Here is a 45608-nt window from a genome sequence, read left to right as displayed (position 1 = left end):
CGTCGTGCGGACGGCCGAGCCAGCGTAAGCAGCCCGCGGATGCCCGAAGGCGGCGGGCGCGTCAGGAAAGCGTCAAGATGCACCGCTCGGGCTCATCTCCGGCACTCGGTGGCCGAGGGTGCCGGCGCTGTGTGAGGTGCCCGAGAGCTGTTCCGGCCCATGGCGCGACCGTAGCCCGCTGGGCCCCCATCGGATGCTCGATGACCGGCGGTTCCTGAGCCCTCGTGTCAAAGACGTGTGAAGAGAGCGGCACCCGGCGCAAAGAACGCGCCAGGAAGTGCGGGAACCACTCCGGCCGGGGGACACCCTGAGCGGACCTGAATGCGAAGGAGATCACCCGCATGTCCGCTCTGACCACCGAAAACGGGGCCACGCCCGTGGCTGAGGAGCCCCCGGATACCGGTGCGCGCCACAAGCTGACCGCCGTCACCGGGCTTGCCGCGCTGTCGCTCGACGCGATGGCCTCCGTGGCGTACGGCCCCGAGGCCATCGTGCTCGTCCTCGCGGCGGCCGGCGGCTACGGCCTCGGTTTCACGCTCCCGGTCACGCTGGCCATCGCGGGCCTCCTGGCCGTCCTCGTGGCCTCGTACCGGCAGGTCATCGCGGCCTTCCCGGACGGCGGCGGCTCCTACGCGGTCGCCAAGAGGCACCTGGGCCGCCGGACGAGCCTGGTCGCGGCGGGCTCCCTCGTCCTGGACTACGTCCTCAACGTGGCCGTGGCCGTGACGGCGGGCGTCGCCGCCCTCACGTCGGCGTTCCCCGAGCTGTACGGGGACCGCCTGTGGATCTGCCTCGCGGTACTCGTCTTGATCACGGCCGTGAACCTGCGAGGGATCGTCGACTCGGCGCGCGCGTTCATCCTCCCGACCGCCGTCTTCATCGGCGCGATCCTGGTGATGATCGCCGTCGGTCTCTTCCGCGACGGGCCGGTGTCCACGGCCGCGTCCGCAGGCCACGCCTCCGTCCTCGCGGACAACGCCACCGCCGTCGGCGCGCTGCTCCTGCTGAAGGCCTTCGCCTCGGGCTGCTCGGCGCTCACGGGCGTGGAGGCGATAGCGAACGCCGTCCCGTCGTTCCGCGCCCCGGCCGCCCGCCGGGCGATGCGCGCGGAGGTCGCGCTCGGCGCGCTGCTCGGCGCGATGCTGATCGGCCTGTCCGTACTGATCTCACGCTTCGGGCTCCAGCCGGTCGAGGGCGTCACCGTCCTCGCCCAGCTCGCCGACGCCTCCCTCGGCCACAACTGGGCCTTCTACGTCGTTCAGTTCGCCACCATGGTGTTGCTCGCACTGTCCGCGAACACCTCCTTCGGCGGACTGCCCGTCCTGCTGAAGCTCCTGGCCCGCGACAACTACCTGCCGCACGTCTTCGGCCTCAAGGCGGACCGCCAGGTCCACCGCCACGGCGTCGTCTGGCTGGCCGTCGTCTCCGCCGCCCTGCTGGTCTTCTCCGGCGGCGACACCAACACCCTCGTCCCGCTCTTCGCGATCGGCGTCTTCGTCGGCTTCACGATCGCCCAGACCGGCATGGTGCTGCACTGGCGCCGGGAGCGCGGCGCCAAGTGGGCGGCGAAGGCCGTGCTCAACGGTCTCGGAGCCGTCCTCACGGGTGTCTCCGCGGTCGTCGTCACGGCCACCAAGTTCCACGACGGCGCCTGGCTGATCGTGATCGCCCTGCCGGTTCTCGTCCTCGCCTTCGAGGCTGTGCACCGGGCGTACGGGAAGATCGGCGAGCGTCTCGGCGTCGGCCGGATCCCGGAGCCCCCGCACCGCGAGCGCTCCCTCGTCCTGGTGCCGGTCTCGTCCCTGACCCGCCTCACCAGCGAGGCGCTGACCGCCGCCGTCTCCCTCGGCGACGAGGTCCGCGCCCTCACGGTCTGCCACCCGGATCCCGAGGACCAGGCGGCCACCGAGGCCCTGGAACGCGACTGGGCCCTGTGGAACCCCGGCGTCCCCCTCGTACGGCTCCCCTCCGAGCGCCGCTCCCTCGGTCGGCCCATCACCGCGTACGTACGCGACCTGGGGGCCACCGAACCCGGCACCCGGGTCACCGTCCTCATCCCGGAGGCCGAGCCCGAGCACCTCTGGCAGCGCGCGCTGCAGAACCAGCGGGGCGCGGTCGTCGCCCACGCCGTCCGCCGCGACACGGACGCCGTCGTGTGCCGGCTCCGCTTCCGCTGCTGACGTCGGGTCCTGACGCCGGGTCCCGATGCCGGGTCCCGATGCAGGTCGCCGACCGTCAGGAATCCGTAAGAGACCCCTCCGCCCGGTGCCATCCACGCCGCACCGGGCGGAGGCTTGACGTGTCAGAGGTACGGAGGGGGCTGGATTCTGCGAGGTGGATCATGAGGATTCCGCTTCGGGACACGGCCGCCGTCGCCGCCGGAGTCCTGGCACCGTTCGCCGCCGCTCTTGTGCTGATGCCGTTGCGGACGTCCGTCACGCACACCAATCTCGCGCTGCTGCTGGTCGTCGTGGTCGTCGCCGTGTCGGCGTTCGGCAACCGGTTCGCCGGCGCGCTCGCCGCCCTGTCGGCCGCAGCGTGGTTCGACTTCTTCCACACTGAGCCGTACCAGAGCTTCCACATACAGGACCGGGTCGACGTCGAGACGGCCGTCCTCCTGCTGGTCGTCGGCCTGATCGTGTCCCAGCTGGCCGCTCGTGCCCGAACGATGAAGCGGGTGGCGGTCACGGACGCCACGCATCTGGAGAGGCTGCACGGTACGACCCGGCTGGCCCGCTTCAGTACGTCGTCCGACGACGTCGTCCAACGGGTGCGGCAGGAGCTCATCGAGGTGCTTGAGCTGCGGGCGTGCCGTTTCGAGTACGGCACGCTCATCGGGCGTCCGCCGCGCCTCGACCCGGACGGTTCGGTGAAGGTGGCCGGCTGGATCTGGGACCTGGAGCGGCAGGGCTGGCCGGACGGCGAGATCGAACTGCGCGCCATCGTCCACGGGCGGTATCAGGGCCGCTTCCTGCTGACTCCCGAATCCGGCTCCGTACCGCCGCCGTTGGAGGCTCGCCTGGTCGCCGCGGATCTGGCCGCCCAGGCCGCCTCAGCGCTGGACGACGACGGGGTCAGTGCAGGCCCGAGATCGTGAAGACCGAGCGGGCGGTGTCCCGTTCGACGCGGCGCGCGAGCCGGTCGAGGTCCCGCACGCCGTCCCCGAGGGTGCCGTTCGCGAGGGAGGATCGCGCGTCGGCCTCCAGAAGCAGCCAGAGGGACGGGTTGGCGAGAACCACCCGCAGTTCGATCCTGGCCCGGCCACCGTCCACGTCGGTCAGCACGAGACGCCGCTCGATTCCGTCCGACCAGTGGAGGGTGGCGAGCCGGTCCGTGCGGACGACCGTCCGGGTCCACAGGGTCCGGACGGTCAGCCGGCCGGGTGCCGCGACGACCCTGGCGGGCAGCAGGACCACGAAGAGGACGACGGCCAGGGCGATCCACAGCAGCACCGCGGGCAGGTTCAGGCCGCTGTCGCAGGCCTCCACGGTCAGCGCCACGGCCAGCAGCAAGCCGGCGCAGCCGGCGGCGGCCCGGGCCTCGCCCGCCCACTCGCCGTCTTGGACGGTGCGGTCGCAGGGCTCTTGATGCGGGACGAATCGTGGATCCATGGCACGGACGCTAGGTCCGCCGGCGGCCCTGGCCGACCACCGCCGGTCCGTCCTGACGCGGTGCCTACGCGGCCTCGCCGAACTTTGACGCGTGGCTGACGGGTCCGGCCACGTGGTGGACGTACTCGTGGTCCAGCCGGAAGCCGGCCGTCCAGGCGAGGAGGCGGCTGGGGCGGTTGTCGCGGGAGCAGCTCCAGCTGGCGCGGTGGCCGCGTGCCGCGATGTCGGCGGTCAGTCCGGCGACGCAGGCCAGGGCCAGGTGCTGACGGCGTTCGTCGGACGCGGTGGCGCAGGCGACGTCCTCGTAACGGCTGCCGAGGTACCGCGAGCAGGCCACCGCCAGGACCCTGTCCCTGCGCGTCGCGATCCAGCCGAGTCCCGAGGCGGCGAGGGCGGCGGGCCCTTCCCAGCTCTCGTGGATCCAGGCCATGGCCGGGTCGAGCGCTGTGAGCGCCGGGGCTTCCTCGGGGGAGAGCCTGCGCACGGTCACGCCCCGGGGCACGCGGGGTGCGACGGCAGGGGCGCGGTGGACGTAGAGCATCCGCTCCCACGGGACGAGTTGTTCGAAGGCGGCACCGAGCACGGGGACGAAACGGCCTGGAGTCTCGACGTAGTGCCCGGCGAGCGGGGCCAGTTCGTCCGGAGTGACGGCGCTGGGGTCGCCGGCCAGGAGGGCGTGCCCGCCGCAGGTCACGGCCACGACGCGAGGCTCCCTGGCGCGGTCGGTCCACCACTGGCCGTGGCCGGTGGTGAGGACGTGCTCGGCGAGGGCCCTGGTGCCGGGTGCGCCGGAGAGGAACACACGGGCCGGCGCGGGTGGCTGGTGGGACGCGTGGGGGATCACGGGCACCTCCTGGTGCGTAGGAAGCGGAAGCGGGGGCGGCCAGGGGGTGGGCCGCCCCCGGGGGGTTCAGCGGGCGCCGGCCCTGCGGCCGTGGTTCGCCTTCTTCTTGCGGCGGTCCTTCTTCTTGCGGGCGCGCTTGGACATGAGCGGTACGGGTCCTTTCAGGCGCTCTGGCCGACGAGGAGGTCGGCGAGCTTGGTGAGGCGCTTGACGGTGCGCGCCTCGGAGGCGGCCGGCGCGGGGGCGACGCGGTGTTCGCGGTCGTAGTAGGCGCCGTTGACGATCTCGACGGCCGGGTCGCAGAGCCGTACGACGTGGGCCGCGCCCTCGGCCGGCGACACGCCCTCGTGGGCGTAGAGGGGGAGGAGGCTGGTGGTGCAGATGCCGGGGTGGACGGAGACCGCGGTGACGCGCGGGTCTGCGGCGAAGACGGTGAGGGCCAGCTGCGACTGGGCGTAGGCGGCGAGGCGCGAGTAGCGGCGTACCCGGTTCGGGTCGTTCCACTGGATGGATCCGGTGCGGTGCAGGGAGGACGAGACGTTGACGACGCGGCCGCTCGTGCCGCCGGTGAGCGCGGGCTCCAGGAGGTGCGTCAGGAGGTAGTGGGCGAGGAAGTTGACCTGGAACGCGATCTCGTTCCCGTCGGCCGTCACGGTGTGCCGCTCGGGCGCGGCCATGCCCGCGTTGTTGACGAGGACGTCGAGGCGCGGGTGCTCGGCGAGGACCCGGGTCGCGAGGTGCTCGACCTCCTCCAGGCGGGTGAAGTCGGCGCCGACCGCGCAGAGTCGATGGGCGTCGACCCCGGCGAGGCTGACGAGCCGGTCGGTGGCGGCGAGCGCTTCCTCGGCGGTGCGGCCGTGGACGAGCACCGTGGCGCCGCGCTCGGCGAGCAGCCGCGCGGTCTGGTAGCCGATGCCGGAGGTGGCACCGGTCACCAGGACGGTACGGGAGGAAAGGTCGGTTACGGACATGACTGGTCAGTCCCTCGGGGATGAAAGGTGTGTACGGGTACGAAGAAGGGGCGCCGGACAGCGGATGCCACGACGCCCCGGAACTCCGGAGTCTTCGGTCAGCGGTGGGCTGAGGTCTCCGGGCAGCGGGACTCACGACGGGGCGCCCGATGAGGCGGCCGGTCGAGCAGGAGCCACGCGCTGTTCATGCCCACCATCGAACTCGCACGGGAAGTCCCGGGCAAGCAGGGTGGAGGATCCCTGACGCCGCCCTGACGGAACTTCACCCCAGGCCGGGGATACCGGAGATGAGCAGGTCGATCGCCTTGATGCCGAGGAACGGCAGGACGAGCCCGCCGAGGCCGTACACCAGGAGGTTGCGGCGCAGCAGGTCGTGCGCGGAGGCGGGCCGGTAGCGGACGCCGCGCAGCGCCAGGGGGATCAGCGCCACGATGATCAGGGCGTTGAAGATGATGGCCGAGGTGATGGCCGAGGTCGGGCTGTGCAGCCCCATGATGTTCAGCGCTTCGAGGCCCGGATAGGCGCCGGTGAACATCGCGGGGATGATGGCGAAGTACTTCGCGACGTCGTTCGTGATCGAGAAGGTCGTCAACGCGCCTCGGGTGATGAGGAGTTGCTTGCCGATCTCGACGATCTCGATGAGCTTGGTCGGGTTGGAGTCGAGGTCGACCATGTTGCCGGCCTCCTTCGCGGCCGACGTGCCCGTGTTCATCGCGACGCCGACGTCGGCCTGCGCGAGGGCGGGGGCGTCGTTCGTGCCGTCGCCGGTCATCGCGACCAGCTTCCCGCCCTCCTGCTCCTTCTTGATGAGGGCGAGCTTGTCCTCGGGGGTGGCCTCGGCGAGGTAGTCGTCGACGCCGGCCTCCTGCGCGATCGCCCGCGCGGTCAGGGGGTTGTCACCGGTGATCATCACCGTACGGATGCCCATGCGGCGCAGCTCCGCGAACCGTTCCTTGATCCCGTCCTTCACCACGTCCTTGAGGTGGACGATGCCGAGGACGCGGGGCCCGTCCCAGTCGTTGACGGCGACCAGGAGCGGGGTGCCGCCGGCTCCGGAGATCTGGTCGCTCCAGGCGCGCGCCTCGCCCGGCACCCGGCCGCCGTACATCTCGACCCAGGCGATCACCTGCGCCGTCGCGCCCTTGCGGATGTGGCAGGCGGCGCCGTTGTCCCAGCGCAGGTCGATGCCGCTCATCCGGGTCTGGGCGCTGAACTCCACGAACCGGGCGTTGGCCAACTCGCCCCCGGCCGGGGCCCGCAGCCCGTACCGCTCCTTCGCCAGCACCACCACCGACCGGCCCTCGGGCGTCTCGTCGGCGAGCGAGGCGAGCTGCGCGGCGTTCGCGAGCCGTGCCTCCTCGATCCCCGGCAGCGGGACGAAGTCGGCGGCCTCCCGGTTGCCGAGGGTGATGGTCCCGGTCTTGTCGAGGAGGAGCGTGTTGATGTCGCCCGCCGCCTCGACCGCGCGTCCCGACATGGCGAGGACGTTGCGCTGCACGAGCCGGTCCATGCCGGCGATGCCGATAGCCGAGAGCAGCGCGCCGATGGTCGTCGGGATCAGGGTCACGAGGAGGGCGACGAGCACCGTGGTGGAGGGAGCGGCGCCGGCGTAGGTGGCCATGGGCTGGATCGCGACGACCACCAGGACGAACACGACGGTGAGCGCGGCGAGCAGGATGTTCAGCGCGATCTCGTTGGGGGTCTTCTGCCGGGAGGCGCCCTCGACCAGGGCGATCATCCGGTCCATGAAGGAGTGACCCGGGCGGGACGTGACCCGTACGACGATCCTGTCGGACAGCACCGTCGTACCGCCCGTCACTCCCGTCCTGTCGCCTCCCGACTCGCGGATGACCGGCGCGGACTCGCCGGTGACGGCGGACTCGTCGACGGCCGCGACCCCGTCGACGACATCGCCGTCGGCCGGGATCAGCTCGCCCGCCTCGACGAGCACGAAGTCGAAGAGTCCGAGGTCCGTGGCGGCCACGGCCTCCGTCTCGGCCCGGTCGAGGTCCGTGCCGTAGCGCCAGTGTTTCAGCCGCAGCGCCACCGTGTCCGTACGGGCCCTGCGCAGCGACTCGGCCTGCGCCTTGCCGCGGCCCTCCGCCACCGCCTCGGCGAGGTTGGCGAAGATCACCGTCAGCCACAGCCACACGCTGATCACCCAGGTGAACACGGACGGATTGAAGACCGCAGACAGCGTCGTCAGCACCGAACCGACCCCGACGACGAACAGCACCGGATTGCGCACCAGGGCCCGTGGATGCAGCTTGCGCACGGCCTCCGGGAAGCACTTCACGAGCTGGACGGGATCGAGCAGCCCGCCCTGCGCCGAGCGCCGCCGCTTCGGTGCGGGGGCCGGGAAGCGGGGCGGCGGGGGCGGCGTCGGGGGAGCGGTGGGCGCCTGCTGGGGCGCGCGGGAATGCATCGCGGAAGACCTTCTGATGAGCCCGGCCCCGCCCGATCGGCGCCGGCCGGGAGAGCACGGCAGGGCCGTCCTCGTCCGCGCCCCGTGGGCGCACGGAGGACTCCCGGCACGGGTGGCCCCCGGCGCCCACCGGACGGCTGCGGACGGACAGCGACGCTCGTGGTGCGGGGGCACGGCAGCCGGATGGGAGGGGCAGCCGTGCCCCCGCGGTCCGGGGACGATCAGACCACTGACGTCCGCGGCCCGGTGAGCGACCGAGAAGAAAACTAGGCCCACGGCGCGGCGGAGACGACACCGGAACGCCCGAATTGACGCCTCTCTGACGGACGTCGGCGTCGGCCGTCAAGGGCCCGTCAAATCGGACCGCAGGACCGTCAGGGGCACGTCAATGCGGTCGGACGGTGGCCGCAACGGACCACAGAATCCTCGGCACGGGGGATCGGACAACCGTCCGAGGTGTGAGGGTGGGAGGGATGCGTGGCCACCACAACCGGTAGCGCGCAAGGTCCGGACACGACGGCCCGGACCGCCACTCCCACACCCACGGCGGTTGTACGACCGGTGGGCCGTTCCGGTCCGCGACCACGAGGGGGTCGCGGACCGGACGGCCCGTCCGCCGGGACCGCCGCCAGGCCTGTGACCCGACACCTTCACGCCGCCCTGGGCATCGCGCTGCTCGCCGTACTTGCGCTGCTCGCCGTACTCGCGCTGCTCCAGTGGTACCTCGCGCGCCACTTCCACCGCATCCTCAACCCGGCCCTGCTCGCCGCCACCGCCTGCGCGCTCATCGCCGTCGTCCTCGGCTCCCAGGCCGTCACGGCCACCTCCGAGCAACTGCGGGTCGCCCGCCGCGACGCCTTCGACTCGGTCATCGCGCTCTCCCGCACCGGAGCGACCGCCTACGACGCCAACGCCGACGAGAGAGCCGCTACCTCCTCGACCGCGACCACCGCGCCGCCGCCGAGCGGACCGTCGAGGCGTACGCCGCGTACCAGAGGGACGACCGCACCGTCCGCTCCCTCGTCGCCGCCGGCCGGGAACGCGAGGCCGTCGCCTTCGGCATCAGCTGGGAACCGGGCGAGTCCAACGCCCACTTCGGCGCGTGGATGCAAGCCCTCGACGAGGTGACGGCCATCAACAGCCGCGCCTTCGACGCGGCCGCAGGTGACGGCAGGAACGAGCTCACCGGGCGCCTGCCCCGGGCGGTCGCCGGCCTGCTCGTCGCCGCCGTGCTCGCAGCCCTGGGACTGCGCCCGCGCCTTGCCGAGTTCCGCTGACCGAGCGGCTGCGCGCTAGAGATCCGCCAAGACTCCGTCAGCATGCGACGGCACCTCGCAAGGGACCCGTCAAATTGCTCGTACGCGCGCCGCGCACGGGGTTTCCTCGCAGCAGGACACCCGTAGGGACTCATCAGGGAGTGAAGCGCTCATGAGCGTGGAGAACGTGGTCGGACTGATCGTCGCCCTCAGCATCGTCGGTTATCTCGTGGCCGCGCTGATCCGCCCGGAGAAGTTCTGAACCTGCCCGCGCCGTCGGGGCCCGTCGACCCGGAGGTCCGTCCGGGGAGGCTCAAGGTCTTCGTCGGCGCCGCCACCGGGGTCGGCAAGACCTACCGCATGCTGGACGAGGGCCGGCGCAGAGCCGCACGCGGTGCCGACGTCGTCGTCGGCATCGCCGCACGCCAGGGCCGCCCCCACACCGAGGCGATGCTCACCGGCCTGGAGACACTGGAACCCGCCCACGCCGTCCACGACGGCCACGTCCGCCCCGAGCTCGACCTCGACCGGGCCCTGCGACGCGCGCCCGCGCTGATCCTCGTCGACGACCTCGCCCACGCCAACGCACCGGGCCACCGCAACGCCCACCGCTGGCAGGACGTCGAGGAGCTGCTCGCCGCCGGCATCGACGTCGCCACCACGGTCAACGTCCAGCACCTGGAGTCGCTCAGCGACGTCGTCGAGAAGATCACCGGGGTGCCGCAGGACGAGACCGTCCCCGACGCCGTCGTCCGCCGCGCCGACCAGATCGAGCTCGTGGACATGGACCCTCAGGAGCTGCGGCGCCGGATGGCCCACGGCAACATCCACCCGCCCGAGGACGTCGACGCCGCCCTCGCCAGCTACTTCCGTACGGGCAACCTCATCGCGCTGCGCGAACTGGCCCTCCTCTGGGTGGCCGACCGGGTCGACGAGGCCCTGCGGAAGTACCGCTCCGAGCGGGGCATCGGAGGCGTCTGGGAGATACGGGAGCGGATCGTCGTCGCCCTCACCGGGGGGCCCGAGGGCGACACGCTGATCCGGCGCGCGAGCCGGATCGCCGCCCGGACGGCCCAGGGCCGGCTGCTCGCCGTGCACGTCGTGCGCAGCGACGGCCTCGCGGCCGGCACCTCATCCGCGGCCCTCGCCGGGCAGCGGCGGCTCGTCGAGAGCCTCGGCGGCAGCTACCACACGGTCGTCGGGGACGACGTCCCCACGGCCCTGGTGGAGTTCGCCCGCGCCGAGAACGCCACCCAGCTGATCCTGGGCACCAGCCGGCGCGGCCGACTCGAACGCTTCCTGACGGGCCGGGGCATCGGAGAGACGACCGTCGCGCTCTCGGGTGACATCGACGTCCACACGGTCACCCACGAGCGGGCGGGCCATGGACGGCTGCTCCCCTCCCGCCGCCGCACGTTGCCGGTCTCGCGCCGCGTCGCCGGGCCGCTCGCGGGGCTCGTCCTGCCCGTCCTGCTCACCCTGCTCCTCGATCACACACGGGGAGTGTTCAACCTGACCAGCGAGGCGCTCCTCTTCCTCGCCACCGTGGTCGGCGTGGCCTGCCTCGGCGGGGTCGTCTCGGCGCTCGTCGCCGCCGTCACCGCGTCGCTGCTGCTCAACTACTGGTTCATACCGCCCGTAGGCGCGTTCACCTTCGCCGACGCGGACAACATGCTCGCCCTCGCGGTGTTCGTCCTCGTCGCCGCCGTGATGGCCGGAGCCGTCGACCGCTCCTTGCGCCTGTCCAGACGCGCGGCCCGGGCCACCGCCGAGGCCGAGACCCTCTCCTCGCTCGCCGGCTCGGTCGTACGCGGCGACCACACGGTCTCCGCCCTGCTCGCCCGCACCCGGGAGATCTTCGGCGCCGAGTCCGCCGAACTCGTACCGGCCGCGGAGCTCCCCGCGGCCCACGCCGGCGAACCCGCCGTCAGCCAGGTCGCCGTCGGCGACGGCCACTTCCTCGTCCTGCGCGGCCGGACCCTGCCCTCCTCCGACCGCCGCGTCCTGGCCGCGTTCGCCGCCCACGTCACCGCGGCCGCCGAACACGCCAGGCTCGCCGAGGCCGCCGCCGAGGTGGAGCCCGTACGGGCCGCGGACCGGATGCGGACGGCCCTGCTCGCCGCCGTCAGCCACGACCTGCGCACCCCGCTCGCCGCTGGATGGGCCGCCGTCGCCTCCCTGCGCAGCACCGACGTCGAGTTCACCCCGGACGAACGCGACGAGCTGCTCGCCACCGCCGACGAGTCCATGGCCCGACTTGCCCGGCTCATCGACAACCTCCTCGACATGAGCCGCCTCCAGGCGGGCGCCCTGAACCTCTCCCTCCGCCCCACGGCCCTCGAAGAGGTCCTGTCCGCGGCGCTCGACGCGCTGCCCTCCGACGCACCCCGACCCGTCCTGCACGGCTTCGAGCAGGCCCCGCCGGTCTTCGCCGACCCACCCCTGCTCGAACGCGTGATCGCCAACCTGGTGGGCAACGCGAGCCGCTTCGCTCCACCCGGCCACCCCGTCCTGCTCACGGTGAGCGCGCTCGCCGGCCGGGTCGAACTGAGGGTCGTGGACCGCGGCCCCGGACTGCCTCCCGGCGACCGCGAGCGGGTCTTCGAGCCGTTCCAACGCCTGGGCGACACCGACAACACCACGGGCGTCGGCCTCGGCCTGGCCCTCGCCCGCGGCCTCACCGAGGCGATGTCGGGCACGCTGACCCCGGAGGACACCCCGGGCGGCGGTCTGACCATGGTCGTGTCGCTGCCGTGCGCGGACTGAGACGGGGGTCGAACGAAGTCTCTGCGGGGATCTTCACTGAAACGGGCTCCGCCGGGGAACTCGCAGGAGCGGGTTCCTCCGGCGATCTCACAGGAACGAGCCGCTCCGGCGATCCTGACGCGACCTTGACAGTGAACCCCCGTGCGAAGGGGGACGTGGCGGGATCCGTTCGGCAGGGTTGCCGGATGTGACGTCAACGATCCATCTACGCATGCCACTTGGGCAGCGCTCCCAGCACATGGTGATCTGCGGGGACGACGGCCTCGCCCACCGCCTCGCCGTCGAACTCGACGCTGTGTGCGGCGAGGCGGTCACCGTCGTCCTCCCCTCACGGCGTGACCAGCACGGCGCCGACAGCGCCGCCCTGCACCGCGACCCGCGCTCCCCGATCGAACTGATCGTGGCCCCGGAACCCGACGAGCGGACCCTCAGGGCCGCGGGTGTCGAGCGCGCCGCCGCCCTCGCCCTGACCCACGCCGACGACCAGGTGAACATGACGGCGGCGCTCCTGGCCCGCGGTCTCAACCCGTCCATACGCCTGGTCATCCGCATGTACCACCGCGAGCGGGGGCGCCACCTGGAACAGCTCCTGGACAGGGCGGCGGGTGTGCAGGGGGAGTCGGACGCCTCGACGACCGTCCTCTCCGACAGCGACACGGCCGTCCCCGAGCTCGTGGCCGCCGCCGCCGTCGGCGAGGGCCATACGCTCCAGGTCGAGGGGAAGGTGTTCCGCGGCGTCGTACGGGCGGCCGGAACCTCACCGCACACCGCCGACCTCGCCACCCTCGCCATCCTCTCCGGGGCACACGAGGACGACCCGGCGAGCGAGGACAGCGCCGAGACCGCCGGCCTCGGAGGGACCCAGCTGCTGCCCGACACCAGGACCGCGGACCGCCGCCAGTTCACCCACGGCCGCCTCATGCTCGAAGAGGTCACCCACCACCACGCGCCGCGCGCCCCGGACGACCGGAGCGGCGGCGGCGCCTGGCTGCGGGCACGGCTCTCGCACCTCCCGTGGAAGGTGTTCCTCGCACGCGAGGTCCTCGCCGTGTTCGGCGTACTCGCCGCGATCGCCGTCGCCCTCTCCGTGGCCACCTGGCTGGCCGAGGACGGCCCGCTGTGGCGAGCCGTCCACCTCCCGTTGCTGGACATCTTCACCATGGGCGATCCCGCCACCGGCGACGACGAGTCCCCGCACGGCGCGTACTCCAGCTCATCGCCGGTTTCGTCGGGCTCGCCGTCCTGCCGCTGGTGGTCGCCGCGACCATGAACGCCACCGAAGCCTTCCGCGCCGGCTCGGCGAACCAGCCGCCCGCTCCGGAGACGGCCGACCACATCGTCCTCGTCGGCCTGGGGAAGATCGGCACCCGCGTCCTCGCCCGTGGAGCCAGGGAGCCGTAGGGGACGCGTCAAGACCGCCCCGCGGGACGTAAGAGGGCCGTTAACGAGCGCCGATCCGTGGCTGAAAGGAGGTTTTCTCATCTCGTCCGAGAATCCGTTCTTTCCTCTTCCTGCATCCGGGAGCTCACGATGGCCGACGTGGCCTTCGTCGTCACCACGATCGCGGTCTTCGCGCTGGTGGCCTTCATCGCCAAGGGGGTGGCCAAGCTGTGACTGCCGAGAACATCGTCGGTCTGCTCGTGGCCGCCGCCCTGCTGGTCTATCTCGTCCTCGCCCTCGTCAAGCCGGAGAGGTTCTGAGTACGGATATGAGTCCTGTTCTTGCTGGAGTCCTCCAGCTTCTGGCGTTGATCGTCGCTCTGGGCCTGTCGTACCGGCCGCTGGGTGACTACATGGCGAAGGTGTACTCCTCGGAGAAGCACTACAAGCCCGAGAAGTGGATCTACAAGGCGATCGGCGCGAATCCGAGTGTGGAGATGCGCTGGCCCGCCTATCTGCGCGGGGTCCTCGCCTTCTCCGCGGTGAGCGTCCTCTTCCTCTACCTGTTGCAGCGGGTCCAGGGTTCGCTGCCCGGCTCGCTCGGCTTCGTGTCGATCGACCCGGACCAGGCGTTCAACACGGCCGCCTCGTTCGTGGCGAACACGAACTGGCAGTCGTACTACGGCGAGCAGGCCATGGGCCACGTCGTGCAGACCGGTGGTCTGGCGGTGCAGAACTTCGTGTCCGCAGCCGTCGGCATCGCGGTCGCGGTCGCTCTGGTCCGGGGCTTCGCCCGCTCCCGTACCGGTGAGTTGGGCAACTTCTGGGCCGACCTGGTCCGGGGCACGGTCCGCATCCTGCTGCCGATCTCGGTGATCGGCGCGCTCGTCCTGGTGGCGTGCGGCGCGATCCAGAACTTCTCCGGCATCCACGAGGTCGGCCAGTTCACGGGCGGCTCGCAGCAGTGGAACGGCGGGGCGGTGGCCTCGCAGGAGGTCATCAAGGAGCTGGGCACGAACGGCGGCGGCTACTTCAACGCCAACTCGGCCCACCCCTTCGAGAACCCCAACGGCCTGTCCAACCTCTTCGAGATCTACCTGATCCTCGTCATCCCCTTCGCGCTGACCCGCACGTTCGGCCGGATGGTCGGCTCGATCAAGCAGGGGTACGCGATCCTGGGCACGATGGCGGCCATCTGGGTCGGCTTCACCGCGCTGATGATGTGGACCGAGTTCGCCCACCACGGTCCCGCGTTCGACCTGGCGGGTGGGGCGATGGAGGGCAAGGAGACCCGGTTCGGGATCGGCGGCTCGTCGCTCTTCGCCGTGGCGACCACGCTGACGTCGACGGGCGCGGTGAACTCCTTCCACTCCTCGTACACCGGCTTCGGCGGCGGGATCACGATGCTGGGCATGCAGCTCGGCGAGATCGCCCCCGGCGGCGTCGGCTCCGGCCTGTACGGCATGCTGATCATGGCGGTCATCGCGGTGTTCATCGCCGGTCTGATGGTCGGCCGCACCCCGGAGTACCTGGGCAAGAAGATCGGCACCCGCGAGATCAAGTTCGCGGCCTGCTACATCCTGATCACCCCCGCGCTCGTCCTGTGCTTCACGGCGGCCTCGTTCGTCCTGGACACCCCGTCGCACTCCATGACCAACTCCGGCGCGCACGGCTTCTCCGAGATCCTCTACGCCTACACCTCCGGCGCCAACAACAACGGCTCCGCCTTCGCCGGCCTGAACGCCGACACCCAGTGGTTCAACACCACGATCGGCATCGCGATGCTCCTCGGCCGGTTCCTGCCGATGGTGTTCGTCCTCGCCCTGGCCGGCTCGCTCGCCGAGCAGACGCCGGTTCCGGAGACGGCGGGCACGCTGCGGACGGAGAAGCCGCTGTTCACCGGCCTGCTCGTCGGCACGATCATGATCATCACCGGTCTCACCTACTTCCCGGCCCTCGCCCTTGGACCGCTCGCCGAAGGGCTCGCGGCATGACCATCGACGTAAAGAAGCACGAGGACGACATGTCCACCGCGACTGCCACCAAGGCGCCCCACGGCGACCTGTCCGGGGGACACGACGCCCCGGGACGGATCGGGGGAGGTCTCTTCGACCCCAAGCAGTTGATCAAGTCCTTCCCGGACGCGATCCGCAAGCTCGATCCGCGCGTGATGGTCAAGTCGCCCGTCATGTTCGTGGTCCTGGTCGGCTCGGTCGTCACCACCGTCCTCGCGGTCAAGAACCCGGGGGACTGGTTCGGCTGGGCGATCACCGCCTGGCTGTGGCTGACCACGATCTTCGCCAACCTGGCCGAGGCGGTCGCCGAGGGCCGCGGCAAGGCCCAGGCCGACACCCTGCGCAAGGCCAAGACCGACACCGTCGCCCGCCGCCTCACCGGCACGAACGAGGAGCGCGTCCCCGGCACCGAGCTGCGCATCGGTGACCTGGTGGTCTGCGAGGCCGGCGACATCATCCCCGGCGACGGTGACGTCGTCGAGGGCGTCGCGTCCGTGGACGAGTCCGCGATCACCGGTGAGTCCGCTCCCGTGATCCGCGAGTCCGGCGGCGACCGGTGCGCGGTGACGGGCGGTACGAAGGTGCTGTCCGACCGGGTCGTCATCAAGATCACGACGAAGCCCGGCGAGACCTTCATCGACCGGATGATCAACCTGGTCGAGGGCGCGGCCCGGCAGAAGACCCCCAACGAGATCGCCCTCAACATCCTCCTGGCGTCCCTCACCATCGTCTTCCTGCTCGCCGTCGTCACGCTCAAGCCCTTCGCGATCTACGCGGGCGCCGACAAGCAGACCTCGATGATCGTCCTGACCGCGCTCCTGGTCTGCCTGATCCCGACGACGATCGGAGCGCTGCTCTCCGCGATCGGCATCGCGGGCATGGACCGTCTCGTCCAGCGCAACGTCCTCGCCATGTCGGGCCGCGCCGTCGAGGCCGCCGGCGACGTCTCCACCCTGCTCCTCGACAAGACCGGCACCATCACGCTCGGCAACCGCCAGGCCTCCGAGTTCGTCCCGGTCAAGGGCACCACCGAGGCCGAACTCGCCGACGCCGCCCAGTTGTCCTCGCTCGCCGACGAGACCCCCGAGGGGCGCTCGATCGTGGTCCTCGCGAAGGAGAAGTACGGCCTGCGTGAGCGCCACCAGGGCGAGCTTTCCGGCGCCGAGTGGATCGAGTTCACCGCCCAGACCCGCATGTCCGGTGTCGACGTCGACGGCAAGCAGACCCGCAAGGGCGCGACCGGCTCGGTCGTCGCCTGGGTCCGCGAGCAGGGCGGCACGGTCGCCGACGACGCCGAGGGCCTGACCGACCGGATCTCGCAGGCCGGCGGCACGCCCCTGCTGGTCGCGGTCAAGGACGAGAAGGGCGCCCGTGTCCTGGGCGTCATCCACCTCAAGGACGTCGTCAAGGAGGGGATGCGGGAGCGGTTCGACGAGCTGCGCCGCATGGGCATCAAGACCATCATGATCACGGGTGACAACCCGCTGACCGCGAAGGCGATCGCCGAGGAGGCGGGTGTCGACGACTTCCTCGCCGAGGCCACCCCCGAGGACAAGATGGCCCTCATCAAGCGCGAGCAGGCCGGCGGGAAGCTGGTCGCGATGACCGGTGACGGCACCAACGACGCCCCCGCCCTCGCCCAGGCCGACGTCGGCGTCGCGATGAACACGGGCACGTCGGCCGCGAAGGAGGCCGGCAACATGGTCGACCTCGACTCCAACCCGACCAAGCTCATCGAGATCGTCGAGATCGGCAAGCAACTCCTCATCACCCGAGGCGCGTTGACGACCTTCTCGATCGCCAACGACGTCGCGAAGTACTTCGCGATCATCCCCGCGATGTTCGCCGTGGCCTACCCGAGCCTGGACAAGCTCAACATCATGGGCCTGGCCTCGCCCGAGTCCGCGATCCTCTCGGCCGTCATCTTCAACGCGCTGATCATCATCGCCCTGGTGCCGCTCGCCCTCAAGGGCGTCCGCTACCGGCCCTCCAGCGCCGACTCGATGCTCCGGCGCAACCTCGGGATCTACGGACTCGGCGGCCTGATCGCCCCGTTCATCGGCATCAAGCTCATCGACCTGCTCCTCTCCCTCATCCCCGGAATCGGCTGATCCACGATGAACAACTCAGCAGCGAACACCGGCCGCGTGCTCTGGGCGGGCCTGCGCGCCCTGCTCGTCCTCACCGTGATCACCGGCGTCCTCTACCCGCTCGCCGTCACCGGCGTCGCCCAGCTGGTCTTCCCGGGCAAGGCGAACGGCTCCGAGATCAAGAGCGAGGGGAAGGTCGTCGGCTCCGAACTCATCGGCCAGACCTACAACCTCCCCCTGAAGGACGGCGAGGAGACGGCGAGCCCGGACCTGAAGTGGTTCCAGCCCCGCCCCTCCAACGGCCTGGGCTCCAACAGCGTCAACACCCAGTACTCGATCATCCTCTCCGGCGCGACCAACCGCTCCGGTGACAACGCGGACCTGATCACCTGGGTCAAGGACGCCAAGGCCGCCGTGATCAAGGACAACTCGGTGGAGGGCCACACGGTCAAGCCGTCGGACGTCCCCGCCGACGCCGTCACCTCCTCCGGCTCCGGCCTCGACCCGCACATCTCCCCGGAGTACGCGAAGCTCCAGGTCCACCGGGTCGCGGAGAAGAACCACCTCACCGTCGAGCAGGTCGACAAGCTCGTCGCCGACCACACCGACGACCGCATCCTCGGCTTCATCGGCGAACCCCGCGTCAACGTCCTCGAACTCAACATCGCGCTCAAGGAATTGACCAAGGGCTGATGGCCTTGTCGAAGCGGCACGGGAGCCGGCGGATCCGGGAACGCCCCGGGTCCGCCGGCTCCCGCAGCACGACGGACGACATGAGCCACACGAACCAACGGACTACACGAACCAAGCGGACTGCACGCACAACGGACTGCACGCACAACGGACTGCACGCACAACGGACTGCACGCACAAGAGGAAGGCAGCACGCCGATGACGCGGGTGCTGGTGGTCGAGGACGACGCACAGCTCGCACGAGCGCTGGTGATCAACCTGCAAGCGCGGCGATACGTGGTGGACGCGGCGCCGGACGGTGACACGGCGCTCTCCCTCGCCGCCGCCGAACCGCCGGACGTGTTGATCGTCGACCTGGGGCTGCCCGACATGGACGGAGTGGACGTCATCCAGGCGTTGCGGCGCTGGAGCCGTGCCTCCGTACTCGTCCTCTCGGCCCGCAGCGGCTCCGAGGACAAGATCCGTGCCCTCGATGCCGGGGCCGACGACTACATGACGAAACCGTTCAGCATGGACGAGCTCCTGGCCAGGCTGCGGGCCGCCACCCGTCGTGCGGGCGAGACGCCGACGCTCGAACCGGTCGCGGGGGGCCACATCAGCACCGACGACTTCACCGTCGACTTGGTGGCCAAGAAGGTGCGGCGCGCGGAACGCGACGTACGACTCACCCCGACCGAATGGCATCTGCTGGAAATACTGATCTGCAACCCCGGGCGGCTGATCAGCCAGCGCAGGCTGCTCCAAGAGGTATGGGGCCCGAGCTACAGCACCAAGACGAACTATCTACGGGTCTACATGGCCCAGCTGCGACGCAAACTTGAAGCGGACCCGTCGCACCCCCGCTATCTGATCACCGAACCCGGTATGGGTTACCGGTTCGAGCCGTAGAGGCGTAGAGCCGTAGAGCCGTAGGAGAAACGCAGAACATGGGACGCGGAAAGCTGCGTATCTACCTGGGTGCCGCGCCGGGCGTCGGCAAGACGTACTCGATGCTCTCCGAGGGGCACCGGCGCGTCGAGCGCGGCACGGACTGCGTCGTCGCCTTCGTGGAGCACCACAACCGGCCCCGGACCGAGGTCATGCTGCACGGTCTGGAGACGGTTCCGCGCCGGACGATCGAGTACCGGGGGACGTCCTTCACCGAGATGGACGTGGACGCCGTCCTGGAACGGCGGCCGGCCGTGGCGCTCGTCGACGAGCTGCCGCACACGAACGTGCCGGGCTCGCGGAACGCCAAGCGCTGGCAGGACGTGGAGGAGCTGCTCGCGGCCGGCATCGACGTCGTGTCGACGGTCAACATCCAGCACCTGGAGTCCCTCGGGGACGTCGTCGAGGCCATCACGGGCATCCGGCAGAAGGAGACCGTCCCGGACGAGGTCGTCCGGCGCGCCGACCAGATCGAACTGGTCGACATGTCGCCCCAGGCGCTGCGCCGCCGCATGGCGCACGGCAACATCTACAAGCCGGACAAGGTCGACGCGGCGCTTTCCAACTACTTCCGCCCCGGCAACCTGACCGCCCTGCGCGAGCTGGCCCTGCTGTGGACGGCCGACCGGGTCGACGAGTACCTCCAGGAGTACCGGACCGAGCACCGCGTCTCCAAGATCTGGGGCTCCCGGGAACGGATCGTCGTCGGCCTCACCGGCGGCCCGGAGGGACGGACCCTGATACGACGGGCCGTGCGGCTTGCCGAGAAGGGCGCCGGAGGCGAGGTCCTCGCCGTCTACATCTCACGCAGTGACGGCCTGACCTCGGCGTCCCCGAAGGAGCTGGCGGTCCAGCGCACCCTCGTCGAGGACCTGGGCGGCACCTTCCACCACGTCGTCGGCGACGACGTCTCCGCCGGGCTGCTCGAATTCGCCCGAGGGGTGAACGCCACCCAGATCGTGCTCGGCGTGAGCCGCCGCCGATCCTGGCACTACGTGTTCGGTCCCGGTGTGAGCGCGACGGTCGCCCGCGAATCCGGACCCGACCTCGACGTCCACATCGTCACGCACGACGAGGCCGCCAAGGGGCACAAGCTGCCCGTCACCGGAGGCGCTCGGCTCGGCCGGTCGCGGACGATCTGGGGCTGGCTCGTCGGCCTGGCCGGTCCGGCGCTGCTCACGCTGCTGCTCAGCACCGCCGTCTCCGACGTGGGTCTGGCCAACGACGTCCTGCTCTACCTCACGCTCACCGTCGCGGCCGCGCTCCTGGGCGGGCTCAAACCCGCCCTGGCCTCTGCCGCCTTCGGATCGCTGCTCCTGAACTGGTTCTTCACCCCGCCGATCCACGAGCTCACCATCGCCGACCCGCGCAACATCGTCGCCCTGGTGATCTTCGTGGGCGTGGCGATCTCGGTGGCCTCGGTCGTCGACCTGGCGGCGCGCCGCACCCACCAGGCCGCCCGCCTGCGGGCCGAGGCGGAGACCCTCTCCTTCCTCGCCGGGAGCGTGCTGCGGGGCGAGACGACGCTCGAAGCGCTCCTGGAACGGGTCCGGGAGACCTTCTCCATGGAGTCGGTCGCCCTGCTGGAACGCCCCGACGAGACGGAGGCGTGGTCCCGCGTCGCCGTCGTCGGTCACGGCCCGTGCGACCGTCCGGAGGACGCGGACGTCGACATGCCGGTCGGCGACCACCTCGCGCTCGCACTGCGGGGCAGGGTCCTGCCGGCCGAGGACCGGCGAGTGCTCGGCGCCTTCGCCGCCCAGGCCGCCGTCGTCCTCGACCGGCAGCGGCTCGTCGGCGAGGCGGAGGAGGCCAGGAAGCTGGCGGAGGGCAACAAGATCCGTACGTCGCTCCTCGCGGCCGTCAGCCACGACCTTCGTACGCCGCTCGCCGGCATCAAGGCGTCGGTCTCCTCGCTCCGTTCCGACGACGTCGAGTGGTCGGAGGAGGACCGCGCCGAACTCCTCGAAGGCATCGAGGACGGCGCCGACCGCCTCGACCACCTCGTCGGCAACCTCCTCGACATGTCCCGCCTGGACACGGGCACCGTCACCGCCGTCATCCGCGAGACCGACCTCGACGAGGTCGTCCCGATGGCACTGCTAGGGGTCCCCGAGGACAGCGTCGAGCTCGACATTCCCGAGACGCTGCCGATGGTGGCCGTCGACCGTGGCCTCCTGGAACGGGCCGTCGCCAACATCGTCGAGAACGCGGTCAAGTACAGCCCGCCCGGACAGACCGTCCTCGTCTCGGCGAGCGCCCTCGCCGACCGCGTCGAACTCCGCGTCGTCGACCGCGGCCCCGGCGTCCCCGACGAGGCCAAGGACCGCATCTTCGGCGCCTTCCAGCGCTACGGCGACGCCCCGCGCGGCGAGGGAGTCGGCCTCGGCCTGGCCGTGGCGCGAGGGTTCGTGGAGGCCATGGGCGGAACTCTGACGGCGGAGGACACCCCCGGCGGCGGGCTGACCATGACGGTCACCCTGCGGATGGCCGCCGGCGCCTCTCCCCCACTCCCGGACCTCGCGGCCGAGGCGACCACCTGAGGCAGGTGGGCCTATAGGGGTCCATGACGCGGAAGGGGGCGGCGTACGCCGACGTGGTGTCGGGCACGCAGCCCCTGGGCGGTATGGATGACGCTCCTTGGGAGGCGGGGTGCGGGGTCAGAGGCTGCGGGCGGCGATGTCGCCGTAGGCCGTCGTCGCCTTGATGCTCAGGCCGGAGGTGCCGTCGTTCTTCAGGGAGTTGCTGACGCGGCCGTAGGCGGTGCCGGCGTCGAGGGAGGCCGAGACACCGGCCGCGGCCGCGACCGCGATGTCGCCCTTCTGGGTGGTCAGGGTGACCGTGCCGCTCACTGCCTCGGCGATGCGGATGTCGCCGCGGGCGGTGGTGATCTCGGCGGAGCCGGCGATCCGGCCGACCTCGACGTCGCCGTCGGTGGCGGTGAGGCGGAGGTTCGCGGCTTCGTCGATCTTGATCTGGCGGTACGCGCCCTCGAAGGCGATGTCGCCGAGAGGGCCGGTGGTGCGGAGTTCGGCGGCGGCGGCCCGGGCCTCGACGCGGGAGCCGGCAGGCAGCCGGACCGTCACCTCGATGGAGCCGGCGTCCCCGAGGATCCCGTTCTTCGTCTTCGGGACCTCGATCCGCAGGACGCCGTCGGCGTAGGTGACCTCGGTCCGCTCGGCGGTCTTCACGTCGCGGCTCTTGGAGGTGTCGGCGGGCAGGATCTCGACGGTGGTGTCGGTCCGGTCGGAGGCGATGAGGCTGATGCGGCCCGCGGGGACGGCGAGGACGGCGACGATCGCGGCGGCGGTGTCGAAGTTCTGCATGGTGCTTCTCCTTCGTGTGGAGCGGGCGCCTGTTCGCCTCGCTCTTTCCGATGAAGGAAAAGCTACGTTGCGTTCGAGGTATCGGCAAGCACTTTGTTGCGCAAAAACGCCATCAATGCAGGTCAGTTGCGAGATTTCGTTGCAATGGTTCTGAATCTAACGCAACAAGGCCTCCCTGGCGTGTTGCAATGGATTGAAGGTGAATGCGATGCCGAGGATGGGTGCTCCTGCCTGTTGCCCCAAAGGAGCGGGTGGCAGACTGTCCGGCGATCTGCCGAAGGAGCACCTCGTGTCGATGATTCACCGCCTGCGCAGCGCCGTCCGCCGGACGTACCGGCGTGCTGTCGACCTCAGTCACCCGGCGCGGTCGCCCCTCGGCAGCGCCGTGGTCAACTGCGTGGTCTACAGAGACGGCGTGCGGCAGGACGGGGTCCGGTCGGTCGAGGAGGCCGTGCGGCGCGTGCGCAAGGCGGGTGACGGGTTCGTGTGGATCGGCCTGCACGAACCGGAGGAGAAGGAGTTCGCGGGGCTCGCCGAGCTGTTCGGGCTGCACCCGCTCGCGGTGGAGGACGCGGTCCACGCCCACCAGCGGCCGAAGCTGGAGCAGTACGACGACGTGCTGTTCGCCGTCTTCAAGACGGTGTGTTACGTGGAGCACGACGAGCTCACCTCCACCAGCGAGGTGGTGGACACGGGCGAGCTGATGGCCTTCACCGGACCCGACTTCGTCATCACCATCCGCCACGGGGGACACGGCTCGCTCGGGCCGCTCCGCGAGGCCCTGGAATCGGAGCCCGAGCAGCTCCAGAAGGGGCCCTCCGCGGTGCTGCACGCCATCGCGGACCATGTCGTCGACGACTACCTCGCCGTCACGGAGGCCGTTCAGGACGACCTGGACGCGATCGAGACCGCGGTCTTCTCCGAGCAGGGCCACCGCAGCGACGTCGGCCGGATCTACCAGCTCAAGCGCGAGCTCCTCGAACTCAAGCGGGCCGTGGCTCCACTGGGCCGCCCCCTCCAGCGGCTGGCGTCCGAGCCGGTGCCGATCATCGCGGACGAGATACGCGCGTACTTCCGTGACGTGGTCGATCACCTGGCGCGGGTCAGCGAGCAGGTCGCCTCGTACGACACGCTCCTCGACTCGATCCTCCAGGCCCACCTCGCGCAGGTGACCGTCGCCCAGAACGAGGACATGCGCAAGATCACCGCCTGGGCCGCGATCATCGCGGTCCCCACCATGGTGTGCGGCGTGTACGGCATGAACTTCGACCACATGCCCGAACTACGCTGGACCTACGGCTACCCCGTGGTCCTCGGCGTCATGGCCGTCGCCTGCTTCGTCATCCACCGGGGCTTCCGCCGCAACGGCTGGCTCTGATCTCCGGGCGCGAGTCGCGAGCTCATCGAAGTGGAAGGGCAGCGGGATGCGGATCACGATCCTCACGGTGCCGGACTGCCCGAACGCACGGGTCGTACGGGAGCGGATCACGGCCGCACTCGGCGGCGGTGACGCTGGAATCGAACTCGTCGAACTCGTCGAACTCGTCGAACTCGTCGAACTCGTCGAGGTGTCGGGGGAGGACGGCGCGGCCCGGTGGGGAATGACCGGCTCACCGACCGTCCTTCTCGACGGAGTCGACCCGTTTCCGGTCCCTGGTGCTCAGCCATCGGTCTCGTGCCGCCTCTACCGCGACGCTCAGGGCCGCACCGACGGCGCACCGAGCGTCGAGGCTCTGCGCGAGGCGCTGGCAGGAGCGCTCAGGCCCCAGGGGGCGGACGAGCAGGACTGCTGCGAGAGGGACCTTCGGGACCTGTGACCGTATGGTCCATGTGCGCGATCGATGCCCTCGGTGTCTTCGCGATGCTCGGCCAGGACGTGACCGTCTCCTCGACCGCCCCCGTTGACGGACAGCTGGTCACGGTCACGGTCACGGACACCGGCGGCGCGGCGACGTGGGAGCCGGCTGAGGCGGTCGTGTTCGTAGGGCGCCGCAAGGGCGAAGGGTCGGCTGCCGGGGTGTGCTGCGACACTCTCTACTTCTTCTCCAGCCGGGTCTCGGTCGACCTCGTGGCCGAGGCGGAACTTCCCAGCGGGGCCACGGCCTTCGACATCGCACCGGTACGGGCGTGCTGTCGGTCGCGCTCGCGCGTCGTGGCCTGCGGCATGTCGCCGCCACCGACCAGGACGCACGTGCCGTGCACTGCGCCCGCGACAACATCGCCCGGCAGGGACTGTCGAACAGGATCGCCGTACGGCACGCCGACCTCTTTCCGGCGGGCAGGGCCGACCTGATCGTCTGCAACCCGCCCTGGCTCCCCGGCCCTCCCCGCACACTGCTCGACCGGGCGGTCTACGACTCCGAAAGCCGGATGCCACGCCGCTTTCTCACCGGCCTTCCGAACCATCTGGAGCCGGGAGGAGAGGGCTGGCTGATCCTTTCCGACCTGGCCGAACGTCTCGGACTCCGCAGCCGAACGGAGCTCGAAGACGCCATCGCGGCAGCAGGCCTGCGTGTGCTGTCCCGCACGGTCACGAAGTCGCGTCACCCGCGAGCCGCGGTCCCCTCGGATCCCCTGCACCGGTCCCGCGTGGGCGAGACGACCTCTCTGTGGCGCCTCGGGGTCGACTGACGCTCAACCCTGGGGGCGAGGGGCGAGGGGGTGGGGGGAGCACGTGGGCGCGCGGCAACGCCGGGCGATCGTCGTGTGGAGCGTCGACATCTGGTGGCGAGCGCGTCATCGCCGGCGCACCAGACGCGTAAGAACTGCGTCAGAGCCGCGTACGGCGACGTCAGAATCGCGTCAGCGGAACCGCCTCGGCGTTCCTCCCCACTGTTGTATCGGGTTCCGGTTCCGTGTCGAACGCGGAATCGCGGAGGGCGCAGAAACGACCGCGGGAAGCGGCGCGCCACGAAACGAAGGGGGAGCCAGTGCCGAGGATAGTGGTCGGAGTGAGCGGGAGCCTCGGCTCTCTGACGGCGCTGCACCGCGCCGCCGCCGAGGCCCGTCTGCGCCGGGCGGAACTGTGGGCCGTCCTGGCCTGGGAGATGCCCGGTGGAGAACTAGGCAGCCGCTATTCCGCTCACGTCTCGGCTCACGTCTCGGCCGTGGCCCAGTGCCGCACGACGGCCGGCGACCGGCTGCGCGAGGCGCTCGACGCGGCGTTCGGGCCCGGGCGTCCGGAGGTCACGGTCCAGGGCGCCACGGTCTGCGGCACCCCGGGCGCGGCGCTCGTCGATTTCGCCCAGGACCCCGACGACCTCCTGGTGGTGGGCACCGGAGCCCGCGGCCCCCTACGCCGCCTGGTCCACCGCTCTGTCGCCCGGTACTGCCAGACCCACGCGGTGTGCCCCGTACTGGCCGTGCCGCCGTCCCCGCTCCTCGCCACGTACGACACGACCCACCGCCGCAACCTTTGGCACAGGCCGCTCGACCCACGCGAGCTCGTCTGACCCATGCAGCCGGTGGCTCTCGGGGGCGACCTCAACGCAAGGGGCCGGTTGCTGCGGTTGGTTGAGCGAGCCGATCCGGGTCTCCGTTCCGCGCGCCTTCTCCGTCGCGCCCGAGCCATGGGGAGCAGCCCGAGCTCGTAGCGGAGATGATCGGCAACACCTCGATCTCCACTGGTTCCCCCCCCACGGCGCCTCCCGCCTGGCGGAGGGGGCGAACCAGCTGGCCACCCACCCTGCGCGTCGTTCTGCAGGTTGGCGGCGATGCCACTACGGGCCGCACCGTGGCCCGCTGCTCGTATACGTCGACAGTGCGGTCCTGAGCTGCTGGACCACGGCGTCGCGGCGCCCCACATGGCGGTCGTACGTGACGATGCGCGTGAGTTCGGGCCTTGGTGAACATGCCTGTGATCCGTCTGTCTCCTGGTGTCGGAATAGCGGCAGTGTCGGTTATCCGGCGTACTGCTGACGCTTCGTCGGCCCTACTGTCTGGCCGACATCCCCACCCCCCTCACCAGGAGGAAGCATGAAGCGGTTCGCGATATCCGCGGGCCTCACGCTGGCAGTGGCCGCAGCGTTGGGTACGGTTCCGGCGTCGGCGTCGGCGTCGGCGTCGGTGCAGAGCGGCGTGGCGTCGGCCGGCCAAGACGGTCGTTACGTCGTCGTCCTGAAGGACGGTGTCACCACCGATCCGGCTGCCGTCGCCCGGTCCGCCGCGGGCGTCGAGCTCGGCTCGGTCTATCGTTCGGCGCTCAGGGGCTTCTCCGCCGAGCTGACGCCGGCGGCCGTGGTCGCGTTGCGGAACGACCCGAACGTCGCGTACGTCGAGAAGTCGGCCGTCGCCCACGCCCACGGGCAGGTGACGCCCAACGGCACCGCCCGTATCGGTACCACCGCCAACTCCGGGCTGAAGGTGGGCGACGGACGGGACGAGCGGGTCGACGTGGACGTCGCGGTCGTCGACTCCGGGATCGACTACACCCATCCGGACCTCAATGTGGTCCGCCGGGTGAACTGTGTCGGCGTCACCTCCTGCGTGGAGAACGCGGGCATGGACGACAACGGGCACGGCAGCAACGTCGCCGGCATCGTCGGTGGACTCGACAACGGCATCGGGTACGTCGGCGTCGCCCCCGGCGCGCGGCTCTGGTCGGTCAAGTCGCTGAACAGCAAGGGCAGTGGCAGCACCGAGGAGATCGTCAACGGCATCGACTGGGTGACCGCGCACGCCGACGAGATCGAGGTCGTCAACCTGAGCCTCGGCTTCGACGGCACGGTCCAGTCGGTCAACGACGCCGTCAACCGGGCCATCGCCAAGGGCGTCGTGGTCGTCGTCTCCGCCGGCAACGACAAGCGCGACGTCGCCAACCAGAGCCCCGCCAACGTCCCCGACGCCATCACCGTCTCCTCGCTCAGCGACGCCGACGGAAAGCCCGGCGGCCTCGGTGACTTCGCCTGGTGCAACGCGAAGAACACCAACAAGGACGACACGCTCTCCAACTTCAGCAACTTCGGACGGGGCGTCGACCTCGCGGCTCCCGGCGACTGCATCCGCTCCGCGTTCAAGGACGGCGGCTACTCCAACTACAGCGGCACCTCGCAGGCCGCCCCGCACGTGGCCGGCGCGGCCGGCTGGCTCACCCGCGGCAGCGCCAAGCCCACCAACCGGGCCGGAGTCCTCGCCGTCCGCGACCGCCTCGTCGCCACCGGCAACGCCAACTGGACCGACACCTCAGGCGACGGCGCCAAGGAACCCCTCCTCGACGTGACCGACACGGCCGCGTACCCGGCCGGTGGCACCGCCGCGCCCCAGGCGACCTTCGTCCCCGACTGCGACCGGGCCACCCGTGCCTGCACCTTCGACGCCTCGCTCACCAGCGGCAGCGGCCTCTCCTACAGCTGGGCCTTCGGTGACGGCACCACCGGCACCGGCGTCAAGCCCTCCCACACCTACGCGGCTTACGGCACCTACACGGTGAAGCTGACGGTCACCGACTCGTCCGGCCGCTCCGGCCGCAACCAGACCACCTTCCGGCTGCTCGCCCCGAACCACAACGACAAGCCCACCGCCAAGGTCTCCGGCTTCTGCACGATCAACGGCCACTGCTCGCTGAGCTCCGCCGGCTCCTACGACCCGGACGGCACCCTCGCCTCGTACGCCTGGAACTTCGGCGACGGCACCACCGGCACCGGTGCCGAGATCAGTCACGAGTTCCCGTACAACGCCTCCGGCACGTACCAGACCACGCTGACCGTCACCGACGACAAGGGCGGCACGGGCACCGGCTCCGCCAAGGTCACCTGCACCAAGTTCCCCTACTACATGACCTGCTCCATCGGCTGACCCACCCCGCATGCCCCGGGAGACCACCCCTCCCGGTCCGCCCGGTACGGCCCCGGCCGTGCCGGGCCTCGCGCGTCCGGCGGGGTGGCGGACGCCACCGGGAGCCGGACCGGACCCGACGGAGTCGGACGCACGGCTCCGCGACGGCCGGGCGGACCGCTGCCGCGGGCGGCCGGACGGACCGTTGCCGCGGAGGGTGTCGAAGAAGCGACAGTGTCGGGTTTCCGGCATGTCGGACGAGGAGTGGTCATGCGTAGGGTGCTCACGTTCTTGCGGCACGGAGAGGGCGAACACATGGTGCTGGGGCCGTTCGGGGTCACGGAGGAGGAGGAGCGCGCGTACAGGCTCGTGCTCGGCCTGTCGGACTGCGCGGCGACGGACGTCGCGGAAGGGATCGGTGTCGAGCCCGGCGCCGCACGGCGGCTGCTGAAGGCGCTGGAGGAGAAGGGACTGGTGTGCCGGCTGCCCGGCACCCCGGTCCGCTACCAGGGCGCTGCACCCGACCTGGCCATCGAGGTCCTCGCCTTGGTCCGGCATCGGCAGATCGAGCAGGCGAAGCTCGCCACCAGCGAGCTGACCGACCTGTGGGTCGCGGCCGAGCGCGGCCGCCACGTGCCGATCGAGGTCGTCCACGGCCGAGACGTCAACACCCAGCGCTTCCTGCAGACCCAGCTCGCCGCCCGCAGGGAGGTGCTGACCTTCGACCGTCCCCCGTACCTGGAGGAGGGGATCGAGCCGCAGCACGACCTGCAGGTGCGGCGCATGGCCGAGGGGGTGAGCTACCGGACGGTGTACGACCGTTCCTCCCTCGCGGAGCCCGGCCAGATGGAGCGCGTCATGGCCCTGGTGCGGGCCGGAGAGCAGGCCCGGGTCTATGACGGGGTGCCGCTCAAGCTGCTGGTCACCGACCGGTCGGCGGGCCTGGTCCCGTTCGCGGTGTCGGGTGTCCGGCGCAGCGTGGTGCTCGACGCATCGCCTCTGCTGGACGCCCTGGTGGCGTTGTTCGAGCTCGTGTGGGTCCGCGCGGCCCCGCTGTGGGCGTCGACACCCATGGGCATCGACCCGGTGAACGAGCGGCTGCTGGGTTTCGCGGCAGCCGGCTACACCGACGAGTCGATCGCCCGCATGACGGGGTTGAGCAAGCGCACCGTCGAGCGCCGGATGCGCCAGATGATGGACCGCCTGGGCGCGCGCACCCGATTCCAGGCCGGACTGCAGGCGGGCCGCCAAGGCCTGTTGGGCTGAGGCAAGCGGCGACCCCGAGCGGCGCACCGCAAGGCTTTCACCGCACGGTCGCGGTCCGGTGCCGCGCCGGGGGTCAGCCGAGCAGGCCGATTCGTGCGGCCTGGATGCCCGCCTGGAAGCGGGTGCGCGCGCCCAGACGGTCCATGAGCCGCCGCATGCGGCGTTCGACAGTGCGTCTGTTCACGCCCAGCCGACGGGCGATGATCTCGTCGGTGTGTCCGGCAGCCGCGAAGCCGAGGAGTCGGACGTCCTCCTCGCTGATGTCGTCTGCGGCCCGGCCGGTGCCCCACAACGGCGTACCGCGCTCCCACTGGAACTCGAAGAGTGCGAGCAGACCGTCGAGCAGGGGAGACGCCTTCAGCACCAGAGTCTGGCGCTCGTCCGCCAGCACGAACGGGACCAGTGCGGTCGTCCGGTCCGCGATGAGGAGCTTGAGCGGCAGTCCGTCGACGACACGGGCCTTCTCGCCCTGTCGGTTGAGGGTCCGGGCCAGTTCCAGCTGTTCGGTGCCGGCCAGGGCGGTCCGGTCGTACACCGTGCGGTAGGTGACTCCCTTGGCCATCAGCTCCAGCTGGACCTCTGCCTGAGCGGCCATCCCCGAGAGGACGTAGGGCGGCATGTCGAAGGTGAGCACCTCGCTGCTGGTGGAGTGCTGGACCTGCTGGTAGTACCGGACGTTGGCGTCGGCGCCCTGCACGATCTGGACCGGTGGCTCGTGCTCGATACGGCCCTGCTGCCACAGGGCGGTGAGTTCCGCGGCCGCCAGCTTGGCCTGGTCGATGCGCTGGTGCAGGGTGCTCGCCAGGACCGAGATCGCCAGGTCCGGGGGCGCGGGTCGGAACCTGGCCGGGCGGGTGGGGGTCCGGATCACCAGCCCCTGGCCCTGCAGCTCGTGGAGGTGGCGCCGCACGGCCGCGGCCGGCTGGCCGCTGACTTCGGCGAGCTCCGCAGCCGTCCGTTCCGGATGGCGCAGCAGAGCCTGGTAGAGCTCTTCCTGTTGCGCGGAGATTCCCAAGGCGTCCAGCACGGGCGGCATCCTATCGACTGCTGCGGAACGAGGCGGTGGCGGTCGCCGGTCACCCGCCGCCCCCTGCAGGTCCGGTGGCCCCGCGCCCCTCCACCACGAGTGCCCGATTCCTCGTGCCGGGAAGCCCTCCGTGCATGTCGGATACCCGTCACTGTCGGATCTGCCACGCCTCAACAGCCTTACGCCGCCCTACCGTTCTCCGCATCCCCGCCCCCCTATTGCACGGAGGAAGCATGAGACGGACCGCGATAGGCGCCGTACTGGCCCTCGCCACCGCAGCCGGCCTCGCCGGAACCAGCCCGGTGGCCGCGACCCCGCAGCCGGCTTCCGGCTACATCGTCGTCCTCAAGGACGGCACCGCCACCGACCCGGCGTCCGTCGCCCGCTCTGTCAGCGGCGTCCAACTGCGCTCGGTGTACCGCTCCGCCCTCCACGGGTTCTCCGCGCGCCTGACCCCCGGCGCCGCGGCCGCACTGCGCTCCAATCCGGCGGTCAAGTACGTGGCGGCGTCCGCCGTCGGCCACGCCGACGGCCAGACCACCCCCAACGGCGTCAACCGCACCTTCACCGCCTCCCACACCGGCCTGAAGGTCGGTGACGGAGCCGACCAGCGCACCGACGTCGACGTCGCCGTCATCGACTCCGGCACCGACTACTACCACCCCGACCTGAACGTGGTCCGCCGCGTCAACTGCGTGGGCGTCGCCTCGTGCGTGGACAACGCCGGCACCGACGACAACGGGCACGGGAGCAACGTCGGCGGCATCATCGGCGCCCTCGACAACGGCATCGGCCACGTCGGGATCGCCCCCGGCGCGCGCCTGTGGTCCGTCAAGACCCTCAACAGCGAGGGCTACGGCACCACCGAGGAGATCGTCAACGGCATCGACTGGGTCACCGCCCACGCCGACGAGATCGAGGTCGCCAACATCTCCATCGGCTTCGACGGCACCGAGCAGGCCGTCGTCGACTCGGTCAACCGGGCGATCTCCAAGGGCATCGTCGTGGTCGTCTCCGCCGGGAACGACCACCGCGACGTCTCCCACCAGAGCCCCGCCAACATCCCCGACGCCATCACCGTCTCGGCCCTCGCCGACGCCGACGGCAAGGCCGGCGGCCAGGGCACCTTCGCCTGGTGCAACAAGAACGACAAGAACACCGACGACTCCCTCGCCGACTTCAGCAACTTCGGCAAGGGCGTCGACATCACCGCCCCCGGCGACTGCATCCAGTCCGCGTTCAAGAACGGCGGCTACTCCAACTACAACGGAACCTCGCAGGCCGCCCCGCACGTGGCCGGCGCCGCCGCCTGGCTCACCCGCGGCACCAACAAGCCCAAGGACCGGGCCGGAGTCCTCGCCGTCCGCGACAAGCTCGTCAACGCCGGCAACTCCGACTGGACCGACAACTCCGGCGACGGCGCCAAGGAACCGCTCCTCGACCTCCACGACCCGGCGCTCTTCCCCGCGGGCGGTACCGGCGGCCCCGACGCCACCTTCACCGGCGGCTGCGACAACACCGGCAAGACCTGCACCCTCGACGCCGGCCTCTCCACCGGCAACGGCCTCACCTACCGGTGGGACTTCGGCGACGGCACCACGGGCACCGGCGTCAAGCCCACCCACACCTACAACGCCTACGGCCTCTACAAGGTCAAGCTGACCGCCACCGACAGCAGCGGCCGCGTCAGCGGCAACAGCACCTACCTGCGCGCCACCGACCCCGCGCTCAACGAGAAGCCCGTCGCCGCCTTCAGCCGCTTCTGCACCGCAGCCGCCTGGTGCGGCTTCGACGCCAGTGCCTCCTACGACCCCGACGGCACCGTCGCCTCCTACCAGTGGAACTTCGGCGACGGCACCACCGGCACCGACCTCAAGCCCAGCCACACCTACCCGGCCGCCACCGCCACCTACACGGCCAAGCTGACGGTCACCGACGCCAAGGGCGCCACCGGCACCACCACCGCGACCATCACCTGCACCAAGCAGACCTACATCACCACCTGCGCCGCCTCCTGACGCAGGCCCACCAGCGGCGGGTCGGCCCGAAACCCCTACGGCGCCGACCCGCCGGCGACGCGCCGGTCCGACCCCCATCGGGCTGGCGTGCCCCGTACGGCGGACCGCTCCCGAGGCGCGCCGCCCACCCGCACCGGCGCGAGCCGACCACCCGGAGGACAGCACCACGTGAAGACATCCGCCAAGGCCGCGGCGGCCGCCGCGATCGCGGTCGCCACCACGCTCGGCACGGCCGCGTTCCCCACCACAGCCGCCACAGCCACCGCAGCCGAACCGGCCCTCACCGCTCCGCTCCACCGTGACCCCGCCGACGCACCGGCCGCCGGGCACAACCTTCCCGGACCGCTCACGGAGAAGGCCGAAGCAGACCGGAAGACCGCGGTCGAGCAGCTCGTCGCGGGCGACGCCGCCGTCGAGAAGCACGGCGCCGGTAGCTCCATCAAGCTCGGCGACGGGCAGTACGTCGAACTCGCACGCCGGCGCACCGACCGGATCTTCACCATCCTCGTCGAGTTCGGCAACGAGGTCGACACCACCACCAAGCTCCCCGACGGCACCCTCAAGTACGGCGGACGACCCGGACCGGCGCACAACGAGATCGCCCGGCCGGACCGCTCCCAGGACAACTCCACCGCCTGGCGCGCCGACTACGACCGGCAGCACTACCAGGACCTGTACTTCAGCTCGACCGAGGACTCCCTCAAGACCTACTACGAGAAGCAGTCGTCCGGCCGCTACTCCGTCGAGGGCACCGTCACCGACTGGGTCAAGGTTCCGTGGAACGAGGCCCGCTACGGATCCGACTACTGCGGGGACACCGTCTGCGCCAACGCCCAGGACCTCGTCCGCGACGCCATCGACACCTGGGTGGCGGGCCGGAAGGCCGCCGGGCTGAGCGACGACCGGATCAAGGACGCCGTCGCTCCCTACGACCGGTGGGACCGCAACGACCACGACGGCGACGGCGACTTCGACGAGCCGGACGGCTACATAGACCACTTCCAGATCGTCCACGCCGGCGTCGACCAGTCCGCCGGGGGCGGAGCGCAGGGCACCGACGCGCTGTGGGCCCACCGCAGCTACGTCTACGGATCCGGCGCCGGCAAGAACGGCCCGTCCGGCAACGAACTCGGCGGAACCCCCGTCGGCAACACCGGCATCTGGGCGGGCGACTACACCATGCAGGCCGAGAACGGCGGCCTCGGCGTCTTCGCCCACGAGTACGGCCACGACCTCGGCCTGCCCGACCTCTACGACACCAGCGGTCACGGCGTCGACAACTCCGTCGGCTACTGGTCCCTGATGAACTCCGGCTCCTGGCTCGGCGAGGGCACGGACGAGATCGGCGACAAGCCGGCCGACCTGGACGCCTGGAGCAAGCTCCAGCTCGGCTGGCTCACCTACGACGAGGCGAAGGCCGCCACCCTCTCCGTGCACCGCACCGGCCCCGCCGAGTACAACTCCAAGCTTCCCCAGGCCCTCCTCGTGGAGCTGCCGAAGAAGACCGTCACCACGCACATCACCACCCCGTACGACGGCGCCCGCACCTGGTGGAGCGGCAGCGCCGACAACCAGAACGCCACCCTCACCCGCAAGGTCGACCTCACCGGCAGGACGTCGGCCACGCTCACCGCCAAGGCCTGGTACGAACTGGAGGAGGACTTCGACTACGGCTACGCAGACGTCTCCACCGACGGCGGCCGGTCCTGGACCGCCCTGGCAGGCACCTTCGACGGCGAACCGATCCCGCTCAATCCCAGCGACACCCCGGCCCTCACCGCCGACTCGGGCAACGCCTGGGGCACCCTCTCCTACCCGCTCGACGCGTACGCCGGCAAGACCGTCGAGATCCGCTTCCGCGTCACCACCGACGGCAGCACCCACCTCAAGGGCCTCGCCCTCGACGAACTCCGCGTCACCGCCGACGGCACCGCCCTGTTCGCCGACGGCGCCGAGCAGGGCGACAACGGCTGGACCACCCGCGGCTTCACCCGGACCACCGGCACCTTCACCAAGGACCACCCGCAGTACTACCTGGTGGAAAACCGTCAGTACGTCTCCTACGACACCACCCTGCGCACGGGCCCGTACGTCTTCGGCTCCGCCGCCCGTCCGAGGTGGGTGAACCACTTTCCGTACCAGAACGGCCTGCTGATCTGGTTCTGGGACACCTCGCAGGACGACAACAACGTCTACCACCACCCCGGCAGCGGCCTCGTCCTCCCCGTCGACGCCCACCCGGCACCGCTGCGCTGGGCCGACGGAACGCTGATGCGCACCCGGGTCCAGTCCTACGACTCCACCTTCGGATTCGAGCCCACGGACAGCATCACCCTCCCCAGGGCCGACGCCCTCACCGGCATCCCGAGCTCCCCCGGCGTCCCGACCTTCGACGACCGCGCCCACTCCTACTGGGACGCGGCGAACCCCTACAGCAGCGTCAAGGTGCCCGACACCGGCACCCGCATCGAACTGCTCTGGAACAGCACCGACAAGCTGGAATCGATCATCATGGTCAGGCCCGCGAAGTAGCTCCTGCACGGGCCCCGTCAGCGATCCGGGGGCGGTGTCGACCCCGGAGAGCACGCCGACGGCGCCGGCGGAGTCGGCCAAGGTGCCGACTCCGCCCGGAACGCCCGTTCGCGCACTCGTCGTTCCGTACGAGTGGATCCCTCGTGCGGGTGGTGTGGCGGGCGAAGGGCCCGTCACGGGCCCCAGGACGGGCGGTTACTGGTGATCATGCCGGAGTGATCATTTCCGTACCCCCACGAGACCCCAACCACCCCGCCCCGCGCCGCACTTCGCGCCGCCGCTCGCTACTCGTCGCCGCGCTGTGCCTGCTGCCGGCCGCCGTCGCCGCCCCGGCGGGCCCGGCGAGTGCCGCACCGGGCGCCCCCGGCGGGACCGCGGTCGCGCCGCGGCCGACGTCGACGGCCGGCGAGGTGGTGGCCTCCGCACGGCTCGCCTCGATCCGCGACGACCCGGCCGCGCTCCAGGCGTTCTTCCGCGCCCTGCCCAAGGGCGGGGAGCTGCACAACCACCTGTCCGGCGCGGTGAGCACCGAGTACCTGATCAGGCTCGCGGGCGAGGACGGGCTGTGCGTCGACACGACGACGATGACGGCGGTCGTGCCGCCGTGCGGACCGGGCACGAGGCCGGCGACCGACGCCGACACCGACCGCGCCTTCCACGACGCCCTCGTACGGGCGTGGTCGATGCAGGACTTCCCGCCCGGCGGGAACGGCCACGACCACTTCTTCGACACCTTCGGCAAGTTCGGCGAGGTGACCTGGCGGAACCGGGGCAAGCTGCTCGCCGAGTTCGCCGACACCGTGGTCGAGCAGAACCAGTTCTACCTGGAGACCATGGTCAGCCCGGCCTCGGAGAGCGCGAAGAAGCTCGCGAACGAGGTCGGCTGGGACGCCGACCTGGCCCGGATGCACGGGAAGCTCGTCGCGGACGGCAAGCTCGACAAGATCGTCGCCGAGGCCCGCAAGGAGGCCGACGACGGCGACGCCGAGTTCCGCACCGAGGCCGGGTGCGCCACCGAAGCGCCGCGCCCCGGCTGCGGGCTGACCGTGCGCTGGATCTCCCAGGTGAACCGCGGCAGCACCAACGAGCGGGTCTTCACCCAGATGGCGCTCGGCATGCGCCTCGCCGAGGCCGACCCGCGCTTCGTCGCCGTCAACCTGGTGCAGCCCGAGGACTGGGACACCTCCCTGGCCAACTACAGCACCCAGATGCGGATGCTGAAGTACCTGCGCGGCGTGTACCCGAAGGCCCACCTGACCCTCCACGCGGGCGAGCTGTGGCCGGGTCTCGTCAAGCCCGCGGACCTGACCTTCCACATCGGCGAGGCCGTGGACGTGGCCGGTGCCGACCGCATCGGGCACGGCGTCGACCTGGTCCACGAGAACGACTGGCAGCGGGTGGCGGACACGATGGCCGCGCGGCGCGTCGCCGTCGAGGTGCCGTTCACCAGCAACGCCCAGATCCTCGGCGTCAAGGGTGCCGACCACCCCTTCGAGACGTACCGCGCCCACGGCGTCCCGGTCGTCCTCGCCACCGACGACCCGGGCGTCTCCCGGATCGACGTCACCCACGAGTACCGGTACGCCGCCGAGACGTACGGCCTGACCTACCGCGAACTGAAGGACCTGGCCCGCGCCTCCCTCGAGTACGCCTTCCTGCCGGGCGCGAGCCTGTGGCAGGGCAACCCGACCCGTGACGGCTACCGCCTCGCCGGCGCCTGCCGCCACGACGAGCCCGGCTCCGACCGCCTCCGCCCCAACTGCCGCCGCCTCCTCGACGCCAGCCCCAAGGCCGCCGTCGAATGGCGCCAGGAAGCCGCGTTCCGCGCCTTCGAGCGCCACGTCACGACGGGCCCCAAGGCCGGCTGACCCGCCGTCTACCTCGCCTCGCCTCGCCACGCCACACAGCCCCGCCGTCCGCCCTCCCCGGGCGGGCGGCGGGGTCGTTGCGTTCCCGCACGCCGGGGGCCCGCTCCTCGTGGCGGCGTGGCGGCGTGGCGGCGTGGCGACCCTGGCGACGCTCACCTACGGGTACGCGGCCCTGGCCCTTCTCGTCGCGGCGGGCGCCGCTGTCGCGCTCCTGCGGCGGGCCGCGGTGAGCGCGTCGTAACCCGGCGGGACCCGCCCCACCCTCTGCATGGTGTGCACAGGTGGCATGTTTTGCCATCTGCCCTCGGTGGGGCGGTTTCCGGCCATGCCGTGTTCATGCGACGTTCGCCCCCGCCGCTCAGAGTCGCGGCCATGAACAAGGCAACCCTGTCCACGACCGTCCTCGTCGCGGCCCTCGCCCTCGGCCTGCCCTCCGCGCCGGCCGCCACCGCCGCCGAGCGGCACCTGCCCCGCCACGCCGACCAGCACCGCTCCGGCCAGGCCGTCCCGTTCACCGAGGCCACCGTCACCGCGGGCGCCGACGGCTCGTTCGCGCTCGCATGGAAGGCGCAGGGCGTCAAGCGCGTCGAGATCCACGCGAACGGCAGGGTCGTCGCCAGGGGCGGCGCCACCGGCCGGGCCGTGGTCACCGGCCTGCCCGCGGCCGACCGCCAGTGGTTCCGGTTCCAGGCGGACCGCGGCCAGGGCCTGCGGCTCGCCGACCGCCTCGTCCGGCTCTCCGGGACCGTCAACCTCCGCGACGCGGGCGGCTACCGCACCGAGACCGGCCAGTGGGTCAGGATGGGCGAGGTCTACCGCTCGGACGCCCTCGACCGGCTGACCGCCGACGACGAGGCCACGCTCCGGCGTCTGGGCGTCAACACCGTCTTCGACCTGCGCACGGCCGACGAGCGGGCCAAGAACCCCGACAAGGTCCCCGCCGGCGCCGACTACGTCGTCGCGGACGTCTTCGCGGGCTCGGGTGCCTTCCAGGCCATGCCGAAGACCCCCGCCGAGGCCGAGCAGATGATGATCGACGCCGAGAAGGCCATGGTCAGCGGCGACGGCGGCAAGAAGGCCTACGGCCAGGTGCTCGACGGCATCCGCGCGGACGACGCGCGCTCCGTGCTCTTCCACTGCACCGCCGGCAAGGACCGCACCGGGTGGTCCAACGCCGCCCTCCTGACCGCCCTCGGCGTGCCCAGGGACACCGTCATGGCCGACTACCTCGCCAGCAACACCTACCGCAAGGCCGCCAACGACGCCCTCCTCGGCCACCTCCCGCCCCAGCAAGCCGCCGTCTACAAGCCCCTCCTCGACGTCCGCCCCGAGTACCTCGCCTCCGGCTACGCCGAAGTCGACGCGAAGTTCGGCTCCTTCGACCGCTACCTCGACGACGCCCTCGGCCTCGACCACCGCGAGCTGAAGCGCCTGAAGAAGGACCTCCTCGTCGGCTGACCGGGTGACGCGTGCCTAGGGAAGCCGGGCCATCACGTGGACGTCGAGGAAGCCCCGTTCGGAGGCCGGGTCGTGGAGGAGGCGGGTGAACGGGGCGAGGCCGGCGTCGGTCAGCAGGGCGGCGAAGAGGTCCGGAGGCCAGCTGTAGGCGGGGGCCACCTTGTGGTCGAAGCGGACCGGCTCCGGTCCGTCGGTGCCGAAGAACGAGACCAGGAGCAGGCCGCCCGGCGCCAGCGCGCGTGCCTGCTCGGCGAGGAGCGAGGGCAGTTCGGCGGGCGGGGTGTGGATCATCGAGTAGTGGGCCAGCACGCCGCCCAGCGCGCCGTCCTCGACGGGCAGGGACTCCATGCGGGCCTCGTCGAAGCGGAGGGCCGGGTGGGCCCGCCGCGCGTGGTCGACCATGCCGGGCGAGAGGTCGAGGCCGAAGGCGTCGAGGCCCAGGTCGTGGAGCATGGCCGTCAGGTGCCCGGGCCCGCATCCGACGTCGGCCGTCCAGAGGTTGCCCGTGTCGCGGACCAACTCGGCGAAGCTGCCGAGCATGGCCCGGGTGAAGGGCCGGCTCTCCAAACGGTCGGCGAAAAGCGACGCGTACAGGTCGACGACCCCGTCGTAGGCCGTCCTCGTCTCGTCCTGATGGTTCGGCATGGGGAGGAAGCTAACAGGTGACACCCGCGGGGCGGGGCGGCGCCCGCGCAGACGACTGAGCCCTGGCCTGTGCCTTCGCCTGAGCCTGCGCACTTGCTTGAGCCTGCGCCCTCGCCTGAGTCGACATCCGCGCCTGTGCCTGCACCGACACCCGCGCTTGCGCCCGCGCCGACATCAGCGCCCGCACGGGCGCCGTCCCGGCATCGGCGGCGTCAACTCCGGCGCGTCGCCGCCGTGAAGAAGGGGACGACGAGGAAGAGGCGGTCCGACGCGGCGCGGTCGTGCTGGTCGGCGACCCACGCCGCCGCCCGGTCGGGCGGGGCGGCGCCGGCCCGTACCGCCGTGTCCGCGAGGCCCTTCACGAGGGGCAGCACGCGCACGTGACCCGGGTGGCCTTCGTCCTGCGGGCCAAGCAGGCGGGCCCCGCGCTCGACGGCATCCGTGATCTGCCGAGGGCCGGCGACCCGGGGGACCGGCGGCGGCGCCTCGCTGGGCACCGCGAGGTGCTGCGGCGTCGGATCGCCGAGGCACAGGCCTGCCTCGACCTCGGCGAAGGCGCGCTGGACTGCGGACACGCCGACCTGGCCACCTGCCCGCGGTTCTGCGAGATCGTTGCCGACGCGACCGGTACCGCCGGAGCTACTCGCTGGTACGGTCCCTGGCCTACCGGTACTCCAGGGGGAGTCGCCGGAGTCTAGGGAGGGGCGGATCCATGACGGGACGAACGGGCGGGGTGCTCCCCGGCGGGCTCGCCGAGGCGATACGGGGGACGGCCGAGGACATCGCGGCCGTGCTGCGTACGGCGGAGGTCGCGGGAACGCGGGGCGACGGCCCGGCGGCCGATGACGCCGCCGGTGGCGCCGCGGGAGAGAACTCCACCGGTCACGGCGGCGGGCTGCCCGTGCCCCGCTCCACCTGGACGGTGGGTGAGGCCGCCGCGCACCTCGCCCAGGCGAACGCGCTGATGGCGGACCTGGCCGCGGGGCGCCGGCGGCCGTACGGCGACGGCACCCCCGGCAGCCTGGCCGAGGCCAACGAACGCGCCCTCGCGGGGTTCGCGGAGCGGGCGCCCGGCCCGCTCGCGGAGATGATCACGGCCCAGGCCCTCGCCTTCCTCGACTCCGTCGAGGAGCGCGACCCGGACGAGTCGGTCACCACCCCGCTCGGCGTGATGAGCCCGGCCGTCCTCGGCTCGTACCTGCTGACCCACATGCTCGGCCACGGCTACGACCTCGCCCTCGCCCTGCGCCGTCCGCACATGGTCGACGCGCACCGGGTGCGGCTCAGCATGCCCTTCATGATCCATGCGATGCCGCAGGTGGCGGACCCGGACGCCGTCGCCGGCCTCACCGCGAGCTTCGCGGTACGGCTCCGGGGCGGCCCCGGCTTCGGCGTCACGATCACCGACGGCCGGGTCGGGGTCGCCCACGAGCCGCCCGCGCGGCCCGACTGCAAGATCCTCACCGAGCCGGTCACCTTCCTCCTCCTGGCCCTCGGCCGGATCGACCCCTGGCCCGCCATCGCCCGCGGCAGGGCGCTCGGCTGGGGCCGCAAGCCCTGGCTCGCCCCGCGCTTCCCCACCCTCTTCCGCGCGCCCTGAGGCCCGCCTGAGCCGTCTCGGGCCGCGTACCCAGGCGGTCCAGGGCCGCGCGCCCGAGGCGCGTCGGGCGCGCGCGAGCCGTCTCGGCCGTACGGCACGGGCGGCCTCGCCCGTACGGCCCCGGCGGGTTCCGTCGGGGCGGGCCCGTCCCCGTGCGCCGCGGCCGCCGCCGATGGATCCTGGAGGTAACGGAAGGGGCCGTGTCTCGGTTCCGCGCGGCCCGACGGTGCGAGGAGGCAGACCATGAGCCGCACTCTGGAGTGGACGGTCGGCGTGGAAGTGGTGGAGGACGGCGGCAGGACCAAGGCCGAGGCCCGACTCAGCACCGGCACCACGACCCTGACGGGCCACGGCTCCGCCCGGTGCAACCCGGCGGACGTGGACGTACCGGCGATCGGCGACGAGCTCGCCGCCAGCCGTGCGATGAAGGACCTCGCGGGCAAGCTCATGCGGGAGGCCAACCGGGACATGGAGGCCGTGGGCGCCGGGACCGTACCCCAGCGCACCGGCCCCGGCTACGGCTGGCCGGAGGCGGTCTCCTGACGAGGCCGCCGGCCGAGCCGGGACCCCGGCCGGACGCCGAGTCCGGCCGGGAGCCGGCCGCTTCGCGCTGCTCCGACGCACGAGTCCGGCGCCGGGAGCGTGCGCTGCGCGCTGCCCTGGCGCACGAGTACGGCAGGACGCCGACGGGTTGGGCGCTGCTCTACGCATGAGTCCGGCCGGTAGCGGCCGGGTTGGAGCTGCCTGGCCCACGGGTCCGGCCGGTAGCGGCCGGGGTGACGCTGCCTGGCCCACGGGTCCGGCCGGTAGCCGGGCGGTCCGAGCCGCCCTGGCGTGCGAATCCGGCCGGGCGGCGGGTGTTCAGGGCCACCCTGCCGCGGTTCCGCCGGGAGTCACCCCACGCCGCCCTCCCACCCGTCGCGCTCCTGCTCGCCGCCTTCCCACCCGTCGAGCTCCCGTTCGCCGCCCTCCCGCTCGTCGCCGTTCGGCAGCTCGCCCCGCGCCGTCGCGTCGGCGTCCTCGTACCCCAGTCGGTCCACGACCTCGACGACGCCGTCGACGGTCTCGCACAGGCGCATCAGGATCGGGCCGAGTCCCCGCCGCTCCAGCGTGCCGCTGAGGGTGACGATGCCCTCGTCGACCTCGATGTGCACGGCGGAGGGGGACAGGCGCATGATCCGGACGAGGACGTCCTCGCGGATCTCCTCCTGGATCGAGCGGTCGCGGCGCAGGAAGAGCTGGAGGAGGTCGCTGCGGCTCAGCACGCCGATCAGGCGGCCGTCGGCGTCGACCACGGGCAGGCGCTTGATCCGATGCCGCTCCATCAGGCGGGCCGCCTCGACGGCCGTCCAGGAGGGGCGGGCGGTGACGACGGGGCTGGACATCATGGCCTCCGCCGTGCTCGGCCCCTCCTTGGTGGCGTGTCGCCGTAGCAGGTCGGCCTCCGAGACGACGCCCACCGGCCGGTTGTCGTCGTCGACCACGGGCACGGCGGTGATGCCGTACTCGTCGAGGAGCCGTGCGATCTCCTTGAACGAGGTCCCGCGCTGTACCGCGACCGCGGCCGGCGTCATCAGGTCCGCGACACTGCGGTGCCTCATCGTCCGTTCCGTCCCTTCTGCGTTCCGGATTCCATGGTCCCGCACGGTGGCCCGACCCCGCACGAGGGGGGCCTGCGAGGTGGCGCGAAGGGGGGCGTGACAGGGGCTTGTGGGTGTGGCGCGCGCATGGTTACCTCCGGTAAGTCATCGTCGCGCCACGGAAGAAGGACCCCCCATGCCCTCTCCCCGTACGTCCGGGACCCGCCGCCTCCTCGGGGCCGTCGCCGCCTCCCTGGCCCTCGTCGCCGCGTCCGCCGGCGCGGGTTCCGCATCCGCTCCGGAACAGGCCACCGCGCCGGGCCCGACCGCCTCGGCCGGACTGCGCGAGGTGATGTTCGTCGGCAACAACTGGGACGGCACCGCCGACGTCATCGCCTCCCGGGGCGACTTCGGGCGTGTCGGCCGAGTGAACGTCATCCCCGACAAGGAGCAGCGGCTCCGCGAGATCTACCTCAACCCCGTCCGGCTCGCCTACTTCCTAGGCGTCCGCAGCGGACCGGGCGAGGGCCACGACCAGTTCGTCGACGACATGTACGCCACCCCCGACGGATCCGCCATGGTCGTCTCCCGGCCCAGCTTCGCCGACGTCGTCTCGCTCGACCTGCGCACCGGGAAGATCAACTGGCGTTTCCCCGTGGCCGGTTACCGGGCGGACCACATGGCCGTCTCGCCCGACGGCAGCCGGGTCGCGGTCTCCGCCTCCACGGCGAACACCGTGCACGTCCTCGACATCGCCACCGGCCGCCAGCTCGGCTCGTTCAAGACGGGGGACAAGCCGCACGAGAACGTCTTCACGTCCGACGGGCTCCTCTGGAACATGTCCATCGGCGAGGTCACCACGGCCCTCGACGCCCCCTGGCTCGACTGGTCCAAGGGGGACCGGAAGATCACCGTCGTCGACGCGAGCACCTTCGAGACCGTCCGCGTCATCGACATGCGCACCCGCCTCGACGCCTTCGGGCGCGGAGACCTCTCCGACGCCGTCCGCCCGCTCGTCTTCACGCCGGACGAGAAGAAGGTCTACTTCCAGGTCTCGTTCCTCAACGGCTTCCTGGAGTACGACGTCGACTCCGACCGCATCACCCGCCTCAAGAACCTCCCGGCGAACCCGGCGACCGACCCCGACCGCACCACCTGGGTCAACGACTCGCGCCACCACGGCCTTTCGATCAGCCCGGACGGCGCCAAGCTCTGCGTCGCCGGGACGATGGACGACTACGTCACCGTCGTCGACCGGGAGACCCTCGCGCAGGGCCCGCTCGTCCAGGCCTCCAAGCCGTACTGGGCGACCGTGAGCGGCGACGGCCGCTCCTGCGTCATCTCCGAGAGCGGAGCCGACCGGGTCACCGCGATCGACTTCGCCACCGGGCAGCGGGTGGCCTCCGTGGCCGTCGGGGACCACCCCCAGCGGGTACGGCTCGCCCGCGTGCCCGCCGACTGGACCGGCCCCGCGGCCGGCTGACCCACCCCTCTCGCCCACGCACCCACCCCTCTCGCCCACGCACACACCCCCGAAGGACATCGTGAACAGAACACTCCTGGGGGCCGCGCTCGCCGCGGCCCTCCTGGCTGCCGGGACCACGGCGGCCCCCGCGGCCCCCGCACCGGCGGCCCCCGCTCCCGTGACGGCCCCCGCTCCCGTGGCGGCCCCCGCTCCCGTGGCGGCCCCCGCCGCGCTCGCCGACAGCTGGCAGCCCCCGCTCAGCACGCGGGGGCGCTACATCGTCGACGCGACCGGAGACCGCTTCAAGCTCAGATCCGCCAACTGGCACGGCGCGCAGGGCTCGTGGACCGGCTCGGGCGACAAGGCCGACCCCGCGAACCACAACGCCGGGGAGAAGTCCGACCAGTTGCCCCTCGGCCTCGACCGCACACCGATCGCGAGGATCCTCGCCGACTTCCACGACCTCGGCATCAACAGCATCCGCCTGCCGTTCTCCAACGAGATGCTCCACGACCAGCGGCCCGTCCCCGACGCGGCCGTCGCGGCCAACCCGCAGCTGCGCGGAAAGACCCCGCTCCAGGTGTTCGACGCGGTGATCGCCGCGACGACGGCCGACGGGTTCGCCGTGGTCCTGAACAACCACACCAACACCTCCCGCTGGTGCTGCGGCCTCGACGGCAACGAACGCTGGAACACCAGCCAGTCCACCGCCCAGTGGGAGAACGACTGGCTCTTCGCGGCCAGGCGCTACAAGGAGAACAAGCGGGTCGTCGGCGCCGACCTCTACAACGAGGTGCGCCGCACCATCACCGACGACGCCAACTGGGGCTGGGGCGACGACCACGACTGGTGGGCGGCCACCCAGCGCCTCGGCGACCGCCTCCTCACCGAGGCCAACCCCGACCTCCTCGTCATCGTCGAGGGCATCAACTGGCAGGGCATCCCCGCCGACGGGTTCTCCCACTGGCGCCCCACCCTCGAACCGGCCAGGACGCTCTCCCACACCCTCGTCGCCTCGGACAAGCTCGTGTACTCGGCGCACTTCTACGGCTACACGGGCCCGAACCACACCGGCGCGACCGGCACCGGCGAGACCCACGACTGGCGCTACCAGGAACTCTCCCGCGACGACCTCTTCGCGACCCTCTCCCGCCAGGCCTTCTTCGTCGCCGCCGACACGGGCAGGCACTACACCGCACCGCTGTGGATCAGCGAGTTCGGCATCGGAGCCGACGAGACCGACCCGAAGGCCCGCGCCTGGTTCGGGAACTTCGTCGACTACCTCGTCGCGAACGACACCGACTTCGCCTACTGGCCGCTGGTCGGCTTCACCGGCCACGGACGCTGGAAGCTCCTCGACTACGACACCGAGGGCCGCCGTTCCGGCATCCTCGACGGCACCGACTGGCGCGCCGCCGACTGGCGCCGACTCGTCACCGCCCCGGGCCTGACCGGTCCCGTGCCGGCCACCGACACCTGGCGCATGCTGAACCTCGACCACGCCGACGCGGTGCAGTCCCTCCGCACCCGCGCCCGGGGCGACTGGGACAACGGCGCCCGCAAGGGCGTCTGCCCCGACGGGCTGCGGCTCGTCGGGCTCGCGCACCGTGACGGCCGCGGCCTCTGCACGGACACGGGGACCGGCCGACTCGCCGACCCGGCGGGCGGGTTCACCGTCGTGACCGACGAACGGTACGTCAGGGAGGGCGACTGGGCCGGTGGCTACACCAAACTCCAGTGTCCCCGAGACCAGTTCATGACCGGCTACAGCGTCCGCGGCCAGGCCGTCTCCGCGGTCCTGTGCGCCGCCGCCGTCCGGGCCCTCCCGGTCACCGGCCGCACGCTCTGGTTCGACCGGGGTGACAACCGCCCGGCCGGCGGCCCGGGCGGCGAGTTCGCCCAGGGCAACTACAAGGGCCAGTGCGCCGGCGGAGAGTACGCGGCGGGCATCGCCTTCACCGGTGCCTGGGCCAAGGGCAAGACGCCCGACGCCCTGCTCTGCCGCACCCTGTAGGACGCACGGGCACGAGAGAGGGGCCTGCCGGATCATGGGATCCGGCAGGCCCCACCGGCC

39 protein-coding genes and 1 pseudogene are annotated in these 45608 nt (G+C 71.5%); 31 read left to right on the top strand and 9 right to left on the bottom strand.

Annotated elements, in window-relative coordinates:
- Positions 1–341: 341 nt before the first annotated feature.
- Both ACFCY7_RS22045 and ACFCY7_RS22040 read left to right on the top strand, forming a co-directional pair.
- Complete coding sequence (locus ACFCY7_RS22045; protein WP_376487557.1) at positions 342–2180, top strand: APC family permease; 1839 nt, start codon at positions 342–344, stop codon at positions 2178–2180.
- Positions 2181–2341: 161 nt separating this feature from the next.
- Positions 2342–3097 carry a DUF4118 domain-containing protein gene (locus tag ACFCY7_RS22040; RefSeq protein ID WP_376487555.1) on the top strand — a complete coding sequence of 252 codons (756 nt, stop codon included), beginning with the start codon at positions 2342–2344 and terminating at the stop codon, positions 3095–3097.
- Here the strand turns inward: ACFCY7_RS22040 and ACFCY7_RS22035 are convergent.
- From ACFCY7_RS22035 to kdpB (ACFCY7_RS22015), 5 genes are all read right to left on the bottom strand, one after another.
- Complete coding sequence (locus tag ACFCY7_RS22035) at positions 3075–3611, bottom strand: hypothetical protein (RefSeq protein WP_376487554.1); 537 nt, start codon at positions 3609–3611, stop codon at positions 3075–3077. The two genes, ACFCY7_RS22040 and ACFCY7_RS22035, sit on opposite strands and share 23 nt — an antisense overlap.
- 64 nt (positions 3612–3675) lie before the next feature.
- Entirely contained in the window at positions 3676–4455 is a 780-nt protein-coding gene (locus ACFCY7_RS22030; protein ID WP_376487553.1) for a GNAT family N-acetyltransferase, read from the bottom strand.
- A 66-nt stretch (positions 4456–4521) separates the two neighbouring features.
- The gene (locus ACFCY7_RS22025; RefSeq protein WP_371637667.1) at positions 4522–4599 is read right to left on the bottom strand and encodes a 50S ribosomal protein bL37; all 78 of its coding nucleotides are present in this window, start codon (positions 4597–4599) and stop codon (positions 4522–4524) included.
- A 17-nt stretch (positions 4600–4616) separates the two neighbouring features.
- Entirely contained in the window at positions 4617–5426 is an 810-nt protein-coding gene (locus ACFCY7_RS22020) for an SDR family NAD(P)-dependent oxidoreductase (RefSeq protein WP_376487552.1), read from the bottom strand.
- 262 nt (positions 5427–5688) lie between these two features.
- A complete protein-coding gene (gene kdpB / locus ACFCY7_RS22015) occupies positions 5689–7851 on the bottom strand; it encodes a potassium-transporting ATPase subunit KdpB (RefSeq protein ID WP_376487550.1) in 2163 nt (720 codons plus the stop codon).
- 636 nt (positions 7852–8487) lie between these two features.
- On the opposite strand from kdpB (ACFCY7_RS22015), the gene ACFCY7_RS22010 reads away from it, so the two are divergent.
- The 13 genes from ACFCY7_RS22010 to ACFCY7_RS21950 all read left to right on the top strand — a co-directional run bounded on the left by ACFCY7_RS22010 (position 8488) and on the right by ACFCY7_RS21950 (position 21520).
- Entirely contained in the window at positions 8488–8979 is a 492-nt protein-coding gene (locus ACFCY7_RS22010) for a hypothetical protein (protein WP_376487549.1), read from the top strand.
- A complete protein-coding gene (locus ACFCY7_RS22005) occupies positions 8958–9128 on the top strand; it encodes a hypothetical protein (RefSeq protein ID WP_376487547.1) in 171 nt (56 codons plus the stop codon). Before ACFCY7_RS22010 ends, ACFCY7_RS22005 begins: the two co-directional genes overlap by 22 nt.
- A 151-nt stretch (positions 9129–9279) precedes the next feature.
- Positions 9280–9369 (top strand): K(+)-transporting ATPase subunit F, encoded by a 90-nt coding sequence (gene kdpF, locus ACFCY7_RS22000; RefSeq protein ID WP_369147878.1) that lies wholly within the window; start codon positions 9280–9282, stop codon positions 9367–9369.
- A 98-nt stretch (positions 9370–9467) separates the two neighbouring features.
- A complete protein-coding gene (locus ACFCY7_RS21995) occupies positions 9468–11873 on the top strand; it encodes an ATP-binding protein (RefSeq protein ID WP_376487546.1) in 2406 nt (801 codons plus the stop codon).
- A gap of 211 nt (positions 11874–12084) precedes the next feature.
- Entirely contained in the window at positions 12085–13143 is a 1059-nt protein-coding gene (locus tag ACFCY7_RS21990; protein WP_376487544.1) for an NAD-binding protein, read from the top strand.
- Positions 13140–13274 carry a hypothetical protein gene (locus ACFCY7_RS21985; protein ID WP_376487542.1) on the top strand — a complete coding sequence of 45 codons (135 nt, stop codon included), beginning with the start codon at positions 13140–13142 and terminating at the stop codon, positions 13272–13274. Before ACFCY7_RS21990 ends, ACFCY7_RS21985 begins: the two co-directional genes overlap by 4 nt.
- A gap of 57 nt (positions 13275–13331) precedes the next feature.
- On the top strand, positions 13332–13487 hold the full coding sequence (locus tag ACFCY7_RS21980; protein WP_376487540.1) for a hypothetical protein: 156 nt from the start codon (positions 13332–13334) through the stop codon (positions 13485–13487).
- Positions 13484–13573, top strand: a complete 90-nt coding sequence (gene kdpF, locus ACFCY7_RS21975) for a K(+)-transporting ATPase subunit F (protein ID WP_376487538.1) — start codon at positions 13484–13486, stop codon at positions 13571–13573. Before ACFCY7_RS21980 ends, kdpF (ACFCY7_RS21975) begins: the two co-directional genes overlap by 4 nt.
- Positions 13574–13581: 8 nt before the next feature.
- Positions 13582–15246 (top strand): potassium-transporting ATPase subunit KdpA, encoded by a 1665-nt coding sequence (kdpA, locus tag ACFCY7_RS21970; protein WP_376487536.1) that lies wholly within the window; start codon positions 13582–13584, stop codon positions 15244–15246.
- Positions 15243–17378: a potassium-transporting ATPase subunit KdpB gene (gene kdpB, locus ACFCY7_RS21965; RefSeq protein ID WP_376487534.1), complete on the top strand. Its 2136-nt coding sequence runs from the start codon at positions 15243–15245 to the stop codon at positions 17376–17378. The genes kdpA and kdpB (ACFCY7_RS21965) overlap by 4 nt, the downstream gene beginning before the upstream one ends.
- A gap of 6 nt (positions 17379–17384) precedes the next feature.
- Positions 17385–18050, top strand: a complete 666-nt coding sequence (locus ACFCY7_RS21960) for a potassium-transporting ATPase subunit C (RefSeq protein ID WP_376487533.1) — start codon at positions 17385–17387, stop codon at positions 18048–18050.
- Positions 18051–18248: 198 nt separating this feature from the next.
- Positions 18249–18938 carry a response regulator gene (locus ACFCY7_RS21955; protein WP_376487531.1) on the top strand — a complete coding sequence of 230 codons (690 nt, stop codon included), beginning with the start codon at positions 18249–18251 and terminating at the stop codon, positions 18936–18938.
- Positions 18939–18976: 38 nt separating this feature from the next.
- Positions 18977–21520, top strand: a complete 2544-nt coding sequence (locus tag ACFCY7_RS21950; protein ID WP_376487530.1) for an ATP-binding protein — start codon at positions 18977–18979, stop codon at positions 21518–21520.
- A gap of 117 nt (positions 21521–21637) precedes the next feature.
- On the opposite strand, the gene ACFCY7_RS21945 is transcribed toward ACFCY7_RS21950, so the two are convergent.
- A complete protein-coding gene (locus ACFCY7_RS21945; RefSeq protein WP_376487529.1) occupies positions 21638–22303 on the bottom strand; it encodes a DUF4097 family beta strand repeat-containing protein in 666 nt (221 codons plus the stop codon).
- 295 nt (positions 22304–22598) lie between these two features.
- On the opposite strand from ACFCY7_RS21945, the gene corA reads away from it, so the two are divergent.
- The 7 genes and pseudogenes from corA to ACFCY7_RS21910 all read left to right on the top strand — a co-directional run bounded on the left by corA (position 22599) and on the right by ACFCY7_RS21910 (position 29341).
- Positions 22599–23681, top strand: a complete 1083-nt coding sequence (gene corA, locus ACFCY7_RS21940) for a magnesium/cobalt transporter CorA (RefSeq protein WP_376487560.1) — start codon at positions 22599–22601, stop codon at positions 23679–23681.
- A gap of 46 nt (positions 23682–23727) precedes the next feature.
- Positions 23728–24120 (top strand): alkylmercury lyase, encoded by a 393-nt coding sequence (locus tag ACFCY7_RS21935; RefSeq protein WP_376487528.1) that lies wholly within the window; start codon positions 23728–23730, stop codon positions 24118–24120.
- A gap of 11 nt (positions 24121–24131) precedes the next feature.
- A pseudogene (gene merB, locus ACFCY7_RS21930) lies at positions 24132–24326 on the top strand (organomercurial lyase); the annotation flags it as partial.
- 104 nt (positions 24327–24430) lie between these two features.
- Positions 24431–24934, top strand: coding sequence for a methyltransferase (locus ACFCY7_RS21925; protein ID WP_376487527.1), 504 nt, complete (start codon positions 24431–24433; stop codon positions 24932–24934).
- Between the two features lie 299 nt (positions 24935–25233).
- Positions 25234–25755, top strand: a complete 522-nt coding sequence (locus ACFCY7_RS21920) for a universal stress protein (RefSeq protein ID WP_376487525.1) — start codon at positions 25234–25236, stop codon at positions 25753–25755.
- A 523-nt stretch (positions 25756–26278) separates the two neighbouring features.
- Positions 26279–28096: a S8 family serine peptidase gene (locus ACFCY7_RS21915; protein ID WP_376487523.1), complete on the top strand. Its 1818-nt coding sequence runs from the start codon at positions 26279–26281 to the stop codon at positions 28094–28096.
- Positions 28097–28345: 249 nt separating this feature from the next.
- The gene (locus ACFCY7_RS21910) at positions 28346–29341 is read left to right on the top strand and encodes a helix-turn-helix domain-containing protein (RefSeq protein ID WP_376487522.1); all 996 of its coding nucleotides are present in this window, start codon (positions 28346–28348) and stop codon (positions 29339–29341) included.
- A gap of 73 nt (positions 29342–29414) precedes the next feature.
- Here the strand turns inward: ACFCY7_RS21910 and ACFCY7_RS21905 are convergent, their stop codons facing one another.
- Positions 29415–30368, bottom strand: coding sequence for a TrmB family transcriptional regulator (locus ACFCY7_RS21905; protein ID WP_376487520.1), 954 nt, complete (start codon positions 30366–30368; stop codon positions 29415–29417).
- Positions 30369–30601: 233 nt separating this feature from the next.
- Here ACFCY7_RS21905 and ACFCY7_RS21900 point away from each other — a divergent pair, with 233 nt between their 5' ends.
- From ACFCY7_RS21900 to ACFCY7_RS21885, 4 genes are all read left to right on the top strand, one after another.
- Complete coding sequence (locus ACFCY7_RS21900; protein WP_376487519.1) at positions 30602–32386, top strand: S8 family serine peptidase; 1785 nt, start codon at positions 30602–30604, stop codon at positions 32384–32386.
- Between the two features lie 168 nt (positions 32387–32554).
- Positions 32555–34918, top strand: coding sequence for an immune inhibitor A domain-containing protein (locus tag ACFCY7_RS21895; protein WP_376487516.1), 2364 nt, complete (start codon positions 32555–32557; stop codon positions 34916–34918).
- A gap of 299 nt (positions 34919–35217) precedes the next feature.
- Positions 35218–36786: an adenosine deaminase gene (locus ACFCY7_RS21890; protein WP_376487558.1), complete on the top strand. Its 1569-nt coding sequence runs from the start codon at positions 35218–35220 to the stop codon at positions 36784–36786.
- Positions 36787–37158: 372 nt separating this feature from the next.
- The gene (locus ACFCY7_RS21885; RefSeq protein ID WP_376487515.1) at positions 37159–38244 is read left to right on the top strand and encodes a tyrosine-protein phosphatase; all 1086 of its coding nucleotides are present in this window, start codon (positions 37159–37161) and stop codon (positions 38242–38244) included.
- A 15-nt stretch (positions 38245–38259) separates the two neighbouring features.
- On the opposite strand, the gene ACFCY7_RS21880 is transcribed toward ACFCY7_RS21885, so the two are convergent.
- The gene (locus ACFCY7_RS21880) at positions 38260–38889 is read right to left on the bottom strand and encodes a class I SAM-dependent methyltransferase (protein ID WP_376487513.1); all 630 of its coding nucleotides are present in this window, start codon (positions 38887–38889) and stop codon (positions 38260–38262) included.
- Between the two features lie 281 nt (positions 38890–39170).
- Between ACFCY7_RS21880 and ACFCY7_RS21875 the strand changes: the two genes are divergently transcribed.
- From ACFCY7_RS21875 to ACFCY7_RS21865, 3 genes are all read left to right on the top strand, one after another.
- The gene (locus ACFCY7_RS21875; protein ID WP_376487511.1) at positions 39171–39587 is read left to right on the top strand and encodes a MerR family DNA-binding protein; all 417 of its coding nucleotides are present in this window, start codon (positions 39171–39173) and stop codon (positions 39585–39587) included.
- Positions 39588–39601: 14 nt separating this feature from the next.
- Positions 39602–40489 (top strand): maleylpyruvate isomerase family mycothiol-dependent enzyme, encoded by an 888-nt coding sequence (locus ACFCY7_RS21870; protein WP_376487510.1) that lies wholly within the window; start codon positions 39602–39604, stop codon positions 40487–40489.
- A gap of 243 nt (positions 40490–40732) precedes the next feature.
- A complete protein-coding gene (locus ACFCY7_RS21865) occupies positions 40733–41032 on the top strand; it encodes a dsRBD fold-containing protein (protein ID WP_376487508.1) in 300 nt (99 codons plus the stop codon).
- Positions 41033–41382: 350 nt separating this feature from the next.
- Here the strand turns inward: ACFCY7_RS21865 and ACFCY7_RS21860 are convergent, their stop codons facing one another.
- Positions 41383–42090, bottom strand: coding sequence for a CBS domain-containing protein (locus ACFCY7_RS21860; protein WP_376487507.1), 708 nt, complete (start codon positions 42088–42090; stop codon positions 41383–41385).
- A gap of 175 nt (positions 42091–42265) precedes the next feature.
- On the opposite strand from ACFCY7_RS21860, the gene ACFCY7_RS21855 reads away from it, so the two are divergent.
- A complete protein-coding gene (locus ACFCY7_RS21855; protein WP_376487505.1) occupies positions 42266–43552 on the top strand; it encodes a YncE family protein in 1287 nt (428 codons plus the stop codon).
- Positions 43553–43613: 61 nt separating this feature from the next.
- Complete coding sequence (locus ACFCY7_RS21850) at positions 43614–45548, top strand: glycoside hydrolase family 5 protein (RefSeq protein WP_376487504.1); 1935 nt, start codon at positions 43614–43616, stop codon at positions 45546–45548.
- The last annotated feature ends 60 nt before the right edge of the window (positions 45549–45608 follow it).

The organism is Streptomyces sp. NPDC056361, from assembly GCF_042262805.1.
In the GTDB taxonomy this organism is placed as follows: Bacteria; Actinomycetota; Actinomycetes; order Streptomycetales; family Streptomycetaceae; genus Streptomyces.
This window is presented reverse-complemented; position numbering and strand designations above follow the sequence as displayed.

Coding starts and splice junctions, on each gene's coding strand:
- ACFCY7_RS22005 (WP_376487547.1), top strand. CDS start 8,958: ATGCAAGCCCTCGACGAGGTGACGGCCATCAACAGCCGCGCCTTCGAC.
- kdpB (WP_376487534.1), top strand. CDS start 15,243: ATGACCATCGACGTAAAGAAGCACGAGGACGACATGTCCACCGCGACT.
- ACFCY7_RS22040 (WP_376487555.1), top strand. CDS start 2,342: ATGAGGATTCCGCTTCGGGACACGGCCGCCGTCGCCGCCGGAGTCCTG.
- ACFCY7_RS21950 (WP_376487530.1), top strand. CDS start 18,977: ATGGGACGCGGAAAGCTGCGTATCTACCTGGGTGCCGCGCCGGGCGTC.
- ACFCY7_RS21915 (WP_376487523.1), top strand. CDS start 26,279: ATGAAGCGGTTCGCGATATCCGCGGGCCTCACGCTGGCAGTGGCCGCA.
- kdpF (WP_369147878.1), top strand. CDS start 9,280: ATGAGCGTGGAGAACGTGGTCGGACTGATCGTCGCCCTCAGCATCGTC.
- ACFCY7_RS21990 (WP_376487544.1), top strand. CDS start 12,085: ATGCCACTTGGGCAGCGCTCCCAGCACATGGTGATCTGCGGGGACGAC.
- ACFCY7_RS21900 (WP_376487519.1), top strand. CDS start 30,602: ATGAGACGGACCGCGATAGGCGCCGTACTGGCCCTCGCCACCGCAGCC.
- kdpB (WP_376487550.1), bottom strand. CDS start 7,851: ATGCATTCCCGCGCGCCCCAGCAGGCGCCCACCGCTCCCCCGACGCCG.
- ACFCY7_RS22035 (WP_376487554.1), bottom strand. CDS start 3,611: ATGGATCCACGATTCGTCCCGCATCAAGAGCCCTGCGACCGCACCGTC.
- ACFCY7_RS21885 (WP_376487515.1), top strand. CDS start 37,159: ATGAACAAGGCAACCCTGTCCACGACCGTCCTCGTCGCGGCCCTCGCC.
- ACFCY7_RS21880 (WP_376487513.1), bottom strand. CDS start 38,889: ATGCCGAACCATCAGGACGAGACGAGGACGGCCTACGACGGGGTCGTC.
- ACFCY7_RS21995 (WP_376487546.1), top strand. CDS start 9,468: ATGCTGGACGAGGGCCGGCGCAGAGCCGCACGCGGTGCCGACGTCGTC.
- ACFCY7_RS22045 (WP_376487557.1), top strand. CDS start 342: ATGTCCGCTCTGACCACCGAAAACGGGGCCACGCCCGTGGCTGAGGAG.
- ACFCY7_RS22020 (WP_376487552.1), bottom strand. CDS start 5,426: ATGTCCGTAACCGACCTTTCCTCCCGTACCGTCCTGGTGACCGGTGCC.
- ACFCY7_RS21985 (WP_376487542.1), top strand. CDS start 13,140: ATGAACGCCACCGAAGCCTTCCGCGCCGGCTCGGCGAACCAGCCGCCC.
- ACFCY7_RS21860 (WP_376487507.1), bottom strand. CDS start 42,090: ATGAGGCACCGCAGTGTCGCGGACCTGATGACGCCGGCCGCGGTCGCG.
- corA (WP_376487560.1), top strand. CDS start 22,599: ATGATTCACCGCCTGCGCAGCGCCGTCCGCCGGACGTACCGGCGTGCT.
- ACFCY7_RS21935 (WP_376487528.1), top strand. CDS start 23,728: ATGCGGATCACGATCCTCACGGTGCCGGACTGCCCGAACGCACGGGTC.
- ACFCY7_RS21870 (WP_376487510.1), top strand. CDS start 39,602: ATGACGGGACGAACGGGCGGGGTGCTCCCCGGCGGGCTCGCCGAGGCG.
- kdpA (WP_376487536.1), top strand. CDS start 13,582: ATGAGTCCTGTTCTTGCTGGAGTCCTCCAGCTTCTGGCGTTGATCGTC.
- ACFCY7_RS21945 (WP_376487529.1), bottom strand. CDS start 22,303: ATGCAGAACTTCGACACCGCCGCCGCGATCGTCGCCGTCCTCGCCGTC.
- ACFCY7_RS21855 (WP_376487505.1), top strand. CDS start 42,266: ATGCCCTCTCCCCGTACGTCCGGGACCCGCCGCCTCCTCGGGGCCGTC.
- ACFCY7_RS21955 (WP_376487531.1), top strand. CDS start 18,249: ATGACGCGGGTGCTGGTGGTCGAGGACGACGCACAGCTCGCACGAGCG.
- ACFCY7_RS22025 (WP_371637667.1), bottom strand. CDS start 4,599: ATGTCCAAGCGCGCCCGCAAGAAGAAGGACCGCCGCAAGAAGAAGGCG.
- ACFCY7_RS21960 (WP_376487533.1), top strand. CDS start 17,385: ATGAACAACTCAGCAGCGAACACCGGCCGCGTGCTCTGGGCGGGCCTG.
- ACFCY7_RS21865 (WP_376487508.1), top strand. CDS start 40,733: ATGAGCCGCACTCTGGAGTGGACGGTCGGCGTGGAAGTGGTGGAGGAC.
- ACFCY7_RS21910 (WP_376487522.1), top strand. CDS start 28,346: ATGCGTAGGGTGCTCACGTTCTTGCGGCACGGAGAGGGCGAACACATG.